We start from the raw sequence: 57,671 nt of genomic DNA, 5'->3' as shown, positions 1-57,671 counted from the left end.
CATGGCAGAAGAAGTTGTAATTGTTAGCGCGGTCCGGACCCCCATCGGAAAATTCGGTAAGAATTTCCGGTCCGTTTCCGCCGTTCAACTGGGGACCCTCGCTGCAAAGGCCGCCATCGAACGAAGTGGCCTCACACCCGCCATGATTCAGCAGACCATCTTCGGTACGGTTCTGCAAGCAGGCCAGGGCCAAAACGTGGCTCGCCAAATTGAACTCAACGCCGGTATCCCCGTCACCAGCACCGCGATGACCGTCAATCAGGTCTGTGGGTCTAGCCTAAAAGCTATTCGACTTGGCCAAAGCGCTATCCTATTAGGTGACGCCGACGCCGTTTTAGTCGGTGGCACGGAGAGCATGAGCCAGGCGCCCTATTTGAGCCCTCATTCACGTTTTGGTCATAAATTTGGTGATATGACGCTGGTTGATAGTTTGGCCAAGGACGGCTTAGTAGATGCGTTTAACGACATTCCTATGGGCATCACGGCCGAGAACGTCGCAACGAAATATCACGTTAGCCGGGAGGAACAAGATGCCTTTGCTCTCCGCTCACAACAAAATGCGACCCAGGCACAGTTAGAACACCGCTTTGACGCTGAAATCGTCCCCGTTCCCGTTGGCGATCAGCTGATTACAACGGATGAAGCTGTTCGGACGACAACCTCCGCTGCACAGTTGGCGGCGCTAAAGCCTTCATTTAAATCCAATGGCACGGTCACAGCCGGCAATGCCGCTGGGCTAAACGACGGTGCAGCAGCCATGATCCTCATGCGTAAATCGACGGCCATTGCTGCCAATATCCCTTACTTAGCTACACTTACAGGCTACCAGGAAGCTGGCATTGATCCGGCCATCATGGGTTATGCGCCCGTCTACGCCATCCAAAAGATGCTTGACCGCACCCACGCGACAGTTGCGGGGATTGACCGCTTTGAAATTAATGAAGCCTTTGCCGCCCAATCCGTTGCGATTACCCGCGACTTAAAAATACCGACTCATAAACTAAACGTTAACGGTGGCAGCATCGCCCTGGGTCATCCCCTGGGTGCCTCCGGAACACGAATCGTCGTAACGTTACTGCACGAACTAATGCGCAGCGGTGGTCACCGTGGCCTCGCCTCGATGTGCATCGGCGGCGGTATGGGCATTGCCCTTATGCTTGAACGCGATTAGTCAGCAACTGCCCAGACATCTGGTATAATAGCGATAACTAATCTGTGTAAAGGAAGCGTACGCGATGCTAACGCAAGATTTCGACGTTAAAATCAAACTGATCATTCTGGTCACTGTCGGCTTTATTGCCTTGGCCAGCACCCTCGGCTACTTATTCCACCGTGATCACCACTACAGCCGTTGCTTTACGGGCGTGCTGGTCGTCATGGCCGTTCAATTATTTATTCTGACTTCGCTATTGTTAATTCATCAGTAAAGAAAAGCGGTTGGCTCATTTGGGGTCAACCGCTTTTTAATTTGCGCTAATTATCTAAGTTCTGGATCTGTTGTGTAGGGACCGCGACTAAATCTCCTGTCGCCAATAAATACAGATACTGAGCAATAATTGGCTGTCCCGTCATCTGTTTTAAGGCTGTGGCATAGAGATTAACTTGGCCGCCATACCGTTCCAACAGCTTCGCTTCACTCTTGGCAACATCGCGTGAATTCACGTGATCCGTCTTATAATCAAACAGCACCACCCCAGTTGGGGTCAACAAATAACCATCGACGATCCCATGGACAAGCACTTGTGACTCCATTTCCTTAAAGTCACGGAACAGGCTTCGGGCCGGCATCAAGAGTGAAAATGGTACCTCACGATGAAGTTGGTCGGGAGCCGCTAAAATCTTTTGACCCAAATCACTCGCAAAGAATCGCAAAATCAGCTCCGGTTGCACACGCTGTGCGACTTCTGCTGATAAGACTTGATCGGCAACTAGCTGGTCAATCAGTGACTGGACGCTCTCTTCCGTCGGTGCCGAGGTGACATCCAACTGCTGCAAAACCAAGTGGGTAGCACTCCCGATTTCAGTTGGTAGAGGCTCTCGCACCGTTTGGAGAAACTCTGGCCGCGCAAAGTCATGTGTGACGAAACGCCGTCCAGCCTGCCCCCGCTCGGTCGGTTGGTATTCTCCAATCTTGGTGTTATCGGGGTCTTCAAACAGTCGCTTCGCCTCAGAGACGGACTGATAAGCCGTTGTTTCTGTCGCTGCTTGATGTGGATACTGAAAATCCATAATTGCCTTGATCTGCTCACCAGAAACCGCCGTATCTGCCACCTCTTCGGCAGTCCGACTAGCTGTCTGCAACCAATCGGCAGCTGCCTCACCTACGTTCTGTTCTGGTTCAATATCTGCCGCCGTTTCAAAGGACACTTTGAATTTAGCCGGATCACCTGCAAGACCAGAGAAGGCACTGGATTCTGTCCGTAGCTCTGAATCAAAACGTGGATCACGAATCAAACACATCCCAATCCAATCCAGGTAGTTTGCTAGCGTATTCTTTTCTCGCAAAGTGGCATTCAATACGAGGTCAGGGCTCTGGTAAGCCTGCTCCCAGGCACTGAGCGCTTCGTCTTGGGACTTATGTGACCCCACAATATAGAGTCGTGATTCTGCTCGCGTCAGCGCAACGTATAGTTTCCGCATTTCCTCGGCTAAGCTGGCCCGGGAAATAGCTTGTGCTGTCACCAGCTTTTGTAAGCTCGGTGCCTTAATTCGACTTTCAGTGTCCAGGTAGTCGATGCCAATCCCAGTTTTCCCACTCATGACGTAGTTCCCTTGCTGATCTTGACGATTGAATTGATGCGAAGCGTCCATGATGAAAACGACTGGAAACTCCAGCCCCTTGCTTCCGTGAATCGTCATCACAGACACCGCATTTTCGGCCGTTTGCACTGGTGCGCCCGCCAAGTCGGCATCACGCTCCTGCAGTCGTTCGACGAACCGGACAAATTGGAAGAGGCCTTTAAAACTACTCTTTTCGTAACTCTGCGCACGTTCATACAAGGCATGCAGGTTTGCTTGACGCTGTTCTCCGGCCGGCATCCCACCGACATAATCAAGGAAACCCGTCTCTTGATAAATACGCCAAATCAGCGTGACCAACTCATTTTGTTGTGCAATGTCACGAAAAGTCTGCAGTTGCTCTAAGAAATGACCGATTTTTTCGTGAACTCGCTGTTGCATCTCGCTACTGGTCCCCGTTGCGAAGGTTTGCTGGAAGTGCAAGAGTGCTTGATAATAGTCCCCCGTCTTCTGATTGATCCGTAGTAACGCCAACTCATTTTCATTCAAGCCCACAATCGGCGAACGCAACACCGCCGCCAGTGGAATGTCCTGGTAGGGATTATCAATAATTCGTAGCAACGACATCATGATTTGAATTTCGGTCGTCTTAAAATAGTTCTGCGCATCGTTGACTACGATAGGGATTCCCATTCGCCGAAGCTCATCGGTGATAATCAAATTGTTAGTCCGCGTGGGCGTCAGCAGATTGATATCCCGATAGGCCATGGGCCGAACTTGCTTCTTCTCCCGGTCATAAATTGGCGTCTTAGCCGCTATTAGCTCCTGAATTTTCTTCCCCGTCATCAAGACTTCACCTTGATGCTTGTCGTCAACCTGGAACCGTTCATCCATCGGCTCTCCATTTTGGTTCTCTTCAGCACCCTCGGTTAGGTAGACTAAGAGTTCTGCCGTACTCTCAACATCTTCTGGATAGTAAGTTGCGCCAAATTTTAACTGGGCTGACCCGGTATAAGCAATCTCACCTAATTCACGATCCATTAATTGCTTGAAAATAAGATTGGTAAAATCATCGACATTTTTCATCGACCGGAAATTTTCGGCTAACGTAATCAGTTGCCCAGCGTTCTCGTCAACAGCATACCGGTCCGTCTTCCCCATAAACAACGTTGGATCAGCTTGCCGGAACCGGTAAATTGACTGCTTCACATCCCCCACCATAAAGAGATTTCCTTTTGGCGCCGGCTCAGCAATCGCCGTTAAAATAGCCTCTTGTAAGCCATTCGTATCCTGATACTCATCAATCATGATTTCGGCATACTGATCACGTAGCTGTGCAGCAACGTGGCGCGATTGCTCGGTATCACTGGCTAAAATCTCTAGTGCGGCATGCTCAATATCCGCAAAGTCCAGCACATGGCGTCGCTGTTTCTCTGCACGATAGGCTTTCCGAAAACCGATAACAACTCTGGCCAATTTGCCAACTAATTCCCCTGACTTTTCAATGGTCGTCATGGCCTGTTTCTCACTCTGAATCAAGTAAGTCTTCTTTAACGCATCCAATTGCTTTCGTGCCGGATCGTAGTAAGTTGTCTTGAGTTCATTGTAAACCGGGTAGTCTTCGTTAGTTTTTCGAATGCTGGGCATCCGCCCCCATGTAAAGTCCTGAACAGCGGCCCGCAAATCGTTCCAGCTCCCACTAGAAACTAAATTTAAAACGCCCTGAAGACTAGCCAAAACAGTCTGTAGATGAGCCGCCTGCTTTTCTAGGCTATTATTCGTCGCCAACTGCTCAGCACTGGTTAAATCGGCTTGAATCTGTTGCAACTGTGCAGTAAACAAAGGAGCCAATTTCTGCTGATAGAACGTCGTTTGTGTCAACTGGTCGCTATCCAACTGATAGGGTTTTGGCAACGCTGTTAGCCAGGCCACCGGATCCGGTGTGGCGTTGGCAAAGGTATACGTCTGTTGCACCAGCTCAGCTAACCCATCATCACTACGGTCACCGGAAAAATTCTCCGTCAACCGAGCAAACAGACCACTTTTGTCATCAGCGTAAAGCTGTTCACGTAAGTCCGACCAAACTTCGTCTCGAAGCAACGCATTCTCGGTCTCATCTGCCAGCAAGCGAAAGACCGGGTCGAGGTCGATCACGTAATAGTAATGCTGTAAAATACGGAGGCAAAACGCATCGAGCGTACTGATATCAGCCACGGGGAGTTGATTTAGCTGTCGCAAATAAAACGCCTGCCGGTCACTATTTCCCTGATTAGCTGCGAGTTCTTGGCGCAAGGCCGTCTGAATCCGGTCTCGCATCTCGGCAGCAGCCGCTTTGGTAAAGGTCACGATTAAAATTTCGTCGATTCCCATTCCGGACTTCAAGTGCTCAATAACGCGTTGAACCAATACCCGCGTCTTTCCGGACCCGGCTGATGCAGATACTAATAGATTATTCCCGGTCTGGTGAATCGCCTGATCTTGGCTAGGTGTAAAACTAAATTTTGCGCTCATCGGCTGCCTCCTTTTCTTGTTCGGCCTTGATTCGGGCCATCACATCGTCTTTCTTTAGCGTCGGTAATTCCCGATAGTTGTTCTCTTTTAGCAACGGGTCAAATTGCATAATTGACTTGTACGGTGAAAATTGTAATGCGGTTCGATTTTGCTCCCGAAATGGCGCCAAATCCACGTGCCCGTCAAATATTTCCGTCGCTGCGCGTTTAATTAGCCGTTCCGTATGCTTGAGTAGCAGATCTAATTCAGCCGGCTTGACCAACATCTTACTGTAAGACGTAATTGTCCCTTTAACCGTGCGTCGTAATCCACGGAATAACAACGAACTCCCACTATAATTATCCGTCGCAAACAAGGAATCTAGATTGGTTAATAGGTCTGGATCATCCAACAACAAGCCTTGATACTGTTCTGCTTTGAGTAACGCCTCCAGTGGATCTGTTCCCAAAACATCGGCGGCCTTTAAAATCGGGTTTTGCAAATGGAGATAGACGGCGCCAGCTAATTCAGCATTAACTGGCGTATCATTTGCCAGCAATTCCGGTAGGTTCTTCTTGACGGCATCTAAGTACGTTAACATCTGCATGGCCTGCCCATAGTAAGCGTCCTGATAACTAAACTTATGCTCGGAACTCTTATAGTCAACGATGCCCAGGTACGTCTTATCTTGTAATTGCATGGCGTCTAACCGGTCAATTCGCCCACGAACTGTGACTTTTCGTCGCTTCGCTAAATCGAATGATAAGGCTTCTAGTCCACGTTCATCTCCTAATCCAAACTGGACTTCCGTTCGCTTAGGCCGTAGCTTTGTTCGTTTACTCTGTTCATGTAGTGTCTTCGCCATCTGACGCATCGTCTTAATTAACTGCTGACGAATGTAGACCATTCGGTTAGAACTCTCTAAGATGGCGAACTGTGGATTAGTCGTGGTATCTAAGACTTTTGCAATAACTTCATCCGTCATTTCTCGTAGTTGTTGGTCATCTAAGTCTGACAAATTCAGCTTTTGCTCATTAACGATTTTCATTAGGCCATCCATCGTCGCATGGAAAAATTCCCCCGTGCTAGCCGGCGAGAGTTCAAAGACGTCCCGTTCCTGTAGCTTTAAGCCATATTTCAAGAAGTAGGCATACGGATTCGCATAGTACTCTTCCAGTTTCGAAATAGACGTACTAATTTTATTACCGTATAACTGCGTCACGATATCTGGTGTCAGCTGTTGCGGTACATTGCGATAGCTCAGGCTCCCCAACAGTTTAGTCGTCAGCTCCCCATAAGTCGTGTCCGCTCTTAAAAGACGCAAAACGTAGAGCCAGTTGGGCGACAGTGGCTGCTCACGTGTTTGACTATCATGACTAGCCTGCACCAGATGGCGTAACGTTGTCCGCCGCGTCCCCACAAAGGGTAAAATGTCCGTCTGTTGCGCTTCTGGCGCCGCTACAGCCAACGTAACTGGCAGCTTAAAGTAGTCGCGGATCCGTGCAACGTACGGCGAAATTTGTAGGCTACCATCACCGTCACTCGTCGCTGGATAGCTAAAGATCAACCGGTCACTCCCACTCAAAAACGCCAGATAGTTCAGATAGGGTTCACCTGCTAGTTGAGTCGCCGCATCATCACGTAAATAGCTGTTGGCATCAGTTGCTTGCAACTGTTCACTCAAGTCCTGACGATCATTATCAGCAAGTAACGTCGTCGGGACTTGGTCATCTGGCATGCTATCTGCCGTGGCCCCCATCAAGAAGGTGACTTTCCGATTATTTGCCTGCACGATTCCGCTTTCAGAAATCATGACTTGATCGAGTGTTGAGGGAATCTGGCTAAATTTAGCACCAGCAAATCCAGCTTGTAGCAAAGACTGAAAATCGGCCTGGTTAAAGGGTTGCTCTCCCAGAATACTATGACACTCATCAAGCATTTGACAGAAGGTTGCCCACGTCTGTTCGGGTTGTCCCGCACGGAACAAATCCCCAGCCGCAATCGCTTGGTCACGCCAAGCCATAAGGCGTTGACTGACCCCATGATTTTCTAGAAACTGGTACAGGGTCGCCGATGCTTCAGTATACGTTTTGGCCGCCTTTAATTTAGCAAAGAATGGTGGCAATACGGCCTTAACAAAATGACGAATCACATTGATTTGCGCCGTCACTTGCTCATCGTGAGTTGTCTGAACACTATCATCCCCGGCCGAAAAACGCGTGTACAACCAATCTTTCTCCTGTGTCCACCGATACTGACCCTCGTAGCCATTTTTCAAAACGAGGTTTTCGGTTAGGGCCAACGCTCGCCGATAAACATTCAACTCTAGGGGTTCACCGTCATCGTCTTGTGGCAAGAGGAGCTCCGACTTCAATACCCGAAAGATATCGGCATATCGATAATTTTTCCGCTGGACGTCAAATAGGGCATTAATCAACTCCACAAAGGGATGATCGGCCATCTGAACGTCAGCATCATCAAAGTAAGGGATTTCCTGCGCCTTGAAAATGGGATCGATAACCGTTTGATAGCTATCTAGATGACGGGCCAACACTAAGAAGTCTTGGTACCGATACTGGCCACTCGCAACGAGTTGACGAATCTGCGTTGCCACGTGTGAAACTTCAACGTAACGATTAGCCGCTTGAACAATTTTGACATTCTTCAAGGCTGCCACTGCAGGCTTGGGCTGGGGCGATAGCGTATTGGTCTCCTGCCAAAAATGATCCAAAGCCAACAGGTCCGCTGAAACACGACTGGACGCTGCCTGTTGGTCAATTAAGACGGGAACGTTGTCCGCCCGAGCCTCAACGTAAAGTTGGTGATAGAGTTTTGCTGATTGGAAAAAGAGCGTCGTCGTATCCGGCAACTCCTGGGGGTATCCTTTGTCCAAGTTTAAGGCCACTTCAACACTAGCCGACCGCTGAATCAAGACAGCGACCAGTTTACGTTCTTGCGCACTCAATTGAGAAAAACCTTCCAGATAGAAGTGGGCATGACTCAAATCAATCCGCGTTGCTAAATAATCGGCCAGCTGATTAAGTAAGTCTGTATTTTCTACGTACTTTCCCAGCATCTGGGTCTCAAATGCTTCGTACAAAATCATCAGGTCATGTAGCTTAGCTTGTAGATCGGCATTAGTCGTCGTCAAATTTTCGACCGCAGTCAGGAGGTCAGCAGCCGTAACTTGCCCCACTTTTAACTCTGCTAATTGAGCCGTTAGCTGCGTGATGAATCCCGGCCGGTCAACTTCACCACGAAAAATTATCAGCTCATCGGCGTGACTCTGAATGATCTGATAGATCAGCATATTCAAGCCAGCCGTTGAGATTCTAGGAAGCTGGTAAACCGGTTCATTTTTCATGAAAAACCACGCTAGCCGTGTAAATGAGAACACTTGAACCTGCGTCTGCGCAAACAGTGGCTGATCCGGCGCCATCCGTTCCTTCAGCTCCGCTAACACGTCCACTTCAGTCTCGAATTTAATATGGTTGGGAACCAAATAGTAGCATTGGTCTGTTGGCACTGATGTAAGCTGTGCCGCCATCGCTGCCACCATCGGCGTCCTGTGGTCCATCCCCGCACTCCCCAAAACAAACTGTAAACTCATCAGCTGACCTCCTAATTTTTTCTAAAAATCACTATGTAATTGTCATCTTCGACTCCGATTGCTGTCGTCTAAGGTAACTATATTCTAGCATACCAAGCGCCAAAAGCGAACAAATGTTTGCCATAAATTTTCTCATATTTAATAACATTATTCGCATATTTCCCTGAAAGCGTGCTACACTTAAAATTAAAATATGGTGAGAAAGTGGGCAGGCTTTTATGAAAAATACTGAACAGGTTCAAATTCTACAGGAGCTAGTCGAAATCAACTCCGTTAATGGTAATGAAGCAGCTGTAGCAACCTATATTCAAAAACTCTTTGCCAATCATGGTATCACATCTAAAATTATTCCTTACACAGATGGTCGTAGTAATATCGTTGCCGAGATTGGCGACACCGCTAGCGACAAAGTACTGGCACTAGCGGGTCATCTGGATACCGTTGCCACCGGCGATGTTGCTGACTGGCAGTTTTCTCCCTTCTCCGCACACGTTGAGAATAATCGGCTGTACGGCCGTGGTGCCGCCGATATGAAGAGTGGTCTAGCTGGCATGGTTATCACCTTTATCAACCTAGCTGACCAAAAAGTCAAACTCAATGGCCGTCTACGCTTCATTGGTACGGTTGGTGAAGAAAATGGGGCCATGGGCTCACGTTTACTGACTGAACAGGGCATTGCTGACGACCTGGATGGTATCATCATCGGTGAACCAACCGGGGGCAATCTGGTCTACGCGCATAACGGCTCCCTGAATTATCACGTTTATTCTCAAGGCCGCGGCGCCCATAGTTCAATGCCTGAAAAGGGAATCAACGCCATCACAAACCTGATCAAATATGTGACGGCCGAATCAACTGAATTTGCGGATGCTCCTGTCAGCCCTGAACTTGGGCCCCTGGTCCACAGCGTGACCGTCTTCAATGGTGGAGAACAGGTCAACAGTATTCCGGCCAAAGCTGAGCTCCAAGGCAACATCCGGCCAATTCCTGAATTTGACAATGAAGCTGTCATCAAACGGCTGAACGAAACGGTCGACAAGCTTAATCAAGAGGCCGACGTTAACCTGACGCTACACGTCGACTACAGCTTTAAGCCCGTCATTAGTGCCACCGACTCTGGTTTGGTCAAATTAACCAAGCAAATCGCTGACGATGAATTCGGTCATCCCGTTGAACTGCAAGTCATCCACGGCGCAACCGATGCTTCCGAATACACCAAGTCGGCCAATCAATTTCCAGTGGTCGTCTACGGTGCTGGGGAATGGAACGACGCGCATTCACTCAATGAATCCGTTGACCTCGACCTGTTCGCTCACGTTCAACACGTTTATGAACGCTTGACGAAAGAATTTTTAGCCTAAAATAGTCCAATCAAAAATGAGATCAAAAACTCCGCAATGGGAATTTTTGATCTCATTTTATTTTGGAATCCAATGTCTATTTTAAACTATGACTATCCGCACCGTGAGTTTAATTTTGACGCCGTCGCCACCCAATCAAACCTAGTACTGCCGCCAAGCCGGCTAATAGCATCCCCCAAACAGTAGTAATCGACGTGGCTTCATCCGTCTGTGGCAAAGTTACTGGCGTTGTCGCTGGTGACTTGCCATTGACAGGTGAATTTAATTTTTGACTGTCCGCCGTAGCCTGGACCGCCTGACCCTGAACCATTTTAACCTTAGATTGTTGCGCCTTTTCACGGGCCACCGCCTTAGGATGCTCAGCTACCACCGCTGGTTGCTTGGAGACGTTGTTGTCAGTAACCGGAATCTTCTGCCCGTCACCGCTATTATCTGGCTTCTCTGGTGCCACTGGCGTAACCGGAGTCACTGGTTCGACGGGAATCACTGGCGCAACTGTCTTTTGATAAACGAAAGTTCTCTCCACAGCTGTTCCACTAAAAGTTCCTGTGAGTGTCTTTTCACCCTGAACTGTATATCCAGAAATTGTTGGTGCTGTTAACGTATATCCGGTTCCCGTGGTCCCTACCTGCTGTGTATCCGGTAAGATTGAATGCCCATCAGCATCCACGTAATGGCTAATGACCAACCCATTTTTCGATGGTAACGTCTCTAATTGATGATAGACAAACGTCACCTCCTGCGTGGTCCCATTAAATTTTCCACTTACATTTATCGACTGTGCCGTGAGCATGTAGCCCGCAATACTTGGCGCCGTCAAATGATAGTCCATACCGGTTGCTTGACTTTGCAATGTATCTTCCATTAAGTATTTACCTGACTCATCAACGTAATGGGCAATGACCAACCCATGATCTGCCGTCGTATTTTTCAGTTGATGGTAAATGAGTGTGATGTCCGTGCTAGCTGTCGTATACTGCCCGGTTACGTCCGGTGAAGCTTTAACTAACACATAACCTACTTGCCGAGTTGGCACCTGATACGTTGCTCCAATTACACCCACCATTGTTCGATCATCGGCTATTTGAGCACCGGCTTCATTCAAATAATGAATATTCATTTGGCCCAGATGATCAGGATTCGTTTGACCAAATTGATGATAAACAAATGTCGCTTCAGTTGGTGTAAGCGCATATTTTCCCGTAACGTTTGCTGGTGTCCCGACTAAAATTGCGTCAGGAATCGATGGGGCCACTAACGTATAGTCCGTACCCACTTCATCAGATTGATCATCATTCGGCGCAATCTGTTGCCCACTCTCATTGACGCAATGAACAATCACATGGCCGGTCGCTGACGTAATTACTAACGTGCCCGGCATTAACTTAACGTCATAATTTTCATTCACTGCTGCCGCGCTCAAAACGGGGGTAACGGTATAAGAACCCACTTCGGTTTGCGGCATGGCGTCTAGCTTATACGCCAATTTTTCTGAATTCACTTCTCCCGTGACCGTCGCCGTCACTTGGTGCGCTTGACCATCGTACACCACTCGCTGGCTATTAACGGTAACGGTTGCTGGCGCCTTCGTAATTGTATAAGTCCCATCCTCAACGTTAATATCAGCAAGGGTCGGATTAGCTGCGACTAACTTGGCATGGCCAGCTGCACTCAGCGTCACACCATAGGTTCCGGCATTGCGTAAACCTGTGGTTACCCGTGAAGTCGGTTGAACGGGGGCCCACATCAAATCTCCGGCTTGCCAGCCATTCGCTGGTGCCACGACTTTGCCATAAACATTAATTTTATAGTTAGCTAAATCTGCTGCTGAAAGTGCCTGCCCATCGTAGACTTTCGTTCCATCGCCCGTGATAGCCACAGCATTGTTTTCTTGCCAGACATAAGTCTCAGCAGGCCCAACAATGCTACCATCCGCAGACTCTGATCGTTTGTACATCCCTCTAAGCTGGACATACGAATAGGAAGCCCCATTAGGTGAATCCAACGTTCCCGTGCCAACGGCTTGCCACTTGCCTGTATATAGCTTAGGGTCGAATCCTTTCATGGTAGAAATCTCTGGTAAAAAGGCATCATCATCTATCGCGCCATAGTAGGTTCCCATCAACGCCGTCTGCGGCCCCATAGTAAAGGACCGTAAGTTCGTGCCACCCAAATAATTTCTAAAGTACATCTGTCCGTTCTCATTCATATGGAACCCGGACAAATCTAAGGTCGTCAATTCTGTATCTCCTGCGACGAAATTCATCATATGAAAGAACACCTTGCCGTTCGTTTGCCAACGACTAAAGTCTAATTTCTTTACAGCAGTCATCCCCGCAAACATATCATCCATAATCAGAACTTCAGAAACGTTCCAATGGCTAATGTCCAAGGTAGTCAATAAGGAATCTCCTGAAAAGGTTGCTTCCATGTCACTTACATCGCTGGTGTTCCAGCGGCTGACGTCAAGCATCTCTAACGCTGAGCAGTTGGCAAATGTATGACGAATCGCGTGCACATGGCGAACATCCCAATGACTGACGTCCAAAAATTTCAGTTTATTTTGGCCAGCAAACATATACCCAATATCACCGCCAAAGGGACTGTTACCAACATTACCCGTATCCCAATGGCTGACATCTAGTGCTTGTAATGACCCCGCATCCGTCTTTTCTGTCGTTGAATTAATAATCGTTTGATTAAACATATAACTCATGTCTTTAACTTGACTCGTATTCCAGTGAGAAACATCCAACGTGGTCAGCGACTTAGCCAAATTAAACATATTCTCCATGTCGTCTACTTGACTGGTATCCCATTTGGAAACATCCACTGTAACTAAGCTTTTAGCCGCTTCAAACATCCCAAACATATCGGTTACTTTACTCGTATCCCAATTACCGGTATCAACTTTGACCAAGTTAGTATCATCCGCAAAAAGCCGCATAAAGTTTGTCGCCTGACTGACATCAAATCGATTCGCGTGCTCAACGTTCACTAAATTATGCAGGCCATAAAATAAATATGCAGAGTTTTTACTAGCCACAACTTGATCATCAAACGAGATACTCTTGACCTTATCTGCATAAGGCACCCATGGCGTCCGATTTCCCTTTGGCAGAGTGTCTGCAAACGTTCCCGCACCAAAATGCAGGACACCTGCTTCATCAATGTTCCATGCGCTGGTCCCAAAGATACCAGCCATATCCGTTGTCGTAGCGGCTGCCGGATCCGCTGAACGACTCAAAGAGACTTTACGCGCCTGCATTAACTGTGCCGAATTTGTGACCTTTCCCCCAATAACTTGCGGTTTTAGAGCCGAATTTGGTTGCTTCGGCTCAACTGGAGTAAGCGACTCATTAGTCACCTCTGCTGGTGCTTTCTCCGAATCAGCTTCCTCCGTCTCTGTCTTTGTAGGTTCTACAGAAACTCTATTTTCACCTGAAGCCATTTCTGAAACTACTTTCGACTCCTGATTTGCCGATTGTTCTGGCGTTTTTTGTGCTACTGAATCAGGCACCTTTTGAGTCTTAGTCACTGTTGTTTCACTGGAATTTTCCCGGTTTCCAGCTTCCAGCGATGTATTTTCGGACACGGATAGCTGCCGTCCCGTAGTTACATATTCTCCATTCTGTGCCGGCTCATTTGTTGCCGTTGTAGACGTTTCGGCCGGCACCGTGACATTTGGCGTCGATGAATTTATTTCGGGGCTTACATCCGCGTGCGCCTTTACCGTTAATCCCAAGCTCCCTAAGCTTAAGCTGGCTAAAGTAACGCCCATGTACACCCAATGACAACCGTATTTATTACCTACCATTCGTTTCATGATATTCCTCCTCAAGAATTCAAAAAGCAAGTTATGTAAGTTTTATACGATTTTTAGTATACACGGATTTTTCTTTTATGGTTATAGCCTTCGACGATTAACCGAAAGAACTTTTCTACTCACGAATTTCGACTGCATCAAAGGAAAAATTGAACACATAAAAAGACTGGCGTATTTTACCCCAGCCTCAATATTATTCTATCAACTTTTCGATATTCAGCTCATTCGGATTACTTTCCAGCCGTCCGATAATCTCCAGCACCGAAGTATTGTAACCCCGGTAGCGCTTGGTAATTCAACAGCTGACTGACGGTGACCAGCTTGTAGCCCTTAGCTTTTAATCGTTTAATAATCGTTGGCACCGCCGCTACGGATTGGGCGTGGATGTCATGCATTAGCACAATGTCGCCGCCATGCGTATCTTTCATAACCTCATTAATATCTTTAGTCGTATTCAAGTAAGACCAATCGCGAGAATCCACTGACCACCGAATGATTGGCTGTTCAATCGCGCGACCCTCGGCTGCCGTGATATTCCCGTACGGTGGCCGTACATACTGCGGTAACGTCCCAGTTGCTTGGAAAATAGCCCGGTTCGTGCGCGTAATCTGACTGACCGTTCGCGCCGTACCAATTGTATTAAAGTCTGGATGGTTCCATGAATGGTTGCCTAACTCATTTCCACCAGCCAACACGGCCCGAGAAATCTTTGGATAACGACTGACGCTTTGACCAACCTCAAAGAACGTTGCGTGGACTTTGTACTTTTTCAATGTCTTTAATAGTTTTGGCGTCAATGTCGGATCTGGTCCATCGTCAAAAGTCAGTGCCACCATCTTATTCGTTTTTACATGAGTTGTCCGATTAGCTTTGGGTAAGTAACGATTTAAGATCTTTCCTTGCAGTTGCGCGTAAGGAATCGTGATTTGTTTGACCTTAAAGCTATTCGCTAACAGATTCATCCGCAACCCATTAGCTGTTAAAGTTGCCTTCTTCGTCATATGCTTGGGTAGCTTAACCTTGTAGACGGCCGCAACCTTACTGCTCTTCGCCTTAGTCTGCTTTAAAATTTGCTCACGAGCAGCCTGTCGAATGGCAGCTAATCGATTCGTGTTCTTATTGGTCAACTGGGCAAACGTGACCGTCTTGTTGGCCGTTTTAGCTTGTGCGGTAATACCGCCGCCAACCAACAAGATTCCCATCGTAACGACTAAACTGAGCAATAATAGACGTTTCTTCTTCATGAAAATCCCTCCTCAAAAAATCCCCTAATAGCTAACTTTAGTTTATCAGTATATCCGAATTAGCGGTTGCCAAACGGCTCGTGGCCTTTACAATTATTTAAATTTAACGGCCACTTTTGCCTACCCTGGACTGCCCTAAGCCCCAAATCCCGTTTTTTGCTGGCTTGCCTTTCCTAATAACTTCCCGTAAGCTGTCCTTAGTCGCCAAAAAGCAAACAAACGTTCTGGACTTTCAATTAAAAAAAGATGCTTACCGTAGCAAGCACCTAGTCAGTTCCATCATCTGGCGGATTAACTGCCTGCTGATTTTCCTTTAAAACTTCATTTGTATAATGTTCGAGATCCTTTAGAACCTCAGCATCGTCGTTCTGCTGTTGCGCAGCCATATTTTCCGCAACGGCCCAACGCGCCAATGTATCTGTAATCGGTACGATGTCTTGAATGATTTCCATATCTGAATCCGTCGCGTGTTGCTCTTGAATCGCCCGAAAACTTTCAATGTCCGTAATCAAACGCAAGACTTTTCCAGATTCCTTTTCAGTTGATTGGAAGATAACGAAGTGGGCGCGTTGATTGGCTTCACCCATCCGTTCCCGGATTGCTTGTAATTGTTGATCGTCTATTTCTAATGCCAATGCCTTCACCTCACTGCGTCTATTTTAACAAACAATTCCCTCAGCTACGCAACATTTCGTCAGGTTTTGAGAAAGATTTAGCAAACGGCTAGTGATTGGTAATCTGCACCACCGTTTTTCAGTAAATCAACTGCTACCTGTGCCACGGTTGATTGTGAAACGACTCCGGCTAGAACGGGCTCCCCTTCTTTAATAATCTGAGGATCCTTGGCTGCTTCCGTCGTCAACGTTACTGGTCGTAAAATGGTATATGGAAATTCTGCCTCATCGACTAATTTAGCCGCGTAACGTTGTTGATTCAAATACTCTTTAACGTCGGTAATACCAGGATAGGCTAGTTCTCCAGTAACTTCATGGTCTACCCCTGCCGTACTTAGCATCACAAAGCGAGTCAGTTTTAGTTGATGATGATATTGCGCATCAAATAGCGCTTCAAAAGCAAGATCAACGTCCATCCCCTCCAGCGCAGAAAAAATAATCGGTGCATCCTGTAAGGCATCCACGTATGTTGCTTCTTTAGTCAGGTCACCGCTAAACTCATTAACGGAACTTGCTAGATCAGCAGATAAATTATCCGTAGCTGCATGTAAAACACGGACAGTCCCTGCCTGTTGGTCAACGAGACGCTGGGCTACTAGTTGACCTAGTGATGTCGCTCCCAAGATTAAATAGGTTGTCATGATCTTCGCTCCTTTTTCTTTGCTTCCCAGTTTACCAGAAACCTCGACTGACCGGTACTTTCTGGACAAACTCGTTTGGGATTAGTCTTAAATTCGGTATAATAAATGTGTATTTGAATTCGGTTTCATACAATTAGGAGGGTATTCAATGTCACATGAAATGGTAACAATTGGCAAAACGGATGTGCAGACCACACCACTAGGCCTCGGAACCAACGCTGTTGGCGGTTATAACCTCTTCCCTAATTTAAAGGATGAGGATGGCTTAAACTTAGTCAAAGCAGGGCTCAATCATGGCATTCAATTGCTAGATACTGCCTTTGTTTACGGGCTCGGTCACTCTGAAGAGCTAGTAGGTCAGGCCATGCACGACTTCAATCGCCATAGCTTTACGCTGGCAACCAAGGGGGCACAGGACTTTTCAACTGGTGAACAAGCTATTTCCAACAACCCAGACTTCTTGACACAGCAGGTTGAAGCCAGTCTGAAACGATTAAATACCGATTACCTTGATATTTACTACATTCATTTTCCAGATAAACAGACACCAAAAGCAGAAGCCGTTGGCGCCCTGCAACGCTTACGCGAACAAGGGAAGATTCGTGCGATTGGCCTATCCAACTTTAGCTTAGACCAGGTCAAGGAAGCTAACGCAGATGGCTACGTCGACGTCGTAGAAGATGAATTTAGTCTCCTTCATCGTGACCACGAAACCGATCTGATGCCCTATTTAAAGGACCATCAGATTAGCTTCGTTCCATACTTTCCATTAGCCTCTGGCTTATTAACAGGCAAGTACGATCAGACTGTCTCCTTTCCATCTGACGATATCCGTAGCCAAATCAGCGATTTTCAAGAACCACGTTACAGCCTCGCCTTAAAGGCTATCGACCAAGTTCGACCAATTGCAGCGGCTCATCAAGCAACTGTCGCCCAAACCATTCTGGCTTGGTACATGCAAAACCCACTAGTTAGTGTCGTTATCCCTGGTGCCAAACGCGCTAGTCAAGTTGAAGCCAACGCTCAAGCTTTAGAGGTCACACTAAGTTCTGCTGAGTATCAGACCATCGACAATGCCTTTGCTGGCTTTAAAGCTAGTTCTAATGGCAAGTCACTCGCTGATCCTGATTAAGTTCCGTTCATTCTAAAATCAGCTGAAAGCTCGAGCTCGGCCCGAGCTTTTTTGCGCAAAAAAACGCCCACTGTTAAGTGGACGTTCAACTAGAAATATAACGACTGGAATAATCCTAGCTGACCTTATTCTGCAGCATCTTCTTGCTCCTGAGCATGGCGTTCAGCAAGTTCTTCAGTCACAACTGGTTCGTGACGTTCCCACTTACGGTAAACAACCATAATAATCAAACTAATCGCATAAATAATAACTGGAATCCAGATAAACGTAAAACTAATGGAACTCATGCTGGCAGCGGATTGCGTTGCCTTGGCTGCTGAGAAACCAAACGTAGCCATAATCTTCGCGGCAATGAAAGAACCGAATCCGGATCCCATCTGAATACAGAAGGAAGCTCCCATTGCCGTCAGTAGGCCGTTGGCTCGAACGCCACTCTTCCACTCACCAAAGTCGACAGTATCTCCGACCATGGCGAAGAACATGGTACAAGCGGACCCGGAACCGATACATGCCAGAATCCAACCGATTAAGGCAGAGGTGACGTTCCCACCAGCTAAGCCCATCCAGATTTGACCAACCATTGTCATCGCAAGCATGAAGACGGTTGTTCCCCATTTATGCATGAATTTAACGAAAAACGGTACCGAAGCCATCCCGATGATTTGAATGATCGAGAACCCATTAAAGAATGAAATCAACCCTTTATCATCTAAATTATACTGGAAGTAGTAAGGCAAGGCCGCATTTCTAGCGGAATAAGCCGTCCAGTAAATCAGGTTTGCCGCCACAATTAAAATCCATGGCCAATTACCCTTGGTTGCTTTTAGACTTTCCTTGATTGTAACGATCTCATCATTTTCAATATTCTTCTCCCGCATGTCCAAGAATCCAATCATCAGGAGAATAAAACCAATCACCGCATAAATTCCGACAGCAATCGACCAGCCACGTTGCTCATTCCCATGACCAACGGCACTTGCCAAAGGCATGATAAACGTCACGGCAAAGAAGTTCCCAACATTCCCTAGAACCAGCCGAATCGAGTTAGCTGACATCCGGTCATCCGAATTAGAAGTTAAGTTTGGCAATACTGACGTAATCGGCGTCGACATTGCCGTATAAGCCAATTCGGCCAAGATATACATCCCACCAGCATAGACGATTTTGGCCGTCCCGCTAATGTCTGGTGTCGTGAATAGTAGCCAGATAAAGATAGTGAACGGTAGCGCCATCCACAAGAACCATGGTCGACTCTTCCCATACTTACTGTGCGTGTGGTCAACTAAGACTCCCATCACTGGTGCCCCAATCGCATCGATGAACCGTCCCAGCAAGAGTAACGAACCCGCTGTCCCAACACCTAAGCCAAAGACATTGGTGAAGAAATACAACATATATGATCCGACGATACAGTAAAGTAAGTTGCCGGCCATATCCGTAAAGCCATACGTGACCTTTCGGTGAAACGGTAGCCGGTCATTTTTAAGCAGTGCTTGGGCCGCTGCGACATTATGATCTGATTGTCCCGCATTCGAACTCATCACTTAACTCCTCGCTTTCTATTTTGTCCGCTGCTTACCATCACGCGATAAGCTAGCGTAAGTTAATAGTAATAAAGCGGCAACACCGGTGATTGTCCACAGATTATTTTCGATATGCTGGTCCGCAACTTGCCACGCAATGTAAATTAGAATCAACTGTAAGCCCCATGAAATCAAGGACTGTCCCGCAAACATCTTAGAAAAGATTTTCACGATTGCCACCTCCTACATAATTACTGTGTAATTGCCGTGAATGCCGGTGCTAAACCTGTCTGTGCTTCTTGCCGAACGAAGACCGGTAACTGGTCTAGCGGCGTTTTAACCGTAATCCGTTGACCGCCAGCATAGGATTCTTTCGTATAAACGTTGACCCAAGCTGTACCAGCTGGTAAGTAAACATCCTGTTGCTTGGAACCTTCAAATAAGACCGGCGCAACCAAAATGTCTGAGCCAAACATGTACTGATTCTCAACATCCCAAGCAGCCTTATCGGCACTGAAGTCATAGAACAATGGGCGAATAACTGGCGTACCCTTCTCATGCGCGGCCTTCATTTGAACCCGAATATAGTCTTTGAGGTTTTCCCGTAAGTTCAGGTATTTTCGCATAATACCGTAGACCTTGTCCCCATAGGCCCAAGGCTCAGTAGCCCCACCAGAAGGCATCTTGCCACCACCAACATCGCTCAATGGCTCGGTATGTGGTTCTCTATCCCCATGCATCCGCATAACGGGACAGAATGTCGCAAACTCAAACCACCGGGTAACTAATTCACGGAAGCTCTCATTATCATCCACACCACCATGGAAACCACCGATATCCGTGGTCCACCACGGAATCCCTGCAATCGCCATGTTCAGGCCAATTGCCAGTTGATTACGTAAGGATTGGAAACTAGAATCGATATCACCAGACCAGACAAGGGCCCCGTACTTTTGGCTACCAGCCCAAGCACACCGAACCAGGTTGATGACTTGCTTGTTGCCTTCTTCAGTTTGCCCATCGTAAATTGCTTTGGAATAGGCGACGGGGTAAGTATTCCCAATCTGAAGATTAGTTCCGTTATGGTAGCGATAATTATCGAAATCATAGACCGTGTATTCAGGCTCAGCCTCGTCCAACCAGAACAGGTCGACCCCTTTATCAGCGTAGTTTTTCTTCAACAACTGCCACAGATAGGTTTGCGCATCGGGATTAGTGAAGTCCACAAACCCATTGTTCCCTAAGAAATCCATGGTGATTGGCACACCGCGTTCCGTCTGAACCAAGTAGCCCTGTTCCTTCATTTCTTGGTAGTGTGAGCTGGTCTGATCAACCGTCGGCCATACAGAGACCATGAGCTTGATGCCCATCTCATGTAGTTCTTTGATCATCTTTTCCGGATCTGGCCAGTAGGTTTTGTCAAACGTATACTCACCGGACTTTGGCCAGTGGAAGTAGTCAATGACAATGACGCTGATTGGTAAGTGACGGTCCTTAAATTCATGGGCGGCCGCTAACAACTCATCTTGGGTCCGGTAACGCAGCTTGCATTGCCAATACCCCATTGCATAGTCGGGCATCATAGGAACCTTCCCGGTAACGGCCGCGTACTGTTCTTCAATAGCACTTGGGGTGTCCCCACAAGTTACCCAGTAATCCATTTCCTTAGTCGACAGTGCATGCCACTCCGTCAAATTCTTGGCGAAACTAACGTCACCAATTGCTGGATTATTCCACAGCATGCCGTAACCCTTACTTGAAAGGACAAATGGAACACTAGCCTGTGAATTTCGATGCGCCAATTCTAGCTTGGCATTCTTCAGATTCAAGAAATCTTGCTGGTACTGCCCCATCCCAAATAGCTTTTCATCAGCGGCCGCATCAAAACGGACCTTCAACTCAAAGTCGCCACCAGGAATGGCCTTGAACTCTCTGGAATCAATATTCAAGGCACTGTTAAAATGATTGACCTTCTCGTCATTTTCGCCTGCGGACATATCATCGATTCGGTTGCGTTGATAGCCCTTTAGAAGTAGCTCACCCTTCTGGTTATAGAAATTGAGGTTCTTAAAGGCATCAATTTTTGCCGTTAGCTTCCCATTAGTGATCTGACCAGTATGGCGGTCTTCATCGACCGTTACCACGGCGTTCCCCATCGCTACTTTTTCGGTGAGTGCATTATTTCTGCCGGTATATTCAGCGTACTTGCTACTACGCACCCGAAAACTATTCTCACCCCAAGCCTGCACCTCGAGTAGTTCACTCGCGTTACGCAAGTATAGGCGGTTATTATCTTCATAAATCATCGTCCTAACCCCTTTCAAGTGGTTTCCATCAATCAGAACATTTTGTATACCATTGAAAACAAATTTTTTAGCATGCTATGTAGCTGGTAAGCGTTTACAATGATGATGATAGTGCTTTACTGCTAATTACAAAACTAATAAAATAGCAACAAGGGTATACAAATCAAAACTGGAGGTGCACTTAAAGATGAATAAGGTGTACAAATTTTCATTAGTGGAACCCGTTCAGTTTTTTAAGGCCGGTCAGTACTTCGCCGAGGCGGGGTGGCGGCATAAAAATATCATCAATGATGGCGATTACGAACTCTTTATCATGCTTAAGGGCGCGGCCTACATTCAGATTGGTCATACCCAGTACACGTTAAATACGCACGACTGTCTCTTAATTCCACCGCACATCCGCCACATCGGCTTTCGAGGCTCACCTGCCGATACGGTCTACTACTGGATGCACTTCTTTCCAAGTAGCCCCGTCACAACCAGCTACGTGACCGATGAAATCCATCATCCGACTAATCCGGCAGCTGTGAATTTACCCCAACAGTTTAACGTCAAAAATTTTGGCCGTCTGACATTGCTGATTCGCCAGATGTTAGATAGTGATAACGATGAGACTGCCGCGCCACTCGCAACAAACTTCTTCGTCTCAAGTATCTTGATTGAACTCTCTCATCAATTTATGACAGTGATCAACCAGGAACAAGGCTACACGTCCCGGTTCGAAATGATCAAGAACTGGATTCGCATCCACAGTCACGAAAAATTAACGGTTGAGCAAGTCGCCACCGAATTCAAGATGACTCCGGTCTACCTGACAAAGCTCTTCCGCGAGTACGAAAAGATGACGACGATTCATTTCATTAACTTGACGAAAATCAAGCAGGCTGAGGAACTCCTATTAACGACCGACTTATCGGTCAAAGAGATTGCCTACGAGCTGAGCTTTGAAAATGAAAAATACTTTCTGCGCGTCTTCAAACAGATTTCCTCACTGACGCCGACCAAGTACCGCGATGCCTATGCCAAAACCTACTTGAACAACGTCGAAGTCGACCCAACGATCCCCCTCCCCAAAGACCGCGACAGTCATCAGACCTCCGCGGACTAGTCGGTATAAGAACTGCATAACTATCATTACGTCATGAAGGTCGAGAAATCTCTCGGCTTTTTTTCTTTTGACGAAAGCGATTACTTTCGCTTAGTACTCAGAGTCTAAGCGGCAGCTACTAAACTACGAACTTTTATTTTATAATTTTATTTGTATTTCGTGATTGCACTCAACTTTTAAAAATGTTAAGCTCTATAAGGATTGATTTTACGAACAAACACGAACTATACCGACAAATGTTCGTGTTTTAATAAATAATGGTTGAGGAGCACACACAATGCAAAAAATTGCGAACTATTTTCACTTTGAGGAACTCGGAACAAACTATAAAACGGAGATTTTAGCCGGACTGACGACGTTCGTCTCCATGGCTTACATCTTGTTCGTGAACCCCCAAGTGTTGGGTGCTTCTGGCATTAGCCAAGGTGCCGTCTTCACCGCTACAGCATTTGCATCGGCCTTTGGCTGTTTCTTGATGGGTATCTTGGCCAACTACCCCATCGCTATCTCTGCTAGCCTGGGAATTAACGCCTTCTTCGCTTACTCTGTCGTTATCGGTATGAAGGTTCCTTGGCAAACTGCCCTAGCTGGTGTCTTTGTCGCTTCGATTCTCTTCATGATTCTGACAGCCTTCAAGCTACGTGAAATGGTGGTTGACGCCATTCCACGAGATCTCAAAATGGCGATCAGCGCCGGAATTGGTTTGTTTATTGCCTTTATTGGCTTGAGTCAAGGTGGCTTGGTCACTGCCGACAAGTCCACCATCGTTAGCCTAGGGTCCTTACAGGTCGGTAGCACGTGGCTGACCATCTTTGGCCTTCTCGTGACCATTATCTTAATGAGTGCTCGGATTCCTGGGGCCATCTTCATCGGGATGGTTGCTAACTCGATTCTTGGTCTGATTACGGGCTTGATTCCAATGCCCGCGCACATCATTTCTGCCGTCCCTAGTATCAGCTCAACGTTTATGGTCGGCTTAACTCACGTTGGCAACATCAACACCTTACAATTAGCCGTCGTTGTTTTGACCTTCCTGCTAGTGACCTTCTTCGATACCACTGGTACCTTGGTCGGGTTGGCCGAACAGGCTGGTTTAGTCAAGAACAACAAGCTACCACGGATCGGTAAAGCCTTGATGGCCGACTCCAGCACGATGGTCGTGGGTTCCTTACTTGGGACTTCCCCAATGGGCGCCTTCGTCGAATCCTCTGCCGGTATCGCCGTGGGTGGCCGGACTGGTTTTACTGCCATTGTGACCGGTATTCTGTTCATCTTTGGGGCCTTCTTCTCCCCATTGCTCGCCGTTGTGACTAACCAAGTGACCGCACCCGCACTGATTATTGTTGGTGTCTTGATGGCCCAATCGCTCAAAAATATTCACTGGGAAAAGTTCGAAGTCGCCGCACCGGCCTTCCTAATTGTCGTGGGCATGCCCTTGACTTACAGCATCTCCGATGGGATTGCATTAGGCTTCATCACTTACCCACTGACCATGCTGGCCGCCAAACGTGGTAAGGAAGTTGGTCCAATGATGTATGGTTTAGCCGTTGTCTTCATCCTCTTCCTTTGGATTTTGAACGCCGCTTAATTTCTTAAATAATAAAAAATCTCACCGCATCGTTATTGATGTCGTGAGGTTTTTTATTATCTAGTCCCTAATTTCAATACCTGACGTACACGATGATAACTCCAAACAATCAGCTTAGTCAGTAACCACCCTACAACAATGCTTGATAGAAGCTCACCAACCAGCCAGAACCAAAATAGCCACCCCGTCAAATGTGTTGCGCCACTACATACTAAGTTAATAGCTCCTGCTACCACCATAAATAAAAGCTCCTGATACTGACTAGTGGCCCCGTGTAGAAACTCGTCCCAATGGCACAATATCCGGTAAGTCATCCAATTGTTCAAGAACAGTAGTCCCACCAAAAGCCCCCAACGTACAGGACCACTGACGGCTAAATAGAAAACAAAGAAACCGGTCAGTAGACTAATTAACCCAATTACCGCCATATTTTTAAGCATCTCTAAATCCCCCCTACTTGTTATCACCATAACCCGGATTATGTACAGCAATACCAACAATAACACTACTACCACCAAGCGCCGCAATAGTCTTCTCCCCCTTATAACCCGGGTTAACTTATTTTCCCACCGTTCTTTTCAAGAATATCAAGCTTTCCGTCCAAAAAGGAGCAGCACGTCGTTACGTCAACGATTCGCTGCTCCTAATTTTAATTTCAACTCAACTTAACCCGGGTTATAACCAGGTTCCCAAGGCAAATAATAACGGATAGGCAATGAAGAATAGCGATGCGCTCTTCACCGTCGTCATAAACGTCTTTTGCTTGTCCTGAACCGCGAAGAACGGCCGCATACCACGCCACATCACCGGTAATAGAATTACCGCCAGGGCCGTCCATGACGGGGCTATCCCCAGGATCACATTAACTAGCGGCCAGCAACTCCCAATTATCAGGAACGCCTGAATCAATTTAACCGATCCTGCTTGACCTAAATAGTACGCTAACGTATAGCGGTGATTGGCGATGTCTTCCTCGCGGTCAGCCGTATCATTGGCCATCTGTAACGTGAAGAAAATCAGCGTCAGTGGCAGGCATAACAAGAACGTCGTCCCAACAATTCCCCACGTTAAGGGCCGCTGGCCGTAAATCGACACGTAAACGCAGGTCAACTGGATCAGAAAAGCGATTGCCAAGGCCACGATTGCCGCCGAGAACGGCGTCGCATTAATTGGCCGTGGTCCGGCCGTATAGAAGATGCCGATTGCATAACCAATCGCACCAAAAACGGCCACCGGCCAGCCCGTCCGCAAGACCAAAACAATACCCGGAATGGCAGCTAGCGCGTACAATCCCCACGCTAAGCCAGCCACACCACCAACCGGTAAGGCTAGCCGGCCGACCGGATTCGTTTGCAGGGCGTACCCCTCACGATCGTGGGCGTGCCGGTAATCATAGTAGTTATCCGCCACGTTGACCGCCAAATCAAAGATAAAGACGACCAATAAACACAACCCCACATTCAACCAGTTCACCGTACCCGCATAGTACTGGGCGATGGCGGCACCCAAGACAAACCACATCACGTTCAACGGTGCCGTATAAATTTCCGTCAACTCATAAAAGACCGGCCATGTCAGCCAGCGTTGTTGTTCCATCATAATCTCTCCCCAAAAACTGTTTTGTACAGGTCTAGTGTAGCAAATTTTTTCATGGTGAATGGCTTTAACGCCCGAACTTTTCTCATTCTTTTATCCGCGTAAATGATTTGATTCTAGACGTCACTATTTTGGTGCTTTATTTATCTCCCCCTACTGCTATCATTGAGGTGTTCAGCAAGCACCACAAAATCATCACCACTTAATCTTAAAGGGGAGTCTACCTGATATGCAAAACCATCATTTCCGAGAACAACTCAAAAGTTCTTTCGAGTCGACCCAACTATTTCTCGCTGTCTGCTTAATCATCTCCTTTATCGTCAAGGGGAGCATCGACCTTTTCACCACCGGACACTACTTTTTTCTCAATTATCTCTGGTTTACCCTTAGTGGTTGCATCCTCTATTTTATCGGTGACGTTATCTTGATGGGCGGCTACAACCATTTCAAACAGAAAAATCGACACAATAAAGGGCTGTGACCATCGTCGCAACCCTTTTTATTTGCCTTCAAAATTAATGCTTTCGCCAACGAGCCAAGCCCGCACTTCCCAGTAGACTTAGCACACCCAAACCAGTTAACCAACTTCCCACTAGGAACCCCGGGGTCTGGTACGTCAGTTGAATCCGATGCTTGCCAGTCGCCAATTGAGCGCCCACGAAACCATCGTTCACCACCTGCGTCTTAACTGGCCGGCCATCAACCGTCAGCCGCCACCCCGTTGAATACGGAATGGACGTGGTCAACACGCTCGGTTGTGCCGCCGTCAACATCCCCGTCACCCGGTTATCACTCACGTGTGCTCGTTGCAGGCCGCGCCGTTGAACCGCGTGAACCTGCCGATCATAGGATTTATTAAATGGCATCGCAATCAGTTTGGCCGACTTAAAACTGATTTGATGCGTCGCGTTAAACGTGATGCTGACCGTATCACGTTCTTGCGTCGAATAACCTAGGTTCAGCAACGCACTCGACTTCGGTTCGTAATCGGACAGGTTATCGACCCCAAACTGTGAGAACGTCTTGGTCTGATTACGCGTCTTAACTGTCATCCAGTAATCACCTAAATCAGGATTTCGTACTGCCGACCGCCACGTATTCAGCTTGGTCAGAGCCGACAGCGGTGTCCCGCCCAATACACTATTGTTGGCCTGAGCCATCAGTTTATCCTGCGTCGTTAGTCGCTGAGCCTCAATGCCGTCAAGTTTCAAATACAATTCTGTTCCCTGCGCCTGCCGCGGTCGTTTCAACGTCAACGTATAGCTAATGGGATTGCCCAACGCATCGCTTGTCAACTGACGTAATCCCTGCTGATTGGCCTGGGTCGTCTGCTTGACGATCTGCTGATTCGTCGTGAGTACCCGCTGTAGCGCGGCTTTATTGCGGTCTAGTGCCACCATCGGACCATATTGCCGAACATCTTGGTCACTGATCAAGCCATTCTTATCAACCGTCAGTTTAGGCGCCTTGACCGTACTGCCATAATTTTCCAATTGCTTCTGCGACAAACCCTTTTGTTGCCCGGTCACCGCCTGTTGTAGGCGATACTGAATGACCTTATTGGTACTGTCGACCACCGGAATCGTGTCGGCCGTTACTGTATAAGGCACCGTGCGTTTCGGCGACTGATAGCTCGCCTGCTTAACGTTAGTTGGTGTCGTTGTGACCGCCATTTGGGTCAGGCTCCGCTCACGGTCAACAGCATTCAACTGCTGCCATGCCGACCGCGTCATCGCTGTTGGCTGCGTATAAACCAGCGGAAAGTTTAGCGTCGTCGTCAACAGTTGCGTCCCCGTGCCATTGGACAATCCGTAGACGGGCTTTTCAGGATACACCTGTTTTTCCGCGTGGTAGCCGTACGGCAGGGCCGCGCGATTAGCGACCTGATCTTCGCGTGCAAAAATCGTTTTGACGCCCAACAGATTATCCATCGCCGTGCGATTGTCAGCCTGCCCCAGCGGCGCATTCATCGCCACCTGGGCGTTTTGCAGGTCCCGACTGAACTGCCCGACATACCCATTTTGCACCGAAAAGTAAGACATGATGCCATTCAAGCCGTGACTCATAGTCATGTTATTGCCGACCGTTCGCAGCAGGTTAAAGTTGTAGGCCGTATTGACCCGTGAAAAGGTCGATTGGTGTTGGACCGCCGTTTGTGCGCCGTCAAAATAGTCTTGAATATAACGAGTCGCGTCGCCTTGGCGCAGTTGGTCGGTGGCCTGCGACCCCATGTTTGGGTCGTAATATCCCCAAGCATTGTTGACCAAATTGGCACCCACGACCACGCTGAGTAGCATTATCGTCGTGCGGACCGTCCACTGAGCGCTGCCAAGAACCACCACCGTCGTCGCTAAAAACACGCCGTACGTGACCAGGTCACGCTCCGGATTGCTAAAAATGAAGCCATTGGCAGCGTAGACGACCAACAAAAGGCCGATGGCGCTACCCGCTAACCAGTAGCGGTCCCGTTTGGTTAACCCATTTAAATGGTCACTCAATACCATCGTGGCAAGGCCAAACGGCACCGCCGCCAGCAACAACCACCGGTTAGACGGCGTCGACAGCACGTTGAAAAACGCCGCGACCGCTGGGAATAACAGGCCAACTGCCATTAGCACTAGTGTCAGTGCCAACGGTCGATTTTCCCGCCAATGCCGCAACACGTAGACGCAGCCGAAGAACGTGACCCCGCTCATGCCAAAGACGGCCCAGTAAGTGGGTTCGCTCCCGGTCGTCAGCACGGCATTCGCCAATTTTAAATAATAACTGCCTGGATACAGCCACAGGCCATTGGCGAAAATGGTGCCGACCCGCGTTGACTTCAGCATCATCAGCAATGACGGAATCAATAATATTCCCGCTAGCAGAATGCCACTGACCGCCGCCAGCAGGAACCGCCGAAGTGCAACGGGCCACTTAACCGCCAGCAGGCCTTGTTGCTGCAGACTCCAAAAGCGGATCACCGCGTAAATCAGACTGCCTAGTCCTAATATGTAAGCAAAATAAAAGTTACTCAGAATTGCCAGACCGGTTACCCAGCCTAGCAGCTGCCACCCGTGCCCGCGCAAGATTCGGTCGATTCCCACTAACAGTAAAGGAAACCAAATCATCGGCAACAAGAAAAACGGGTGATGGACGCCGATCATCAGTGAATATCCGGTAAAAGCGTACGTCACGGCACCTAACAACTGACTTCCCAGGCGAAAAGTATAGCGATGCGCCAGTGCCAGAAATGCCAGACCGGTCGCGTACAGCCGCAGGACGATAAAGACGCCATAGCCTGTCTCCATCATCCGGATTGGGAACAACGCAAGGACGTAAGCAAATGGGTCCCCCAACACGTAGTAGGCGAGCGTGGTCAACTTATCGGCCCCCAAGCCAAACGTCCACGACCATCCCGTGACCCCCGCCAGACCGGACTTGGCTAACAGCCGATGTAGCTCCAGCATCACCGGGTAGTGCTGCGTAACCCCATCCATATTCCAAATCAGCGTTCGATTTGCCAGGCCAAATACGCCAAAGCTCAACGCTGCAATCACCGCAAAGGCCAGGGTGTACAACATCCATAACGGCCAGCGGCGGTGTGCGATTTCCATGATTATTTCCCCCATTATTAACGCGCAATTGATCCTGAGACCATCTGTTACCCAATTTACCGGGCATTGGCGGCAGTGTCAATGCTTCTAGCCAGACTATACTTAAAAATAATGTTCCACGTGAAACAAAGAGTGATTGGAAATCAAAAAACGAGGGTCACCGTGATGTTGGCAACCCTCGTTTCGTTTAATTTTTATGGGAAGCGTTGCTGAAACGTGTTCTCAAGGACAGCAGACTCCGCTTAACCCCACTAGGCAATGAATTCAGAAACGGGATTCCTCACCCAGTGACGTTAATGCTCATCAGTTAACCGTCCTTGAGAACACCCTTTTCTCTAAAACGCGCCCCCGCCTGATCCGCCACCGAAGCCACCAGAACTACCACCCGAGAAACCGCCGGAACTACCGGAACTGGAACTGGCCGCCGTGGACGTTTGGATGGCACTGGAAATGCTATCGTTAAGCGCACTACCAATCGACCCACCAAAGTCGGTCGAGTAGAAGATTGGATAAAAGACCACAAAGCTATCGTTCAACGCATCAGCACTGAAGTCGACCGCCAGCTTGTTGGCGACCTTTTGGGCCAAACCAAACGCCGCGGCGTAAGGCAGAATCTGTTCCCAGAGAATCAGATCCCCGACCTCGGCCGTATTGAAATGACCAATATCCTTAAGCATTCGCCGGAAACCACCGACTTCATTGACTTGGATCAGGCCGGCCTCGTTGTTGCGGTCCGCGTGTTGGTACAGTCGTACCGTGTAGACCCACAACGCAACCATTGCCAACAGACCAATGATAGTCGTTGCGACACTTACTGTCCGATTCAACGTCCACCCGACTCCAATCGCAATGCTGATCAACGCGGTAAGTCCCACCGTTCCGAGCATCGTTCGTTGGCGTAATTTTATATTATCCGCATCCTGATACGGCTCAGCCAACTCATCGACTTGTCCCTGCCACGTGTGGAACCATTTGCTCAATCGGCCCTTCTTATCCCGCTTCCCATACTTCTTCAGTTCCAGCAGGGTAAAGCTATCATCCTTGGCGACCTTCATAAAACATTTCTGGAGAAAGTAGTTGGAAACGGTCGGCACGAGCTTGGTCAACTTCAACGTCTGATGACGCCCGTCCTTGACCGGTTCCATTGCAATTTCATGATTACTAACGGCCATAAGGATCTCACCAGATAGGGCATCGGTATTGGGTGATTTAAAATCGACGAGCGACTCCGCCAATGCCGGTGCCACACTGGGCACATCAAAGAAGTGATTGGCCGGAATGGGGTGCGGGTAACGATTGGCTGGATGCCGCCACAACCACCACCAGAAGCCCAGGCCCAAAGCCACGGTAACGGCAATGAACGCCAAGAACCCGCCATAAGTCCGTTGTTTCTTCTGTTTCCGCTCAGTATTGGCCTGTTCCGCCAGGTTGGCTTCTTGCTTCTGCACGGCCGCCTTGCGGTTCTCATCTTTGAAATTCGTATTGGCCGCCGTCACACTGGTCGGAAATATCAGATGGCTTTCAACAAACGATCCGGACGGGTTTTCTGCAAGGGTCATTGTCACGCGGCCCTGTGCCTTATCGACCTTGGTGTAGCCGGACAAAGAGCCGTGTGTCCATGCCTGAAGCTGCTTTACCTGCGTCGCTGGCAGTTGGATGACCACCTTAACATTCTCCAAATCAACGTCCCAGTTAGACCCAATCACCCGCCAATTTAATTCGGCCGTGTCCCGATAATTGGTGATGACCCCTTGCAAATGATAATGGTAAACGACCTTCAGCTTATCCCCATCGCTCGCACCATGGTAGAGCTTCACCTTGGCGTTTTGCCCGGCATAATTGACTTGGTACGTATTATCCGTGTGAGCTGTCGACTGCCGTGCAGCGGTCAGCTTTCCACCGTTAAAGGCTGTCGCCACACTGGTCAATTTGCCCCCCTTAATACCGCGCAGGTCCTGATTGTTATAAACGCCATGATAGTCATCGTCAAACCTGTAGGTCATGGTCTGCGTGACGTTGGCATCCCCATTTTTCAGCACCGTGACGTGCACCTGATACGGATTGATCGTATAGTCCGCGGCGGCTACCACAGGCTGGCTAAGCGCGATGGTCACAATCAGCGTCAGTAGGCTCAGTAGGCCCCATAACATCCCTCTATGCTTCATTCTGAATCCCCTGCTTCCCCGTAATTTACATTCAGTGTATCATAGCATGAAGCCCGGCCCAAGGCGAAGTTGACGGAGTTGGCCGACTAATGATGGGGTGAAACGATTGTTGATACATTCGATTGCTTCTACCGAGACGTTCATCTATTATAAAGATGCCAAAGAATTCAGCGCGGCACCAATACCCCACCGGGTGGACTCCGGTGGGGTATTTTTTGACGCTCTCATTCGAGTGGGCGGGTCCGGCTTTCTGTTGGACTATTTCTTATGTTTACGAGCCAACCAATCCGCAAACCAGGTCACAATGAGTCCAACGATTAATGGCATAACCAGAGAATTCAGCACGGGAGTATTCCTCCCCTCTACTGTCGCAATAAATCAGCAGCCTCTCAACCCTACAGGACTTCCCTATCGGCTGCTTAACGGAACGACTCGTATTCGTATCTATCGGCTTAGTGACCCGCCACGCAGACTGCTAAAGGGGTGAAACGATTGTAGACGATTTCGATTGCTTTTGCCTAGTGGCTCCTCTAGTATAGGGATTACCCTCCAGAAATCATCACCAGATAACCGATTCCCTTTTTCACTTAAACTTGTGCTCCAGCCAACAATCTAACCAAACCAAAAGGGCCCCCATCTCTGGAGACCCTCACACATACATACTAGTCTGCCGTTAGCGTCGGTGCAGCTGACCGACCGGAAACTTCCGGCCTCAATCCGGCCATGCTGCTGGGCCAATCACTTTTAGCGCCACCATCATACACCCGGCGGTAGGGCGTGCCAATCATTTTGCACACGATAGTTAAACGCTAGCTAAACGACAATTTCACTGCTTAGTCTGGTAATTCTTGGTAGTCGAAGTGGTCAAACGTAGCAACTTGTTCGTAACCGGCGTAGTCGACCGCTGCAAGGCCAACGAAGGCGCCAGTGAAGAAGCCACCAGAAGTTTGAAGAACGTAGTCATCGGACAAGATGGCTGCATCCAATTCTACTGGGACAGTTTCCCAAGCCTTGCCATCAAAGGAGTACTGGTAAGTGTAAGATTCCTTACGTGCCTTAACCTTGAACCAAACGTATTCCGTTCCTTCTGGAATCTGGATGGCGTTATCCTTCAAGAATGACGTGTAGTTATTGTTATCGTTTTGGGCAACTTCAATCACACGGCCCTTCTTTTCATCGTTGGTGATGAAGATCCAGGAATAGTGCTTGTCGTTGTAGAAGTTAGCCAGTCCAGCCATTTGTTGGTAACTGAATGGATCGAACTTAACCTTGGTTTCAGCATCGAAGTTGAAGGCTTGCCAACGCCGTGCGACGAAGGAAACGTCGAACGTGCTGGATAAGGATTGTTGACCCACTAACTTCAACTCGCCGTTACCAACCGTCCCCAATTTCTTGGTAAATGGTTGCCGCAACGTGTTCCAGTTCATGTCGAGTTCTGGCTTGTCGAATTCGTCATGTTGTGAATGATCCTTAGGTGCGTCAGTTAAAATGGCATCCTTTGGCGCGTCAACTTCGACTTGACCACCATGACCACCAACGACCCGTGGCCAGCCTTCGTCATCCCATTCAACCTTTTGAATGGAGGTTTCACGACCAAGGGTACTCCAGCCACGCGGATCATGACTAGATTCGTTAGCGTGGTTCCAAGGACGAGAAACAAGTGAAGCGTAGTACCATTCGCCACCTGGTGTGTCGGTCAGGGCACCATGACCTTGCTTTTGTAAGTAGAAGTCTGGGGTGTCTAAGTTGGTGATGAATGGGCCGTCTGGTTCGCTCTCGAATGAAAGTTCATCAAGCGTCTTGGAACGGGCGACAACTTCTTGGTGGGTAAAGACAGTCCCACCTTCAGCGGCAAACAGGTAGTAGTAGCCGTTGATTTGGTACAGATGTGGACCTTCAACCAATTTAACGTCATCACCGTTGTAAATGTTCCGTGCGGTTTCTGGCTTCAATTTCATGGTGTCCGTATCAAATTCGGTCAACGTAATCCCATTGAATGGGTGGTGGTATTCACGGTGGTCCCAGGTCTGTTGAACCAGGTACTTACGACCGTTCTTGTCATGGAACAGGGAGGCATCGAAGCCGACTCCGTTAACCTTGATTGGATCAGTCCATGGACCGTGGATATCGGTAGCCGTCGTCAAGTAGTTGGTCATGTCCTTAAATGGACCGTCAGTAATCTTAACGTCAGTGTAGATCAACCAGAATTTGCCGTCAGCGTAGCTCAGATCTGGTGCCCAAATCCCACCAGAAGCAGGGTTACCCTTCATGTCTAAGAGCGTGGCCGTTGACAGTGGTGATGGCAAGAGGTTCCAGTGAACCATATCCTTTGATTCGTGAAGCCGAACGCCAGGGAACCATTCAAACGTTGAATTGGCGATGTAGTACGTGTCGCCCACCCGAATCATGCTAGGATCAGCGTTAAAACCAGGTAAAACTGGATTTTGAATCTTCATGAGAGAATCTTCCTTTCGTGTGTGTTCAACAAATTTTTAAAACTGTAATGACGTGATTAGTCTTGAGCTTGAGCTGCATGACGGTCTGCTTCGAGTTCTTCGTTCATCTTCTTAACATCTTCGTCAGTTAAGGTGTAACGACTCATAACCCACATTGCAACCAGGGCCATAATGATTGGTAACCAGATCATTGACCACTGGATACCGCTTAGGGCACCAGCACTTTGCGCCGTCTTAGTCCCATCGAACTTGAAGAAGGCGTTGATGTAACCAGGGATAATCCCACCAAGAGCCAACCCAATCTTGAAGAACAGACCCATGATGGCGTTGATAATCCCAGCAACCCGCTTCTTGGACTTGTATTCGCCGTAAGAAACAACTTCTGGAACCAATGACCACATGTAACCAGTAGCAGCAGTAATCCCCCATTGTTGTAAGAAACGACCAGTGTAACCAAGGGCGGTGCTGTCTTTAAAGGCAGGCATGGACCATACCCAGATAACTAAGGTCCCGATAATGAAGAGGGTCAAGAAGGCGTAGAAGAATTGACGCTTCCCAATCTTTTTACGGATGATAGGCCATAAGAAGACCAAGAAGATCCCAGGAATTGACCCAATCAGGTTGATTGAAGCCATCCATTCGGAGTGACCGATGTTGTATTGCATGTAGAATGGCCATACAGTGTTTCCGAAGAACATGAAGGTAAAGCCAATCAGGAAGAAGAACCCAAGGACTTGTAATGGTTTGTTTTGCTTAAATTCAACCCACAAGTCAGAGTACTTAACGGAATCAGATTCTTTTTGCGTAGGCAAAACCCGTTCCTTAATTCCAAAGTAAGTGCACATCAACATAATGAATCCAATAATCATGTAGATAGCCATAACCAAGAAGTAAGCTTTTCCGGCCTTAGGAGATGTGTAATCCCCTAAGTTCATGTGAATACCGAAGAAACCAATGTCCTTAGATTGTGGATTTGGTGAAGCCATTTGAACAAATAATGGCAAGAAGGTGTAAACCAGTAAGTTACCAATGTTAGCTTCAGTCATCCGGACCGTCGTTAACGTTGAAATTTCATCGTTATCCCGCGTTAAGGAAGCGTTCAAAGCCCCATAAGGAATATTAACGAATGAGTAGATCAATGCGGTAGCTAAGTAGGCAATGAAGGCATAGAAGACGTTGCCTCGAACAGCCTCGATTGGTAAGAAAAGTAAAGCGGCCATGATTGTCAGTGGAATACCACCATAAATCAAGTAAGGCCGGTACTTACCGGACTTGAATCCGTGCTTGTCGACGAAGGCACCAACCCATGGATCCCAGAAAACGTTGACCCACCGGACGATTAAGAAAATCGTGGCACCAACCGCTGCAGAAATACCATAAACGGTGGTTAAGTAGAATAAGAGCATGGAGCCAACTGTACCAAAGATTAAGTTTTGGGCTAAATCTCCGGCACCATAACTAATACGCTCACGCCAGGAAAGCTTCGCAAATTCATCATTTGCCGTGCTTGCTTTCGGGGCAGCCTCTGTATTTTCGGCCATATGTGAGAACCCCTTTCGAATGAAAAATTTATGTGGAAGTTCTAAAACGAGAAGTGATTGCAACGTGCTGATCAAGCAACGTCCGTTTTGTTAAGTTAGCTAACTACACCCCGAATTGTAATCGCTTTCAGAAAGCTTGGCTATCTTCTTTCATGACTGTTTTTAGTTAATTTCTGACCTGAACGGTGATGAAAAGCACCGTCAAATCAACGTTTCTAAGGCTGAATTATCCTTTTCTAACTAAAAATGGTCAAAATGTTTGCTTATTGATCACTAAGATTACGCTCAAAATTTGTGCATCCTACTGTTGACAGTCTTTCCAGCTTTCAGTCACCTTTGAACTACTCTTGAAATCTAAAAGGCATCTGGGGGTAGGTAAAATATTATAAATGACCCCTAAATCCCACTTTTTGTGAATAAAAAGACATGATAGTCTGCTCACTATCATGTCAAAATTGATACTATTCAAAATAGCCACTCTCTTTGAGTGTCCGCACACGACGCTTCTGCTTCATTTGCCGTTGATAACGACTTGGCGTGATACCCGCCCACTTCTTAAACTGCTTTGTAAAGTTCGACGTACTGCTGGCACCCATCAAATACGAAATATCCTCAATTGAATATTCAGGTGAGCCTAAAAGGCGCTTTGCCTTATTGTACTTTTGGCTCTCAATGTAGTGAAGTGGCGTCACACCATAGACCTTCTTAAATGTTCGATGGCCATAACCACTACTAATACCCACTTTTTGACAGATATCTTCAAACGAAAATAATGGAATCTCTTTCTGATCGATATTCTTCTTAATCAATGTCGCAATCAATCGGCTAGTCTTGGCTTCACTCTCGCTATATTTAGTCCCCTTTTGTTGCGCATAGCTTGAAAGGTTCTCGGTCAACGCCAGTAGAAAATCCAAAAAAGCTCGCTGAATTTTCAAACTAGCCTGTTCCTTAGTCAGTTCATTGTCTGCACTACAGGCCACAATTTCCTCTGCCGCCTTGACCGCCGCTTGGGCAATCGGTTCTTCGGCAGGAATCACAGCATTCACTACGTTACCTAACAGTTCAGATTTTAACTCCAAGCTTTCAATATTGAAGTGAAAACAGATATAAGTCATCGTCTCCTCATCGCTGGAGTTCTTGTTCGTATGCAACGTTCCGGGCGAAATAATCATCGCGTCCCCGGCCCCATAGTCATATGTACCAACGCCCTTTATCTCGGTCGTTTGGCGGCCATCAACCAGACACATCAGCTCAAAAGCTTGATGCTTCTGCTCGAAGAACTGCCATCCCCCGGGGACCGTCCGGCGGTGTCCACCAAATAGATATAAACTTGAATCAACGACTGGTATGGGAACAAACGGCTTCATAGTACAAGACCTCCCCGAATTAAAATTCGATACAACACCCGCTTTAAAATGAAAGCGGTTCACTACTCAGCTGGCCTTATTATACCGGTGTTAGTTGTCTACCGCAACCAACTCGCCTTTATTTTTTGTCATCATTACAATTTATTCATAAAAAGCCTCCCGTACTCTCGCACAGAAGGCCCTATCCGTTACAATATTGGTGATAACAAACGTGACGCCGTTTGCTTGAATTTCAAATACGTTGACTGCTTCTTAAACTTCTCTGGCGTAATCAATTCACTGTGCCGCATGTCGGCTTCGTAAATTTCTTCGAGTTGCGTGGCAATCTCCGAATCGTAAATGAACGCGTTGATCTCGAAGTTCAACTTGAAGCTCCGGTAGTCCATGTTGGCCGATCCCACGGAGGCAATCTTACCATCCACGACCATCGTCTTAGCGTGAATGAAGCCATTGTGATAGAAGTAAATTTTAACCCCGTCATCCGCTAATTGCCGCGCATAGTACTGCGTTGCCCGGTAGACGAAGGCATGATCTGGCTTATCTGGAATCATGATCCGCACGTCGATTCCTGCCATGGCCGCGATCCGCAGGGAGTCCAAGACACTATCATCTGGAATCAGGTATGGCGTCTGAATCCACAAGCGCTTTTCGGCCGTCTGAATCAGACGCATGTACCCCATTTTAATCTGCTGGAGGTCAGAATCCGGACCACTGGATACAATCTGCAGGCTAGTTTCTCCCTTAACCTTGGTCAACGGGAAGTACCGGTGATCAATCTGATCATCTTTAAATGGATGGTCGCGATCCGTGGCGTTCCAGTCCAGCATAAACCGTGCCTGAAGGGAAAAGACCCCGGAACCGACGATCCGTAAATGCGTGTCGCGCCAGTACCCGAATTTTTCCTTACGCCCCAGGTACTGGTCCCCGATGTTAAAGCCACCGACGTAACCAATCTGACCGTCAATCGTCACGATCTTTCTGTGATCACGGAAGTTCAGCCGAAAGTCAATGACCGCTGAACGCGTTCCCAGGAAGGGCTCCACGTGACCGCCGACATCCATCAACGGTTTGAAGAATCTTTTCCACGTTCCCATGGACCCCCATGGATCGTAGATGACCCGCACTTCGACACCCGTTCGCGCCTTCTTTACCAATAGGTCCAAGATGTCATTTCCTATCTGGTCGTTATAAAAGGTGTAGAATTCAATATGAATACTGGAGTGGGCTCGTTCGATGTCTTCCATCATCAGGTGAAATAGATCATGGCCATCCGTGATTACGCGGACCCGGTTCTTCCGGGCCAAGAAAGCGTGGTCCGTTTCCATAAACATATTGACCATGTTGATGACTGAGTGACTGATCTGATCAGCCGGCATGATCTGCGTCCCAATCTCTTCGCGCTGCTGTGATAAGCGCTCATCGAGTTGAACCGCGACCTGCCGTTGCAAACGAAACATTCGCCCTTTTGGAAGTTTTCGACCGATGAAGGCATAGGCAATAAACCCAACGATTGGTAAGAGCACCAACACCAACATCCACGCCCACGTCGCCGCGATATCTCGTTTCTCCCGGAAAACCGTCACAAAGGCTAATGCCGAGTTGACCACCACAATGATTTCTAGGATGAGCATGTAATTCACATTCACGTGTAAACCCTCCTCTATTCTCTGTGATTTCATGATACGCTAAATCATTCAAATGTCTTTACTTTTCTTTAAACTTTTCGCCAGAAATAGTAATTTTTCGATAGGAGGTTCATACCATGCACACTGATTTCATCTCATTGATTGGCGGCCTACATGGCACTAGTCCAATTCGCGTCTTTCACTGGATTTTTCGCGATAGCCCAGCCGTGGGTATCATTATTTTAGCGGGCGTCGTGCTCTACGCCATCTACCGATACATGAACCGGCGTTAACGCCACGATTTTACGGCCTGAATCAGACTTGCTCGGCCGCTACCAGATTAGAAAAAAGTCCGGACCATCAATTATTGGTGATGGTTCGGATTTTAATTTACTCTAAAAACTAGCTGCCGGATTTCCCAACTGACTGGCTCCGGTACTGTAGTTGATTTTAATTCCAGCTTGAATATTAAAAATATAGACGTTATAAGAAATACCAGCACTACCGACCGATTTGGCCTGCATGTGAACACCGCGTGCCACCAGTTCGTTGCCACGAAAGACCGGCTGAACTTGATAACGCACGTAGTCGCCCGGATGGCTCTTCAAATAACTGGCCACCGGATTTTCATAGGCGGTCATCCCCGGGTCATTTAGTGACCGCGTCCCAGTCATCAAGTTCTTTAGGTTGTTATTTTGCCCCGTCAGCTGGTAACCAATCAAGTGGCTACGATTGTACAGGTAGCCCCGCTTGCCATTGACCGTGTATGGTTTGTTTTTCCAGCCGGTCGGATTGACGTACAACGGTTCCCGTTTGGCGGTTGGCATTGTACTCTTGCTCAACAAGGCATTGGCTGTCGTGACCCTGTTTAAACTATCTAAATTGGCATAGGTTGCCCATGCCCCGCGCTTGGTCGACAATTCAGCCGTTGTAAAGGTTGGTTTGTTGTGATTAACCGCGACAATCTGGGTTCCCGTGTATTTCTGTTCGGCCAAGGCCTTGGTCGCGACCGATTGCTTCGGTGCCGATGTCGCATAAGACGCCGAATCGTTCCCAGCCACCTGACCGACTAAGCTCGAAGCGGTCTCCGTAACCTTTCTAGCGGTGGGATTTCCCTGACTACCCAACCCACCAATAATACCAACTACCAGTAGAAGTAACGCCCCATAAATTGAAATCTGGTTCCGTCCACGACGGCGACGACGCTTGCTCATAAAATCCCTCTCCCTCAAAAATCTCTCTCGTCATAGTCTACCAGAAAAACATACGTTCGTCTCTACTTTTGTGTTATTAATTACAATATTTTATTATTAATAATTGATAATCATTATCATTGTTATGGGAACTTAATGCTTTTTTAACCAGCCCGTGCGCTTTCTGGTCCCCTAGCCATGCTATACTACGCTTAGAGGAAGCAGGCGGTTTGTGTGTTGACCACAAAACTGTTATCATTTTTGATGAGGTGATTTAGACATGAAGAAATCCCGTATCGTTGCCGTCGCTCTGAGCCTACTGGCAGTCTTTGCCATCGGTTTAGCCGGCTGCAGTAAGAGTAGCAAGTCGGGGAGTAACCAACAAGCTAGTTTTAAAAACAAGACCACTAAGAAGGCCGATGTGAAGTCAACGTTGACCAAGTCCAAACAGCTTTGGTACGTGGCTGGTGCCGTCAATTCTAAGAGTAATTCTGGACTGGAAGCTTACCGGTTCAATTCTAACGGCAAAGTGACCGTGTATAACGTTGATAAGTTCTACAAGTCCTACAGTGCTGCCAACAAGGCCAACGCCCTTAACAAGGTTGGGACACTGACCACGACGTTCAAGACCAAGGGGGATAACACCCTCATCAATTTCAAAGGGAAGTTATCCGACATTCCGATGACCCAAAAGTTCACGGTTAAGGACACCTTGACCGGCAAGAACAAGTCGTCGAAGTTGAAAGTCGCCGGCTACCACATCGCCAGAGACGTCGATCAAGACGTTACCAAGGCTGTGTTGGTCAAGGTCGCCAACTAAATACACGACGGAAAACGGTGCCTGCTGGTGCCGTTTTTCTATTGGAGGCAAACGATGCAAAAATTTATCCCCTGGCTACTGGGAATCCTGATTGTTGGTGGCGTGCTCGTCTATCAACAGCTCCGTCATCTCAGTGGCTTCGTGATGCTAGAAACGGTCGTGTTGGGCATCGCCGCGATTTTAGCCATCCTACACATCGTCAGTTTCTTCCATCATAAATAGAAAACGGGTGAACCAGCTGACAGCGCTACCACTTTGGGTTATGATAGGGCCAAAGGAGCGTGATTAATGATGTGCACACATAAGTTCATGCTGGATAACGAACCCGAAGTATTCAAGGAACAACGCGAAAAATTTACCAACCTGGTCGGTGACAACCCTTGGTTGCTACCAGCCCTCGTCTCACTTGAAATAATCCCCGCAACGGTTATGATTCATGGCTTTTGGAAGAATCGTCAGTTAAAGAAACAACTCCAGATTGAAAAGGAACACACGAAGCAACTCATGCTGGAACAGCACCTTCCCGGTCAGCGGAATGGCAAGCCCACGCTACTCGCCGGACCACACCGCAACTTGATTCACCATTAAAAGATCACGTTAGCGTCTGGGAAAAAGTCCCAGACGCTTTTTGCACTCCGAGCTTACAAAAGATAGTTTTCCCCCCCGGTAGACGAACGATCCCAAACCAGGATTATTCGCCTATCAACGTTAATACTCATTGACTAACCGCTATTTGTCTAACCTTTTCCCACAAAAAAACCGTCCCTGGTTAGAGGACGGTCGGACCGCTTACTTGGTTAGGGCAAGTGGCATTCATTTTACTTGGTTAATAAAATGAAGAAAGGTTGGTTAATAGGTTTTTGGTATACGGTTATCCTAACTGGTAAATGTGAAGAATCTGTGAAGAATATTTACGATATAATAATATGACCGATTAGTTTTGCCTAATCGGTTAGTCAAAAAGCGCATTCTCAAGGTCCATTAGGGGGTTGGATTACTTTTTTCTAATCATTTACAGTATATATATCATAATCTCACGTCTAAGTTCTCCTTCAGAAAACGTTTGTTATTGTATTCCTAATTAAATACATAATATTTATCATATGTGTTTGTTGCCCATTTTCCCCATAAATTCGATTATTTCTAAAAAAAAGAAGCGACCCTTTTCGATCGCTCCCCACACTCATTCTAAATTGTTAACAAATCCAATGGCGACTGTAAAATGTAAGTTGGCCGTTCCGCCTTAACGGCAACTGGATCAGCGGCGCCCCACATGGCTGCGGCCGTTGCCACGCCGGCGTTCTTCCCCATTTGCATATCGTAGATGGCATCCCCAATCATGACACTCTCCGCTGCGGCCAAGTTAAACCGGTCTAACAGGTTCAAAATACCATCCGGTGCTGGCTTATAGTGAGCCACCGAGTCCGAGCCACTGATGGCTTTAAACGTGTCGCCCAGACCAATCTGCTCCAAGTTCCGTTGTAACGGGACCGAATGCTTGCTGGACACCACGAAGACGTGGTCACCCTTGGCCTTTAGCTCAGTCAACGCTTCACCCATACCAGCGAAAAGCGTAATTCCGTTCGTTTCGGCTAAGTGGTACTGCTCACGAAAGACCGTATACAAGTCCTGTAATTCAGCCGCGCTCATTGGCCGATCCGCCATCTTAGCAAAGGAAACCTCGATGGGAACGCCCATGTAACCGACCACGGCATCCCGCGATGGCACGGTCAGCCCCTGGAGCTTATATGCGGCTTGGGTCGACGCCACCGCCACATTGCGGGTATCAGCTAAGGTACTATCAAAATCGAACAAAGAATTACGCATTAAATCACCTCGTTAGGATTAGTCGCACTTATCTTCCCCATTCTACGCGCCCGCACCCCCATCTGACCAGCACCTTTTGAAGGGTCAGCCAATCCAGCACAACCGTTTGGTGGTTCTTTTCTCCAACTAATTAACCGTTTTTGAAATGGCCCCCAACTTATAGTATGCTGAAATTGAAGTGGAGGTGTTTCACGTGAAACAATGGGGCAATAAGTATACGACTGAGCTTGGTGCACAAGCAACGGGAAAAATGCACCAGCATATGCTGTGGTTAATGCTAGGCGTTCTTGCCGTTAGCATTATTCTAATGGCCATCAAGCAACCCGGATTAGGCTTCAGTTTGTATGGCTTGGACTTCTTTTTCTTAGCCGACTATTGGACCGTCAGTCTGGCCCACCGCAACCTATTCTTTATCTGGAGTATCCTATTAGGGACGCTAGCAGCGGCCGTGGTCAGCGCCATTGGCCTCTTTATCCTCAGCATTATTTTTCGTCAATAGATCAACGGGTCTGGAACTTTTGTCCCAGACCCGTTTTACGCTCCGAACGTATATAGCGGAAACGTGCGCCAAAAGGCAGTCAATTCCGCTTAACCCCGATAAACAACCAATCCAAGCCCATGATTATTCGTCCGACGTTAATGCTCATTGGCTAACCGCCTTTTATCCCACTCTCCTTTTTAATTTCAATTAAGCTAATGAATCCCAAGCTGGTAATGCTTGTGGCGTCGTGTCCAACAGTGCTTGTTGGTCCGCTGTCAGGAACTCCTTGCGAACCACGACTTCGTAGACGAAATCATTCATCCAGTCGTCAGTCATCACAAAGTAGCCCTTCTCACCATTCTTTTCGCCCCAACTGTTTTCAACCTTCCAACGAGTCGGATCACCTTTGACCAAGTCGACCCCGGTCAGTGTCATGGCATGAGAAACCTCGGCTTCACCGGTTGCCAGGCGTTGGGCCTTCGTCAAGCTCAGATCGACACCAAACAAGTCAGCGGTCTTGAACAGGTTGCTATCGAGGAAGCCCCGTTCGCGACTCATCTGTTGCAAGACGTCATTGCCAAACCAAACGGCATCGCCGGCCTGTAACTGCGCAATAGCAGCTTCTTTCAGCACAGCCATTGGTTCATTCAGGAAGGTAATGTGCTTACCACCAACAATATTGTCCTGACTTGGCAAACTGTATAACTTGTCAAATGGCTTTTCGGGTGAATTACTCAACACGACGTAATCGTCGAGGTCGACATCAAAGTACTTGTCAAAGAAGCCCTTCGGTGTCAGACCAGCGTCCAAATGGTACCCCTTATCATCATCCTTGTATTCCAAGTCAAACGTGGTTGGCGGCTCGCCAAATGAGTAGGCCGCCATCCGGTAAACTTCCTTCATGTCCGCCGTGCGTTCGGCCGCAATATCGGCATCACTAGCGCCATCCGCGACCAATTGCCGGAGGGCTAAAGCATCCTTGCGTAACTTCAGGTTCAACGCCGCACCGAAGCCAGTCGTGTCGTTGGTGTTAAAGGATTCTGGCATCGCACTCACTGGAACGACCCCGTACTTTTGAATCAGCGCAGCCCCCATGGCCCATTGCCCACCGTCGCCATTGGGATAACTCAAATAGGCGGAGACTTCCCGGTCATCTAACGGCTTCGTCGCCGTCGCTAAAACGCGGTCGTAGAAAATATTGGCGCGTTCAACCTTATCCCAGAAGAACAAATAACTCTGAGACAATTCGAAGTCCTTCACGTTGTATTTTGCTGCAAATTGGTGCCGCACAACGTTTAACGTGGAGAAGAGCCAGCACCGGCCAGAATGTTTCTGGTTGGAGACCTTACCCGTATCGAGTTCAACGGAGAAGGTTCGGTTCAAACGAACCGTAGCTTGTGGGTCTTCAGCAGCGTTGAGGACTCCGTTTTTAATCACGGCCCGGGCGACAACGTCGTGGGCGGGTTGCTTTTGTAAATCAGCACGTAAATCCGCAGTCTCAGCAGCGGTTAATTCATGTTCAGTCTTAGTTTCTGGCATAAAATGACTCCTCTCTCCTGGATTTTCATGAGAAGACTCATGAAAATCTCATAATTAAAGTTGAATTCATTCTAGCGCTTTTGAAGCGGAATGGCAATTTATTTTAAGCAGGCGACTAAAGGCGGTTAACTAGCGAGCATCAACGCTCGCCAGTTAACCGCTTTTTTTCCCCACTCTCGTCACGTTCTGGAAATCAATTTAATTTTGGTGTTTCATTTTCTACGGCCCGTAATGCGAGTTGTCGAACTAACGCCACCAACTCGTCGTGCTGTTCCGCCGGCACGTCCGCCAACAGATTATCCGCAACTTCCTGCCGCAATTTCACAATTTCTGGATAAAGTTCCTCGCCCCGCTTGGTCAAGGACAACTCATAGACTCGCTTGTCGGCCTTGGATTGGCGCTTGCGGACGTAGCCTAAATTGACCAACTGATTAATTGCCCGCGTCACGTTGCTCGGGTTGAGATAGGTTAAGTTAATTAACTTATCCTGAGTCAGCCGCGGCCGTTCATGAATCCGTAAAATGTAATAGTACATGCTGGCATTGAGCCGGTATGGTTGGAGACGCCGGTCGAGAGCAATGCGCGTATAACGGTTCGCAATGGAGAGCCATTTCAGAATATCTGGATCATTACTACTGGTGACCATAAGCCGCCTCCTTCCTAAATTTACGTGCGCAAGCATATACTATTTTTTCCAAAAAGTCAAGGTGCCCACTACCCACGCAACGCCGACAAAAAAGGCAGTCAGCGACCGCTGAACTGCCTTCACGTTATTTACGCTTAATAAGCCATATCATTGATGTTTGCTCGACGGGTCTTCGATGAAGTCCAGAATGGCACCTTCACCACGCCGACGATCTTATCCTTGTCGACAAAGCCCCAGTAACGGCTGTCGTTGGACACACTTCGGTGGTCACCCAACACGAAGTATTTGCCCTTTGGCACAACAGTAACCTTACCATTGCCCCAGCCGTTGCTCTTTTCCAGGCTAGCTAACGTCCAGTTACCGGTCCCAGATGTCCGTTCGCTCTGGCTAATGAAGCTCTGCTTGATCTTCTTATTGTTCACATAGATATAACCGTTCTTACTAGCAACCTTATCACCCGGCAACCCGATGACCCGCTTAACATAGTTGGTGTTGGTCTTCGCCGCAGGATCTTCGCCGTGGGCATCAAACACAATGACGCTAAGGTGTTTGACCTTGGACTGCTTGAACGCAACGACCTTTTCGTCATTTTGCAGGTTCGGTTCCATCGAAGGTCCGTCGACCCGTACGCGGGTGAAGACGAAGGCCTTGATGGCAAAAGCAATGGCCAACCCAATGACGATGGGGATGACCCAACTCATGACTTCCTTTAGTACTTTCATAATGAGCGAGACTCCTTATTTTTCAGAGATAAAATGATTTACACTAATCATACACCCCGAGCGGACGGCGGAAAACACTTTCTGCTTGGGGTCGCTTACAATCTTACCATTTACCGGCCCAAAGTCCCACGATTTCCTAGAATTTAATGGTACTGAAACTATTTTGACAAACTCACCGCCGAAACGGCGCGAATCCCGGCTTGCAAATTCGCCGGTTTGCGGCAATAATGGAGAAATACCTCTACACGATGACTAAATCGACGTAAAATGGCCGCACCGTTTACCAGCCCATATCTGCTGGCTGGTAAGGCGATGGACCAACCACACGCACGACATAACATATGACTCTAGAAAGGGGCTAACTTATGAATCCTACTCTCACCAAGCGTCGGCTGGCCTGGCTGACGCTGCTCTTGGGGACGGTGAGTGCAACGGGGCCGCTCGCTATCGACCTGTACCTACCCGCACTCCCCCAAATGAAAACCCAATTCGCCACGACGGCCTCGCTCATGCAACTAAGCATTACGGCTTGTCTGATTGGCCTAGCATTGGGGCAACTGATTGCCGGTCCGCTCTCTGACCAATATGGCCGCCGGAAACCTTTAATTATTGGGTTTATCCTCTTTGGCCTCGTTTCCTTGGCCATGGCCTTTATCCACTCCGTCGCCCTATTGATCATCTTACGGTTTATACAGGGGCTAGCGGGGGCAACCGGTCAGGTCCTGGCCCGCGCCGTGGCCCGCGACCTCTTCTCCGGTGAGCGACTGACCCACTTCTACGCGTTACTCAACACGGTCAACGGGGTCTTCCCGATCATCGCACCGATTATTGGGGGCTTCATGATCCGTTATGTCGACTGGCAGGCCATTTTTATCCTGTTGGCCATCATCGGGATCGTCATCGCCATCGCGGTCGCCGTGGGCTTACACGAGTCCCTACCGGTCGATCAACGGCAAACGGGGGGCTTCAATGCCTCGTTAGTTGCCATGGGCAAGCTGACGGTCCAACCCAGCTTCTGGCCACTGATCTTAGCGACTGGGCTAGTTTACGGGGCCCTATTCAGTTACATTTCGGCGTCGACCTTCGTCTTCCAAACGGGCTTCGGCATGGCACCCCAGACGTTTAGCCTGCTGTACGCCTTTAACGGCCTGGGCATCGTGGTCGGCAGCAATTTACCCGGGCGACTGGCGGGACACTTCTCCAATCGCCAACAGGTCACCGGCCTCTTGCTCGCGGCCACCACGGCTAGCGGTATCCTGCTGATTTCGCTGCTATTTCCCGCTAACGTCTGGCTGGTCGCCGGACTGGTCTTGATTCTGGTGATCCTCATCGGGGCGCTGTTGACGCTGACCGTGACGATCATCATGGATCAGGCCACCCACAACGCCGGGAGTGCCTCGGCCGTCATTGGCCTGTCGCAGGATGCCTGCGGGGGAATCGTTTCTCCCCTAGTTGGGGTCAGCGGTAGCTCTTACGCCGCTATGAGCGTGATGCTGCTGGTCTGCAGTCTGGGCGCATTCGGCTTGGTCAAGTACCAAGGCCATCATATTAAATCATAACTGAAAAGCACGTACGCCAAAGGGCGGTTAGCCAGTGAACATTAACGGCGATAGACCAATCATCTTGGTCTTGACTTGTTTGTCTACTGGCGACAAGTGATGTTGACTGCCTTTTGTCACCCGCGTTCGAAACGTAAGTAGGGCCTGAGATTTTCGTCTCAGGCCCTACTTCTGTTTACGCCTGCCGCGCCCATTGCGTGAGTTGCGTGGCGACGTTTCGTAAAATTTTAATACCCAACTGATAATCCGGCTCGGAGCCCATCATGCGAAATGCCAGCGTCCACGTGTCATGGTAAATACTGACGGTCAGCTGAAAGTTGGGCATCGGCCGGTACGCACCCGCAAAGTAGATCTGGGTGACCGCAATGCCCTTGAAGTCCAGTCGCGTATGATCGATGTGCCCAAAATTAGCAAAGGAAATCGCCGCGCTAGTATGGCGCTTACGCACTAGCCGCCGCACCAACTCCGGTGGCAAGGCACGGCTCATCCTGCTGAGCTCGACCAATGGCGGTAGGTAAGCCATCGACTCCCGCAGCTGACTGATTGTCGTTTGCGTGCGTTTGACCACCTCTTGGAACTTTTCGCCCTCCTGCACGGTAATCGGGATCGGCATTTCACTGGTCAGATTGGCGACCTGAACGATGTTGGTCGCAGCAACCGGGCCGTGCAGCCGCAGGTCGACCTGATAGGGAATCACGAGTTGCCGCTCACCAGTCAACGTAAAGAGCGCACACGCGTAAGCCGCCAACAAGACGGCATTCATGGTCACGCCCTGCTCCCTGGCCTTCTGACGCAACCGTCGACTTTCAACTTGGGGAATGATGGCCTCGCCCCGATGATGGTGAATGCCGCCATTAAATTGGGGCATCGCCTCGCTGGAGCGTAACGACTGGCTAGTTGGCGCACTCTTTTGGGTTCGCAAGTGAGCCAAGATCTTTCGGACGCTACGTTCATTCGTAAAATTAGTTAAATTCTGACCCGCATAAGCCGCGGCCAGAAGATAGAGATAGTGTTTAAAGCCCTCACCGTCCGTCAACAGGCGACTCATCGACAGTCGTAACTGATCGTAGTCGTCCATGTGAATGACCTGGATCTTCAATTGGGGGCCTACGAGCACATCGAGTTGTGCCCGCCCGGGGTCATGACTCACGGTATATTCTTCAACAACGTGGGCCCCAGTCGTGGTGTCCTCCTCGAATCGATTCCACCGGAAATTGTAGCGGCTAAAAATCTGGGGAACGACGGTCTGCGTTGTGCGGACAGCCGCCTGCAACTGCACGACGTCGATGGGGTGCGTTAAACTCAGCGTACACTCGAGTAGCGGATAAGTTTGCGCCGCATCCAGCGTCGGCATTAAGTCTAACGGTTCGCCATGAAAATTCATGCTACCACCCCTCCTTGATTGATTAGCCACAGTATAACAAAGAGTGGCGCCATTTCTCTATTCCGGCGACGCGACATTGCTAAAAATTAATAGTCTCGTAATCTGACGGTCCTTTCCCCCGCAAAATTGGTGGTAACTCCGGTCCGGTCTGTTAGAATGGAAGAAACGAATCTAAATTCATGAGGTGAATCTTTTGGTAAATCAAGCACCCGTATCCTGTAACGCCACATTAATCGTGACCAGTCACCGCGTCTTTCAACCCGATCTAAATGAGCACGAATCCGTCTTTGGCGGCAAAATTCTCTCACTCGTAGATGACAGCGCTTCCGTTGCTGCCGTGCGGCTGACCCACAAGACGGTCGTCACTGCCTCATTTGACCACGTGAGCTTTCTCCAACCCTTCCACCTGGACGACTCCATGTTCCTTGAAGCCTACGTTTCTGGGACCGGCACCCGCTCACTGGAAGTCTTTGTAAAAATTATTGGTGAAAATCTGACCACCGGCGAACGCTTCGTGGGCTACACCTGCTTCATCACCTACGTTATTGAGGACCGTCGCTCAACGACGCCCCTGCCGCCCGTCAAACCGATGACCGACGAACAACGTTACATCGTTTCCGGTTACGAAAAGCGGAGTGCGCAGCGGAAACAACGGCGTGCCGAACAGATCGAGCTTAACGGTCACGTTTCGGTCGACTCCCCGTGGCCCATTTAAAAAAGTTTCATGTGAAACAAAACGACTGACTCACTACTGTTTTTAGTAGCGGCGTCAGTCGTTTTTTAGGTTAGTTTGTTCCACGTGAAACAGTTGCCCATTCACTGGCCAACACACCGTACGCGTACAGGTCGAGCCATCGACCGTCCTGAAAAACGGCCTCCCGATTCACGCCCTCGCGAACGAAGCCAACCGCCTCATAGGCATGGATGGCGGCTTCATTATTGGCATTGACCTCTAACGTCACCTTATGTAATCCCAACTCGTTAAAGGCAAATGACAGGATCGTGTTCAGTGTATCCTCGCCATAGCCCTGGCCCCGGTCACTCGCCACCGGCAACGCAATGCCCAACGTTGCCCGGCGATTCTTGAAGTACACATCGTCGAGCATGACCCAGCCCAGCAACCCATCATCAGCATTGGCGCGCACCATGAAGAAGAAATGCTCGTTACTGTCCGGTTCGGCGGCCAACTCACTATACTCCGTTGCCGTCCAAGGATGGAAGGCATCCGCCGATAAGTTCCGCAACAAACCGGGCTCCCACTGCGTATCCTGTAGCCATTCGGCATCCCCGTCCCGCATTTCCGTTAAGTGAACCCAATTTCCTTGTACGACATCCTTCATCTTTAGCGACCCCCTCACGATATTGCTCTAACTGTACCACAAGTCACCCAGCCGCCAAAATAGTTGGTGCCCACCACTAAATCAACTATAATGGTCCCAAACAAAAGGAGGACGAGAATTTATGAAAATTACTGTTATTGGCGCCACCGGTATGGCCGGTTCAGCTGTTGTAGAAGAGGCTTTACACCGCGGACATCAGGTGACCGCCCTGGCCCGTTCAGCCGAAAAGTTGACGGCCCTGCCCGAAGACTTTAACTTAACCACGCAGGTGCAAGATGCCTTTGCCTTGACCGCTGCGGACCTTGCCGACGCCGACGTAATCGTTGACGCCTTCGCAACAGCGCCAGATGAGGCTTACTTGCACATCGATCTCGCTACCAAACTAGTCAGTCTTTTACGGGGCACCGATCATCCCCGTCTCGTCTTCATCCTCGGTGCCGGTAGTTTACAGACCGGCGAAGATAAGCATTTATTCGTCAACGACATTGCCAAGGATCCCAACGCAGCCGGCTTCATTAACATTCCCCAAAGTCAGCTCAAGGAACTCAACTTCTTACGCGACGTCGACAACGTCAACTGGGTCGGCGTGTCTCCCGCAGCGAACTTCCACCCCGGGGATGCCGTGCCCGCACTGTTAGGCGTTGACAACTTGTTATTCAACGCGCAAAAGGAATCTGGTACCTCTGCTGGCACCATGGCGGTCACCATCCTCGATGAGATTGAAAACCCTCAACATCACCAAACCCGGTTCACGGTCGCTGACAAATAACGTCAGTCACCAACTGAATCAAAAACTTTCTAGCGTCGTCCGTTCCCTCGGACGGCGTTTTTTGTTATGATTACCGATGGCTAAATGCCATACCTTCTCTATAGAAAGTTGCGATTATATTGAAAACTCGATTAAACTGGCGAGAAATGCTGTTTATCGGCATGATGCTCTTTGGCCTCTTCTTTGGCGCCGGTAACCTGATCTTTCCCGTCTTCTTAGGCCAACAAGCCGGTCACCACGTCGGTGCAGCCATCATCGGTCTGCTGCTGACGGGGATTGGATTGCCCCTACTAGGAGTCGCTGGTATCGGTCTGACCCGCAGCGAGGGGGTCTTTGACCTCGCCAATAAGGTCAACCGACCGTTCGCTTACGTCTTTACGATTCTCCTGTATCTGACCGTGGGCCCCTTCTTTGCCGTGCCTCGACTGGCCACAACGTCATTTCAGATTGGCCTCGCGCCCTTTGTCCCACAGTCTCACCAGGCCTTGACGCTCGCCCTCTTTTCCGTACTTTTCTTTGCCGTCTCATGGTGGCTAGCTCGGAATCCCGGCAAGCTGATGACCTATATCGGTAAATGGCTGACCCCGTTATTTCTGATTCTATTGGGACTCCTAATGCTTGCTGCCTTCATCAAGCCGATGGGGGGCTTTGCTACGACCGCTCACGGCGCCTATGCCAGCAGTCCCTTGCTCCGTGGCTTTACCGAAGGCTACAACACGCTAGACGCCTTGGCCTCATTAGCTTTTGGCATTGTGGTGATCGACAGCATTCGGGCACTCGGCGTCACCGATCCCGGTCAAATCGCCAAGGACATCATCAAGGCCGGCACCATCAGCGTCCTCCTGATGGGCCTGATCTACACCTTACTTGCCTTGATGGGCACGATGAGTTTGGGTCAATTTAATCTCGCTGAAAATGGCGGCATTACGCTCGCACAGATCGCCAATTACTACTTTGGCGCCTTTGGGAACGCTCTGCTTGCCCTGATTGTGATCATCGCGTGTTTAAAAACATCGATTGGTTTAATCTCCGCGTTTGGCGACACGTTACACGAGATGTTTCCTAAATTGTCCTACACAACACTGACCATCTTCGCCAGTGTCGTGCCCTGCTTGATTGCTAACGTTGGCCTCACAAAAATGATCACCTACTCCACACCAATATTGATGTTCCTCTACCCACTAGCCATTGTCCTGATCATCCTCGCCGTCCTGTCACCATTATTGGGAACCAGTCGCTGGTTATGGGGCCTCAGCATTCTCTTCACCATCATCCCCGCCATCTTCTCTGGCGTTGCGGCACTGCCATTAGCGTTACAGCAGGCTGGGTGGATTCAAGGGATCTTAGCCCTAAACGGCCAGCTGCCTTTAGCCAGTCTTGGCTTCAGCTGGGTCGTTCCCGCACTGATCGGTGTCGTTTTAGGTAAAGTTGTTGCCGTGGTTAAGGGAGCATAACTCACTTTCTGGGCAATTAATTCCCCGTTCGCTCGTAATATCTGGTATGATAGTTGTAATTAAAATCTCATATTCTCATATTTCGAACGAAACGAGGTGTTTAGGATGACTCAAGACCGTTACCCAGTAACCCCCGCCAAGATCGGCGTAAGTCTATTGACGTTGGTGTTACTCTTTGCCATGTTGTTTATTCAGCAGCCCGTCATTGTTGCCTTTCTCTGCTTTAGTTCGTTAATCACGGCGATGCTCCATTTCAATGTTTTTGAAAGCACCACCGACACAAATCCCCTCAATAAGATCGACCTGACGATTCAAATCACTTATCTGATTCTTTCCATTGCCCGGGCCTTCATTATCGGGAGTCACCCTTAATCCGTTACTTAACAATAATCAAACTATCAAGCGAGGGCCTGGGACTTTTGTCCCAGGCCCTTTGTGTGCTCCAAACGTACATAGTCAAAACGTGCGACAAAAAGCAGTCAACTCCGCCTAACCCCGATAATAGACAACCAATCCAAGCCGGAACTACTCGACTATCGCCATTAATACTCACTGAATAACCGCCTCGTCCCACGCTCGCTTTTTTTGCTGAAATTCCAATCAATTTGCGCTAAACTAAGGAAAATTCATCGACAAAGGATGGGCTCCCGTGAAAAAATACGCAATTTTCGACTTAGACGATACCATACTCGACTTTACACGCGGTGAAACGGAGGGCATCACCGCGATTCTTAAGAAATACGGTGCGCCCGACGTCCAGCGTGGCTTTGATATCTACGTTCAGCTCAACCGTGACATCTGGCAGCGCATCGAACAAGGGGCCCCGCGCCAACCCCTCCTCAACGAGCGATTTGCACTGACCTTTAACGCCTTGGGAATCACGGTCGACGGCACAGCCCTGGAGACCGAATACAACGATATGCTCAACCACAATTTCTATACGCTCCCCGGGGCCCGTGACCTGCTGGCCCACCTCAAATCCGCCGGTGTACATCTCTTAGTCGGCACGAATGGGACCAAACACACGCAGCTCAGTCGCCTGGCCGGTTCCGGTATCGACGCTTACTTTGATGCCGTCTATATCTCCCAAGACATCGGCTTCAACAAGCCCGACCCCCGCTTCTTTGCACCGATTTTTGCACAACACCCCGATCTGACCGCCGCCAATACCCTGATGGTGGGTGATCGCTTGCAGTCAGATATTCTGGGCGCCAACAACGTTCGGCTTCCGAGTATCTGGTACAATCCTCAACACACTTCTAGTTCGGTTGCCTATCGACCCACGTTTGAAGCTACCGATTTTGTGACCGTGGCCCGGCTCATTCTAGCATAGTCGCTTAGCCCCACTCCATCTCCGTAACGGGTTTACTGGCGGGTGTTGGTAGCGGGGACTGCTGCAGGAAGGCCAATTCTCGTAAGGCTTCCCACTCGCTCTTTGGCACCAATACCGCCGCGTGTATATCATCCGCGTCCGTTGGTGTAATCACGATGGTTTCCTTTAGTTGGTGAACCGCCGTCAAGAGCTCCATTAGGTCAGCCTGCGCTATTTCTGGTGAGTAATGCTTCATCACTAAATCTCCTTTTATGGTCACAAAACTCGCCCGTTAGCGTTGAAAATGACGTTAACGGGCGAGTTCTTTGACGCGTTCTATTTTATCTGTTGGTTGGTCCCGGCGCCACCTTCGTTATCGGCTTCACCGCTAGCCCAAACCTTCGTTGCATAAACGGCGTTAAACAGTAATGCCGCTTGCAGTGCCACCTGAGACAGGTTCGCTCCCAGGGACCCAATCTTGGTCACACCCATCAGCGTCTGCACGGTCAACGTCCCCCAATAAATGACGTTGGCAATGTTAACGACGATCCACAGTGACCAGTTTTCCTTGAATTTCAGAATATAGAGCAGTTGTGCAATCAGACTGACTACGAAATTGATGGAATCAAAGTAGGGCAGCTGACCATGTAGCATCGCTAGGACGACCCAGCCAATGATCCAGGCCACAAACGCGCCCACAAAGATCATATTACGCGTCTGCTTAGCGAAGGAATGGGTCGCCTCATCGCGCCCCCACATCACCCAGCCAATTGGTTGCGAGATGACGTAGATAATATCCATCGCAAATGACCCGTAAGCATGGCTGATCCATGCAATGTACGTCATCGCCAGGCATTGTACCAGACCAAAGATGAAGGAGATCTTCCGGCCCTTCATCCCGTAGATCAGGCACAAGACCCCCATGACCCCGGAGATCATCCCAATTAAACTATCCGGAACGACCGCATAAACTGCGACCTGTAAAATTAATAAGAGCGAAACATAGATGACCTCAAATTTTTTCCAATTCGTGAAAAGCTGGTTGAACCACCAACCATGTGTCTGCGTATTCGTCATGTTAATCCTCCTAATTTTCAGTTACTAATGTCTCAAGAGTTGCTAGTAAGACACACAGCAATGATAACTGGCTCAGCGTCAATAACCTTACTTGGATCTGCCGTAACAAACGGTCGGTCGCCGGAAATGGATGTTGCCGTTGCCATAGCATTCGAGCTACCAGCACGACGGTGTTCACGATTCCTAGTAACCCTAAGACCCTTTCGTCTAACCAAGCGACTTGCCACGAACCTAAGCCAACGTACAGTAAGCTCAGAATCAGAAAGCTGTGGGCTAAATATCGCCAGCGGTGACGCGTCACACTGATCTGCGGCGGTAGTTGCCGCGTCAGGCTCCAATGCCAGCCGTAAAAGAATACCGTCAGCACCAGTCCCACAATCTTTAATCCCGTCAGCATCCATTTCCTCCCCTCAAGCCAGCGGAACATAGCATGAGTTTACCGTCGCTCCACCTAGCTGGCTAGATATTCAGCCTCATCCGTTCGGTGACCTTCTTTATGTAAAAAACCACTGATTTTCGCCACGCCCGAAACCCTTCAGCACCCAAGTGGTTAGAGTTGATAATTATCTCACTACAGCTTTCAACTTTACCAACGCTCCGTGTCATTCATGCAAAGAATGTGTAAAGTTTATGTATACTAATTATTAATTAAATAATAATTAGCATCTTCTTTGTTATTAATACTTAATTATTTGCAAACAAAAAAGGTCTGGGACAAAATCCCAGACCTTTTTGTGTTTCCAAATTTATATTGCGGAAACGTGTGACAGAAGGCAGGCAACTCCACTTAACGCCTTTCGACCCACTCTCTTTTTGACCGCCAAGCTTACTTTACTTTGGCAATCTTTCCTTGTTCGATGTAGACACTCAAAATGGCAATGTCGGCGGGATTGACCCCGCTGATCCGACTAGCCTGTGCTAACGTTTCGGGTTGGATCTTCTTTAATTTTTGGTGAGCTTCGGTTGCGAGACCGTCAATGGCATCGTAATCGATCTTAGCGGGGATGGCCTTGGCCTCCATGCGCTTCAGCTTGGCCACGTTGTCTTCGGCCTTCTTGATGTACCCAGCGTACTTCAATGAGATCTCGATCTCCTCAACGATGTGCCGGTCCACCGACTGTTCTGGAGCCGGGATGAACTGCAACAACGTTTGGTAATCGACGTATGGCCGCCGTAAGAAGACTGCGGCTAACACCCCATCTTGAAGGGGCTTATCACCATGACTCTCAATGAAGGTGTTGATCGCGTCGTTGGGCTTGATGCGAATGCTGTTCAACCGGTCGATTTCGGCCTTCAAAGCAGCCTTCTTCGCCAAGAAATCGGCGTAGCGCTCGTCGCTGATCAGACCTAAGTCATGACCCTTCGCCGTCAAACGTAGGTCGGCGTTATCATGCCGCAAAATCAAACGGTATTCTGCTCGACTCGTCAGTAAACGGTAAGGTTCCTTGGTACCCTTGGTCACCAAGTCGTCGACCATGACCCCAATGTAGGCATCGGAACGCTTCAACGTAAACCCTGGCTTGCCCAGTGCCCGTAACCCGGCGTTGATCCCAGCTAACAGTCCCTGACCAGCGGCTTCTTCGTAACCAGAAGTCCCGTTCGTTTGGCCCGCCGTAAACAGGTTCTTCAACGGCTTTGTTTCCAAAGTTGGCCGCAATTGGTAGGGGGAAACAACATCGTATTCGATGGCGTAACCCGGCCGCATCATTTGCGCGTCTTCTAGCCCCTTGATGGAGTGTAGAATCTTCTGCTGAACTTCTTCTGGCATCGAGGTTGAAAGGCCTTGGACGTACCATTCATCAGTGTTACGGCCTTCTGGTTCCAAGAAGAGTTGGTGCCGTGGCTTGTCAGCGAACCGCACGATCTTATCTTCAATGGATGGGCAGTAACGGGGACCGACCCCTTCGATAACACCCGTAAACATTGGGGCGCGGTCGAGGTTGGCCTTGATGATCTCATGGGTCTTTTGGTTAGTGTACGTCAACCAGCAAGACAGTTGATTCTTGATGTCGATGTAGGCATTGTCTGGCGTCGTAAAGCTAAAGTGGTTCGGCTCCTTGTCCCCAGGCTGCTCCTTGGTCTCATCGTAGTGAATCGTGTTGCCGTCGACCCGTGGTGGCGTCCCGGTCTTGAACCGTTCGAGGTCAAACCCGTATTTTGGCAGGTTGGCCGTCAATTTGTTAGCGGGTTGGGAGTTGTTCGGACCAGACGAATACATCAGTTCCCCGATGATGATTTTGCCCCGAGCAGCGGTCCCTGCCGCGATAACGACAGCCTTGGCGCTGTAACGCGCACCCGTGTTGGTGATGACCCCCTTGCAGGCGCCGTCTTCCACGATCAAATCGTCCACGATTCCCTGACGCAGAGTCAAGTTAGGTTCGCGTTCGATGGTGTGCTTCATTTCGGCATGGTAGGCGTGCTTGTCGGCCTGAGCACGTAAGGCGCGGACGGCCGGTCCCTTACCGGTGTTCAGCATCCGCATCTGCACGTAGGTCTTGTCGATGTTGCGGCCCATCTCGCCACCCAACGCATCGATTTCACGAACGACGATACCCTTTGCGGGGCCACCGACGGATGGATTACATGGCATAAAGGCCACCATGTCCAAGTTGATCGTCATTAATAAGGTTTTATTTCCCATCCGGGCGGCAGCTAATGCGGCTTCGCTACCAGCATGGCCGGCACCCACGACGATAACGTCGTAGTCCTGACCGGGATATTCAATTACTTCAGTCATTGGTTCTTTCCCTCCATGCTTAACTGCCACTGACGGCGGCTAAACGGTCTCTTTTGATTTTTCTAAAACTAGATTAATGTAAATTTATCGCACTCCGGTTGCCAGTAACACTGACCACCACTATTCGTTATTTCCTAAAGGTTGAAAGATGAAATACCTGTCTCGCACCAGTATTGGCAAGGATTCGCACCATTAAGATAGTGTGAAATTGCCGCACTCCGGC

At 48.8% G+C, this 57,671-nt stretch carries 46 protein-coding genes; 18 read left to right on the top strand and 28 right to left on the bottom strand.

From position 1 onward, the window contains the following. Position 1 precedes the first annotated feature (1 nt). Positions 2 to 1,171 carry an acetyl-CoA C-acetyltransferase gene (locus FC99_RS01605; RefSeq protein WP_048733811.1) on the top strand — a complete coding sequence of 390 codons (1,170 nt, stop codon included), beginning with the start codon at positions 2 to 4 and terminating at the stop codon, positions 1,169 to 1,171. A gap of 64 nt (positions 1,172 to 1,235) precedes the next feature. After that, the gene (locus FC99_RS01600) at positions 1,236 to 1,427 is read left to right on the top strand and encodes a hypothetical protein (protein WP_048733810.1); all 192 of its coding nucleotides are present in this window, start codon (positions 1,236 to 1,238) and stop codon (positions 1,425 to 1,427) included. Between the two features lie 46 nt (positions 1,428 to 1,473). Here the strand turns inward: FC99_RS01600 and addA are convergent, their stop codons facing one another. Together addA and FC99_RS01590 are read right to left on the bottom strand one after the other, a co-directional pair. Next, positions 1,474 to 5,250 (bottom strand): helicase-exonuclease AddAB subunit AddA, encoded by a 3,777-nt coding sequence (addA, locus tag FC99_RS01595; protein ID WP_048733809.1) that lies wholly within the window; start codon positions 5,248 to 5,250, stop codon positions 1,474 to 1,476. After that, positions 5,234 to 8,839, bottom strand: a complete 3,606-nt coding sequence (locus FC99_RS01590) for a PD-(D/E)XK nuclease family protein (protein ID WP_048733808.1) — start codon at positions 8,837 to 8,839, stop codon at positions 5,234 to 5,236. The genes addA and FC99_RS01590 overlap by 17 nt, the downstream gene beginning before the upstream one ends. A gap of 218 nt (positions 8,840 to 9,057) precedes the next feature. On the opposite strand from FC99_RS01590, the gene FC99_RS01585 reads away from it, so the two are divergent. Then, a complete protein-coding gene (locus tag FC99_RS01585; protein ID WP_048733806.1) occupies positions 9,058 to 10,200 on the top strand; it encodes an ArgE/DapE family deacylase in 1,143 nt (380 codons plus the stop codon). Between the two features lie 109 nt (positions 10,201 to 10,309). On the opposite strand, the gene FC99_RS01580 is transcribed toward FC99_RS01585, so the two are convergent. The 4 genes from FC99_RS01580 to FC99_RS01565 form a co-directional block, all read right to left on the bottom strand. Further along, the gene (locus FC99_RS01580) at positions 10,310 to 14,026 is read right to left on the bottom strand and encodes a BspA family leucine-rich repeat surface protein (protein ID WP_048733802.1); all 3,717 of its coding nucleotides are present in this window, start codon (positions 14,024 to 14,026) and stop codon (positions 10,310 to 10,312) included. 230 nt (positions 14,027 to 14,256) lie between these two features. Further along, positions 14,257 to 15,270 carry a polysaccharide deacetylase family protein gene (locus FC99_RS01575; RefSeq protein ID WP_048733800.1) on the bottom strand — a complete coding sequence of 338 codons (1,014 nt, stop codon included), beginning with the start codon at positions 15,268 to 15,270 and terminating at the stop codon, positions 14,257 to 14,259. Between the two features lie 266 nt (positions 15,271 to 15,536). Beyond that, the gene (locus FC99_RS01570) at positions 15,537 to 15,914 is read right to left on the bottom strand and encodes a hypothetical protein (protein ID WP_235805841.1); all 378 of its coding nucleotides are present in this window, start codon (positions 15,912 to 15,914) and stop codon (positions 15,537 to 15,539) included. Positions 15,915 to 15,982: 68 nt separating this feature from the next. Continuing rightward, a complete protein-coding gene (locus FC99_RS01565; RefSeq protein ID WP_048733797.1) occupies positions 15,983 to 16,585 on the bottom strand; it encodes an SDR family oxidoreductase in 603 nt (200 codons plus the stop codon). A 148-nt stretch (positions 16,586 to 16,733) separates the two neighbouring features. On the opposite strand from FC99_RS01565, the gene FC99_RS01560 reads away from it, so the two are divergent. Continuing rightward, positions 16,734 to 17,717: an aldo/keto reductase gene (locus tag FC99_RS01560; protein WP_048733795.1), complete on the top strand. Its 984-nt coding sequence runs from the start codon at positions 16,734 to 16,736 to the stop codon at positions 17,715 to 17,717. Positions 17,718 to 17,842: 125 nt separating this feature from the next. Here the strand turns inward: FC99_RS01560 and FC99_RS01555 are convergent, their stop codons facing one another. The 3 genes from FC99_RS01555 to FC99_RS01545 are packed head-to-tail and all read right to left on the bottom strand — an operon-like array spanning position 17,843 to position 21,546. Continuing rightward, positions 17,843 to 19,258 carry an MFS transporter gene (locus tag FC99_RS01555; protein ID WP_048733793.1) on the bottom strand — a complete coding sequence of 472 codons (1,416 nt, stop codon included), beginning with the start codon at positions 19,256 to 19,258 and terminating at the stop codon, positions 17,843 to 17,845. 18 nt (positions 19,259 to 19,276) lie between these two features. Next, positions 19,277 to 19,471, bottom strand: a complete 195-nt coding sequence (locus FC99_RS01550) for a hypothetical protein (protein ID WP_048733791.1) — start codon at positions 19,469 to 19,471, stop codon at positions 19,277 to 19,279. 20 nt (positions 19,472 to 19,491) lie between these two features. Further along, positions 19,492 to 21,546, bottom strand: a complete 2,055-nt coding sequence (locus FC99_RS01545) for a glycoside hydrolase family 31 protein (RefSeq protein WP_048733789.1) — start codon at positions 21,544 to 21,546, stop codon at positions 19,492 to 19,494. 187 nt (positions 21,547 to 21,733) lie between these two features. Here FC99_RS01545 and FC99_RS01540 point away from each other — a divergent pair, with 187 nt between their 5' ends. Together FC99_RS01540 and FC99_RS01535 are read left to right on the top strand one after the other, a co-directional pair. Next, positions 21,734 to 22,654 (top strand): helix-turn-helix domain-containing protein, encoded by a 921-nt coding sequence (locus FC99_RS01540; RefSeq protein ID WP_048733788.1) that lies wholly within the window; start codon positions 21,734 to 21,736, stop codon positions 22,652 to 22,654. 277 nt (positions 22,655 to 22,931) lie between these two features. Then, complete coding sequence (locus tag FC99_RS01535; RefSeq protein WP_048733786.1) at positions 22,932 to 24,242, top strand: NCS2 family permease; 1,311 nt, start codon at positions 22,932 to 22,934, stop codon at positions 24,240 to 24,242. Positions 24,243 to 24,298: 56 nt separating this feature from the next. On the opposite strand, the gene FC99_RS01530 is transcribed toward FC99_RS01535, so the two are convergent. Beyond that, complete coding sequence (locus FC99_RS01530) at positions 24,299 to 24,682, bottom strand: hypothetical protein (protein WP_156166914.1); 384 nt, start codon at positions 24,680 to 24,682, stop codon at positions 24,299 to 24,301. A gap of 235 nt (positions 24,683 to 24,917) precedes the next feature. Beyond that, complete coding sequence (locus FC99_RS01525; RefSeq protein WP_048733783.1) at positions 24,918 to 25,838, bottom strand: prenyltransferase; 921 nt, start codon at positions 25,836 to 25,838, stop codon at positions 24,918 to 24,920. Positions 25,839 to 26,067: 229 nt separating this feature from the next. On the opposite strand from FC99_RS01525, the gene FC99_RS13905 reads away from it, so the two are divergent. Beyond that, the gene (locus tag FC99_RS13905) at positions 26,068 to 26,319 is read left to right on the top strand and encodes a hypothetical protein (protein ID WP_048733781.1); all 252 of its coding nucleotides are present in this window, start codon (positions 26,068 to 26,070) and stop codon (positions 26,317 to 26,319) included. A gap of 34 nt (positions 26,320 to 26,353) precedes the next feature. Here FC99_RS13905 and FC99_RS01515 read toward each other — a convergent pair whose 3' ends face one another. From FC99_RS01515 to cls, 6 genes are all read right to left on the bottom strand, one after another. Further along, positions 26,354 to 29,434 carry a YfhO family protein gene (locus FC99_RS01515; protein WP_048733778.1) on the bottom strand — a complete coding sequence of 1,027 codons (3,081 nt, stop codon included), beginning with the start codon at positions 29,432 to 29,434 and terminating at the stop codon, positions 26,354 to 26,356. A gap of 335 nt (positions 29,435 to 29,769) precedes the next feature. Further along, entirely contained in the window at positions 29,770 to 31,599 is a 1,830-nt protein-coding gene (locus tag FC99_RS01510) for a DUF2207 domain-containing protein (protein WP_048733776.1), read from the bottom strand. Between the two features lie 833 nt (positions 31,600 to 32,432). After that, complete coding sequence (locus FC99_RS01500) at positions 32,433 to 34,055, bottom strand: glycoside hydrolase family 43 protein (protein ID WP_048733774.1); 1,623 nt, start codon at positions 34,053 to 34,055, stop codon at positions 32,433 to 32,435. A 56-nt stretch (positions 34,056 to 34,111) separates the two neighbouring features. After that, entirely contained in the window at positions 34,112 to 35,596 is a 1,485-nt protein-coding gene (locus FC99_RS01495) for an MFS transporter (protein WP_048733773.1), read from the bottom strand. Positions 35,597 to 36,057: 461 nt separating this feature from the next. Further along, positions 36,058 to 36,963 (bottom strand): helix-turn-helix domain-containing protein, encoded by a 906-nt coding sequence (locus tag FC99_RS01490; RefSeq protein ID WP_048733770.1) that lies wholly within the window; start codon positions 36,961 to 36,963, stop codon positions 36,058 to 36,060. A gap of 188 nt (positions 36,964 to 37,151) precedes the next feature. Next, positions 37,152 to 38,609: a cardiolipin synthase gene (cls, locus tag FC99_RS01485; RefSeq protein ID WP_156166913.1), complete on the bottom strand. Its 1,458-nt coding sequence runs from the start codon at positions 38,607 to 38,609 to the stop codon at positions 37,152 to 37,154. 116 nt (positions 38,610 to 38,725) lie between these two features. Between cls and FC99_RS13975 the strand changes: the two genes are divergently transcribed. Continuing rightward, positions 38,726 to 38,881, top strand: a complete 156-nt coding sequence (locus tag FC99_RS13975) for a hypothetical protein (RefSeq protein WP_164480523.1) — start codon at positions 38,726 to 38,728, stop codon at positions 38,879 to 38,881. Between the two features lie 102 nt (positions 38,882 to 38,983). Here the strand turns inward: FC99_RS13975 and FC99_RS01480 are convergent, their stop codons facing one another. Continuing rightward, the gene (locus tag FC99_RS01480; protein ID WP_048733768.1) at positions 38,984 to 39,802 is read right to left on the bottom strand and encodes a DNA/RNA non-specific endonuclease; all 819 of its coding nucleotides are present in this window, start codon (positions 39,800 to 39,802) and stop codon (positions 38,984 to 38,986) included. Between the two features lie 259 nt (positions 39,803 to 40,061). Here FC99_RS01480 and FC99_RS01475 point away from each other — a divergent pair, with 259 nt between their 5' ends. The 3 genes from FC99_RS01475 (at position 40,062) to FC99_RS01470 (ending at position 41,189) form a co-directional block, all read left to right on the top strand. Continuing rightward, positions 40,062 to 40,601, top strand: coding sequence for a hypothetical protein (locus FC99_RS01475; RefSeq protein WP_048733766.1), 540 nt, complete (start codon positions 40,062 to 40,064; stop codon positions 40,599 to 40,601). Positions 40,602 to 40,655: 54 nt separating this feature from the next. After that, a complete protein-coding gene (locus tag FC99_RS13740) occupies positions 40,656 to 40,823 on the top strand; it encodes a hypothetical protein (protein WP_156166912.1) in 168 nt (55 codons plus the stop codon). Positions 40,824 to 40,889: 66 nt separating this feature from the next. Beyond that, on the top strand, positions 40,890 to 41,189 hold the full coding sequence (locus FC99_RS01470; protein ID WP_053083545.1) for a hypothetical protein: 300 nt from the start codon (positions 40,890 to 40,892) through the stop codon (positions 41,187 to 41,189). 600 nt (positions 41,190 to 41,789) lie between these two features. Here the strand turns inward: FC99_RS01470 and FC99_RS01465 are convergent. Continuing rightward, a complete protein-coding gene (locus tag FC99_RS01465; RefSeq protein ID WP_048733763.1) occupies positions 41,790 to 42,428 on the bottom strand; it encodes an HAD family hydrolase in 639 nt (212 codons plus the stop codon). Between the two features lie 193 nt (positions 42,429 to 42,621). Here FC99_RS01465 and FC99_RS01460 point away from each other — a divergent pair, with 193 nt between their 5' ends. Continuing rightward, positions 42,622 to 42,927: a hypothetical protein gene (locus tag FC99_RS01460; protein WP_048733760.1), complete on the top strand. Its 306-nt coding sequence runs from the start codon at positions 42,622 to 42,624 to the stop codon at positions 42,925 to 42,927. A gap of 189 nt (positions 42,928 to 43,116) precedes the next feature. Here FC99_RS01460 and FC99_RS01455 read toward each other — a convergent pair whose 3' ends face one another. The 3 genes from FC99_RS01455 to lepB form a co-directional block, all read right to left on the bottom strand. Continuing rightward, a complete protein-coding gene (locus FC99_RS01455; protein ID WP_048733758.1) occupies positions 43,117 to 44,448 on the bottom strand; it encodes a C1 family peptidase in 1,332 nt (443 codons plus the stop codon). A gap of 193 nt (positions 44,449 to 44,641) precedes the next feature. Further along, entirely contained in the window at positions 44,642 to 45,094 is a 453-nt protein-coding gene (locus FC99_RS01450) for a MarR family winged helix-turn-helix transcriptional regulator (RefSeq protein WP_048733755.1), read from the bottom strand. Positions 45,095 to 45,228: 134 nt separating this feature from the next. Continuing rightward, positions 45,229 to 45,816 carry a signal peptidase I gene (gene lepB, locus FC99_RS01445; RefSeq protein WP_048733753.1) on the bottom strand — a complete coding sequence of 196 codons (588 nt, stop codon included), beginning with the start codon at positions 45,814 to 45,816 and terminating at the stop codon, positions 45,229 to 45,231. A gap of 365 nt (positions 45,817 to 46,181) precedes the next feature. Here lepB and FC99_RS01440 point away from each other — a divergent pair, with 365 nt between their 5' ends. Beyond that, positions 46,182 to 47,375 carry a multidrug effflux MFS transporter gene (locus FC99_RS01440; RefSeq protein WP_048733750.1) on the top strand — a complete coding sequence of 398 codons (1,194 nt, stop codon included), beginning with the start codon at positions 46,182 to 46,184 and terminating at the stop codon, positions 47,373 to 47,375. Between the two features lie 175 nt (positions 47,376 to 47,550). Here FC99_RS01440 and FC99_RS01435 read toward each other — a convergent pair whose 3' ends face one another. Next, positions 47,551 to 48,759, bottom strand: a complete 1,209-nt coding sequence (locus FC99_RS01435) for a condensation domain-containing protein (RefSeq protein WP_048733747.1) — start codon at positions 48,757 to 48,759, stop codon at positions 47,551 to 47,553. Between the two features lie 193 nt (positions 48,760 to 48,952). Between FC99_RS01435 and FC99_RS01430 the strand changes: the two genes are divergently transcribed. Further along, complete coding sequence (locus FC99_RS01430; protein WP_048733744.1) at positions 48,953 to 49,474, top strand: acyl-CoA thioesterase; 522 nt, start codon at positions 48,953 to 48,955, stop codon at positions 49,472 to 49,474. Positions 49,475 to 49,544: 70 nt separating this feature from the next. Here FC99_RS01430 and FC99_RS01425 read toward each other — a convergent pair whose 3' ends face one another. Beyond that, on the bottom strand, positions 49,545 to 50,099 hold the full coding sequence (locus FC99_RS01425) for a GNAT family N-acetyltransferase (RefSeq protein WP_048733742.1): 555 nt from the start codon (positions 50,097 to 50,099) through the stop codon (positions 49,545 to 49,547). A gap of 121 nt (positions 50,100 to 50,220) precedes the next feature. On the opposite strand from FC99_RS01425, the gene FC99_RS01420 reads away from it, so the two are divergent. The 4 genes from FC99_RS01420 (at position 50,221) to FC99_RS01405 (ending at position 53,655) form a co-directional block, all read left to right on the top strand. Then, a complete protein-coding gene (locus FC99_RS01420; RefSeq protein ID WP_048733740.1) occupies positions 50,221 to 50,868 on the top strand; it encodes an NAD(P)-dependent oxidoreductase in 648 nt (215 codons plus the stop codon). Positions 50,869 to 51,014: 146 nt separating this feature from the next. Beyond that, complete coding sequence (gene brnQ / locus FC99_RS01415) at positions 51,015 to 52,322, top strand: branched-chain amino acid transport system II carrier protein (protein ID WP_420324064.1); 1,308 nt, start codon at positions 51,015 to 51,017, stop codon at positions 52,320 to 52,322. A gap of 105 nt (positions 52,323 to 52,427) precedes the next feature. Then, positions 52,428 to 52,694, top strand: coding sequence for a hypothetical protein (locus tag FC99_RS01410; RefSeq protein ID WP_048733735.1), 267 nt, complete (start codon positions 52,428 to 52,430; stop codon positions 52,692 to 52,694). A 277-nt stretch (positions 52,695 to 52,971) separates the two neighbouring features. Beyond that, complete coding sequence (locus FC99_RS01405; RefSeq protein ID WP_048733733.1) at positions 52,972 to 53,655, top strand: YjjG family noncanonical pyrimidine nucleotidase; 684 nt, start codon at positions 52,972 to 52,974, stop codon at positions 53,653 to 53,655. A gap of 4 nt (positions 53,656 to 53,659) precedes the next feature. Here the strand turns inward: FC99_RS01405 and FC99_RS01400 are convergent, their stop codons facing one another. The 4 genes from FC99_RS01400 to mnmG form a co-directional block, all read right to left on the bottom strand. Beyond that, positions 53,660 to 53,890 (bottom strand): type II toxin-antitoxin system Phd/YefM family antitoxin, encoded by a 231-nt coding sequence (locus FC99_RS01400; protein WP_048733730.1) that lies wholly within the window; start codon positions 53,888 to 53,890, stop codon positions 53,660 to 53,662. Positions 53,891 to 53,970: 80 nt separating this feature from the next. Further along, positions 53,971 to 54,711, bottom strand: coding sequence for a nicotinamide riboside transporter PnuC (gene pnuC / locus FC99_RS01395; RefSeq protein WP_048733728.1), 741 nt, complete (start codon positions 54,709 to 54,711; stop codon positions 53,971 to 53,973). Positions 54,712 to 54,721: 10 nt separating this feature from the next. Beyond that, on the bottom strand, positions 54,722 to 55,108 hold the full coding sequence (locus FC99_RS01390; RefSeq protein WP_048733725.1) for a hypothetical protein: 387 nt from the start codon (positions 55,106 to 55,108) through the stop codon (positions 54,722 to 54,724). A gap of 429 nt (positions 55,109 to 55,537) precedes the next feature. Next, positions 55,538 to 57,448, bottom strand: a complete 1,911-nt coding sequence (gene mnmG / locus FC99_RS01385; RefSeq protein WP_048733723.1) for a tRNA uridine-5-carboxymethylaminomethyl(34) synthesis enzyme MnmG — start codon at positions 57,446 to 57,448, stop codon at positions 55,538 to 55,540. Positions 57,449 to 57,671 lie beyond the last annotated feature (223 nt).

The sequence above is a fragment of the Levilactobacillus koreensis JCM 16448 genome (assembly GCF_001435525.1).
GTDB lineage: Bacteria > Bacillota > Bacilli > Lactobacillales > Lactobacillaceae > Levilactobacillus > Levilactobacillus koreensis.
Note: the sequence above shows the minus strand (reverse complement) of the source record. Positions and strands in the feature narration are given on the sequence as shown.

Excerpts from the sequence above, each read along its gene's own strand:
- FC99_RS01540 (WP_048733788.1), top strand. The coding sequence starts at position 21,734 with ATGAATAAGGTGTACAAATTTTCATTAGTGGAACCCGTTCAGTTTTTT.
- FC99_RS01435 (WP_048733747.1), bottom strand. The coding sequence starts at position 48,759 with ATGAATTTTCATGGCGAACCGTTAGACTTAATGCCGACGCTGGATGCG.
- FC99_RS01450 (WP_048733755.1), bottom strand. The coding sequence starts at position 45,094 with ATGGTCACCAGTAGTAATGATCCAGATATTCTGAAATGGCTCTCCATT.
- FC99_RS01490 (WP_048733770.1), bottom strand. The coding sequence starts at position 36,963 with ATGAAGCCGTTTGTTCCCATACCAGTCGTTGATTCAAGTTTATATCTA.
- FC99_RS01590 (WP_048733808.1), bottom strand. The coding sequence starts at position 8,839 with ATGAGTTTACAGTTTGTTTTGGGGAGTGCGGGGATGGACCACAGGACG.
- FC99_RS01400 (WP_048733730.1), bottom strand. The coding sequence starts at position 53,890 with ATGAAGCATTACTCACCAGAAATAGCGCAGGCTGACCTAATGGAGCTC.
- lepB (WP_048733753.1), bottom strand. The coding sequence starts at position 45,816 with ATGAAAGTACTAAAGGAAGTCATGAGTTGGGTCATCCCCATCGTCATT.
- FC99_RS01545 (WP_048733789.1), bottom strand. The coding sequence starts at position 21,546 with ATGATTTATGAAGATAATAACCGCCTATACTTGCGTAACGCGAGTGAA.
- FC99_RS01515 (WP_048733778.1), bottom strand. The coding sequence starts at position 29,434 with ATGGAAATCGCACACCGCCGCTGGCCGTTATGGATGTTGTACACCCTG.
- FC99_RS01605 (WP_048733811.1), top strand. The coding sequence starts at position 2 with ATGGCAGAAGAAGTTGTAATTGTTAGCGCGGTCCGGACCCCCATCGGA.
- FC99_RS01500 (WP_048733774.1), bottom strand. The coding sequence starts at position 34,055 with ATGAAGATTCAAAATCCAGTTTTACCTGGTTTTAACGCTGATCCTAGC.
- addA (WP_048733809.1), bottom strand. The coding sequence starts at position 5,250 with ATGAGCGCAAAATTTAGTTTTACACCTAGCCAAGATCAGGCGATTCAC.
- mnmG (WP_048733723.1), bottom strand. The coding sequence starts at position 57,448 with ATGACTGAAGTAATTGAATATCCCGGTCAGGACTACGACGTTATCGTC.
- FC99_RS01455 (WP_048733758.1), bottom strand. The coding sequence starts at position 44,448 with ATGCCAGAAACTAAGACTGAACATGAATTAACCGCTGCTGAGACTGCG.
- FC99_RS01465 (WP_048733763.1), bottom strand. The coding sequence starts at position 42,428 with ATGCGTAATTCTTTGTTCGATTTTGATAGTACCTTAGCTGATACCCGC.
- FC99_RS01565 (WP_048733797.1), bottom strand. The coding sequence starts at position 16,585 with ATGACAACCTATTTAATCTTGGGAGCGACATCACTAGGTCAACTAGTA.
- FC99_RS01530 (WP_156166914.1), bottom strand. The coding sequence starts at position 24,682 with ATGCTTAAAAATATGGCGGTAATTGGGTTAATTAGTCTACTGACCGGT.
- FC99_RS01390 (WP_048733725.1), bottom strand. The coding sequence starts at position 55,108 with ATGCTGACGGGATTAAAGATTGTGGGACTGGTGCTGACGGTATTCTTT.
- FC99_RS01575 (WP_048733800.1), bottom strand. The coding sequence starts at position 15,270 with ATGAAGAAGAAACGTCTATTATTGCTCAGTTTAGTCGTTACGATGGGA.
- FC99_RS01580 (WP_048733802.1), bottom strand. The coding sequence starts at position 14,026 with ATGAAACGAATGGTAGGTAATAAATACGGTTGTCATTGGGTGTACATG.
- FC99_RS13740 (WP_156166912.1), top strand. The coding sequence starts at position 40,656 with ATGCAAAAATTTATCCCCTGGCTACTGGGAATCCTGATTGTTGGTGGC.
- FC99_RS01440 (WP_048733750.1), top strand. The coding sequence starts at position 46,182 with ATGAATCCTACTCTCACCAAGCGTCGGCTGGCCTGGCTGACGCTGCTC.
- FC99_RS01600 (WP_048733810.1), top strand. The coding sequence starts at position 1,236 with ATGCTAACGCAAGATTTCGACGTTAAAATCAAACTGATCATTCTGGTC.
- FC99_RS01525 (WP_048733783.1), bottom strand. The coding sequence starts at position 25,838 with ATGGAACAACAACGCTGGCTGACATGGCCGGTCTTTTATGAGTTGACG.
- FC99_RS13905 (WP_048733781.1), top strand. The coding sequence starts at position 26,068 with ATGCAAAACCATCATTTCCGAGAACAACTCAAAAGTTCTTTCGAGTCG.
- FC99_RS01475 (WP_048733766.1), top strand. The coding sequence starts at position 40,062 with ATGAAGAAATCCCGTATCGTTGCCGTCGCTCTGAGCCTACTGGCAGTC.
- pnuC (WP_048733728.1), bottom strand. The coding sequence starts at position 54,711 with ATGACGAATACGCAGACACATGGTTGGTGGTTCAACCAGCTTTTCACG.
- FC99_RS01470 (WP_053083545.1), top strand. The coding sequence starts at position 40,890 with ATGATGTGCACACATAAGTTCATGCTGGATAACGAACCCGAAGTATTC.
- FC99_RS01420 (WP_048733740.1), top strand. The coding sequence starts at position 50,221 with ATGAAAATTACTGTTATTGGCGCCACCGGTATGGCCGGTTCAGCTGTT.
- FC99_RS01560 (WP_048733795.1), top strand. The coding sequence starts at position 16,734 with ATGTCACATGAAATGGTAACAATTGGCAAAACGGATGTGCAGACCACA.
- FC99_RS01535 (WP_048733786.1), top strand. The coding sequence starts at position 22,932 with ATGCAAAAAATTGCGAACTATTTTCACTTTGAGGAACTCGGAACAAAC.
- FC99_RS01480 (WP_048733768.1), bottom strand. The coding sequence starts at position 39,802 with ATGAGCAAGCGTCGTCGCCGTCGTGGACGGAACCAGATTTCAATTTAT.
- FC99_RS01495 (WP_048733773.1), bottom strand. The coding sequence starts at position 35,596 with ATGGCCGAAAATACAGAGGCTGCCCCGAAAGCAAGCACGGCAAATGAT.
- FC99_RS01410 (WP_048733735.1), top strand. The coding sequence starts at position 52,428 with ATGACTCAAGACCGTTACCCAGTAACCCCCGCCAAGATCGGCGTAAGT.
- FC99_RS01585 (WP_048733806.1), top strand. The coding sequence starts at position 9,058 with ATGAAAAATACTGAACAGGTTCAAATTCTACAGGAGCTAGTCGAAATC.
- brnQ (WP_420324064.1), top strand. The coding sequence starts at position 51,015 with ATGCTGTTTATCGGCATGATGCTCTTTGGCCTCTTCTTTGGCGCCGGT.
- FC99_RS01510 (WP_048733776.1), bottom strand. The coding sequence starts at position 31,599 with ATGAAGCATAGAGGGATGTTATGGGGCCTACTGAGCCTACTGACGCTG.
- FC99_RS13975 (WP_164480523.1), top strand. The coding sequence starts at position 38,726 with ATGCACACTGATTTCATCTCATTGATTGGCGGCCTACATGGCACTAGT.
- FC99_RS01555 (WP_048733793.1), bottom strand. The coding sequence starts at position 19,258 with ATGAGTTCGAATGCGGGACAATCAGATCATAATGTCGCAGCGGCCCAA.
- FC99_RS01425 (WP_048733742.1), bottom strand. The coding sequence starts at position 50,099 with ATGAAGGATGTCGTACAAGGAAATTGGGTTCACTTAACGGAAATGCGG.